Source organism: Streptomyces sp. NPDC056452, assembly GCF_042796085.1.
Taxonomy (GTDB): Bacteria; Actinomycetota; Actinomycetes; order Streptomycetales; family Streptomycetaceae; genus Streptomyces.
Map to the genome: position 1 here is coordinate 1 of NZ_JBHTRI010000016.1, position 57,671 is coordinate 57,671.

42 protein-coding genes and 2 pseudogenes (1 of these 44 running past the window's edge) are annotated in these 57,671 nt (G+C 71.4%); 28 read left to right on the forward strand and 16 right to left on the reverse strand.

Annotated elements, in window-relative coordinates; genetic code table 11:
• Window positions 1–46: 46 nt before the first annotated feature.
• Window positions 47–640: a biotin transporter BioY gene (locus ACFQ6X_RS17490; RefSeq protein ID WP_329211073.1), complete on the reverse strand. Its 594-nt coding sequence runs from the start codon at window positions 638–640 to the stop codon at window positions 47–49.
• 268 nt (window positions 641–908) lie between these two features.
• Here ACFQ6X_RS17490 and ACFQ6X_RS17495 point away from each other — a divergent pair, with 268 nt between their 5' ends.
• The 3 genes from ACFQ6X_RS17495 (at window position 909) to ACFQ6X_RS17505 (ending at window position 4,555) form a co-directional block, all read left to right on the forward strand.
• Window positions 909–2,306 carry an amino acid permease gene (locus ACFQ6X_RS17495; RefSeq protein ID WP_383182339.1) on the forward strand — a complete coding sequence of 466 codons (1,398 nt, stop codon included), beginning with the start codon at window positions 909–911 and terminating at the stop codon, window positions 2,304–2,306.
• 136 nt (window positions 2,307–2,442) lie between these two features.
• Complete coding sequence (locus ACFQ6X_RS17500) at window positions 2,443–3,849, forward strand: amino acid permease (RefSeq protein WP_383182573.1); 1,407 nt, start codon at window positions 2,443–2,445, stop codon at window positions 3,847–3,849.
• 43 nt (window positions 3,850–3,892) lie between these two features.
• The gene (locus ACFQ6X_RS17505) at window positions 3,893–4,555 is read left to right on the forward strand and encodes a CatB-related O-acetyltransferase (protein ID WP_383182341.1); all 663 of its coding nucleotides are present in this window, start codon (window positions 3,893–3,895) and stop codon (window positions 4,553–4,555) included.
• Window positions 4,556–4,568: 13 nt separating this feature from the next.
• Here ACFQ6X_RS17505 and ACFQ6X_RS17510 read toward each other — a convergent pair.
• Window positions 4,569–5,034, reverse strand: a pseudogene (locus ACFQ6X_RS17510) (GNAT family N-acetyltransferase).
• A gap of 244 nt (window positions 5,035–5,278) precedes the next feature.
• Here ACFQ6X_RS17510 and ACFQ6X_RS17515 point away from each other — a divergent pair.
• Window positions 5,279–5,920 carry a superoxide dismutase gene (locus ACFQ6X_RS17515; protein ID WP_383182343.1) on the forward strand — a complete coding sequence of 214 codons (642 nt, stop codon included), beginning with the start codon at window positions 5,279–5,281 and terminating at the stop codon, window positions 5,918–5,920.
• A gap of 129 nt (window positions 5,921–6,049) precedes the next feature.
• Here ACFQ6X_RS17515 and ACFQ6X_RS17520 read toward each other — a convergent pair whose 3' ends face one another.
• The gene (locus tag ACFQ6X_RS17520) at window positions 6,050–6,700 is read right to left on the reverse strand and encodes a DsbA family protein (protein WP_383182345.1); all 651 of its coding nucleotides are present in this window, start codon (window positions 6,698–6,700) and stop codon (window positions 6,050–6,052) included.
• Window positions 6,701–6,833: 133 nt separating this feature from the next.
• Here ACFQ6X_RS17520 and pepN (ACFQ6X_RS17525) point away from each other — a divergent pair, with 133 nt between their 5' ends.
• From pepN (ACFQ6X_RS17525) to ACFQ6X_RS17535, 3 genes are all read left to right on the forward strand, one after another.
• Complete coding sequence (gene pepN / locus ACFQ6X_RS17525) at window positions 6,834–9,416, forward strand: aminopeptidase N (RefSeq protein WP_383182347.1); 2,583 nt, start codon at window positions 6,834–6,836, stop codon at window positions 9,414–9,416.
• Window positions 9,417–9,589: 173 nt separating this feature from the next.
• Complete coding sequence (locus ACFQ6X_RS17530; protein WP_383182349.1) at window positions 9,590–10,597, forward strand: hypothetical protein; 1,008 nt, start codon at window positions 9,590–9,592, stop codon at window positions 10,595–10,597.
• A gap of 170 nt (window positions 10,598–10,767) precedes the next feature.
• Window positions 10,768–14,076, forward strand: coding sequence for a S8 family serine peptidase (locus ACFQ6X_RS17535; RefSeq protein WP_383182351.1), 3,309 nt, complete (start codon window positions 10,768–10,770; stop codon window positions 14,074–14,076).
• Window positions 14,077–14,138: 62 nt separating this feature from the next.
• Here ACFQ6X_RS17535 and ACFQ6X_RS17540 read toward each other — a convergent pair whose 3' ends face one another.
• Window positions 14,139–14,783 (reverse strand): hypothetical protein, encoded by a 645-nt coding sequence (locus tag ACFQ6X_RS17540; RefSeq protein ID WP_383182353.1) that lies wholly within the window; start codon window positions 14,781–14,783, stop codon window positions 14,139–14,141.
• Between the two features lie 2 nt (window positions 14,784–14,785).
• The gene (locus ACFQ6X_RS17545; protein ID WP_383182355.1) at window positions 14,786–15,316 is read right to left on the reverse strand and encodes an RNA polymerase sigma factor; all 531 of its coding nucleotides are present in this window, start codon (window positions 15,314–15,316) and stop codon (window positions 14,786–14,788) included.
• 171 nt (window positions 15,317–15,487) lie between these two features.
• Between ACFQ6X_RS17545 and ACFQ6X_RS17550 the strand changes: the two genes are divergently transcribed.
• Entirely contained in the window at window positions 15,488–16,516 is a 1,029-nt protein-coding gene (locus ACFQ6X_RS17550) for an aspartate-semialdehyde dehydrogenase (protein WP_383182357.1), read from the forward strand.
• 56 nt (window positions 16,517–16,572) lie between these two features.
• Here ACFQ6X_RS17550 and ACFQ6X_RS17555 read toward each other — a convergent pair whose 3' ends face one another.
• From ACFQ6X_RS17555 to ACFQ6X_RS17565, 3 genes are read right to left on the reverse strand one after another with little or no spacing between them, the layout of a single operon-like run.
• Window positions 16,573–16,920: a type II toxin-antitoxin system PemK/MazF family toxin gene (locus ACFQ6X_RS17555; RefSeq protein ID WP_383182359.1), complete on the reverse strand. Its 348-nt coding sequence runs from the start codon at window positions 16,918–16,920 to the stop codon at window positions 16,573–16,575.
• Window positions 16,907–17,137, reverse strand: a complete 231-nt coding sequence (locus ACFQ6X_RS17560) for a type II toxin-antitoxin system ParD family antitoxin (protein ID WP_383182361.1) — start codon at window positions 17,135–17,137, stop codon at window positions 16,907–16,909. Before ACFQ6X_RS17560 ends, ACFQ6X_RS17555 begins: the two co-directional genes overlap by 14 nt.
• A 57-nt stretch (window positions 17,138–17,194) precedes the next feature.
• Window positions 17,195–17,695, reverse strand: a complete 501-nt coding sequence (locus ACFQ6X_RS17565; RefSeq protein WP_383182363.1) for a DUF1203 domain-containing protein — start codon at window positions 17,693–17,695, stop codon at window positions 17,195–17,197.
• Between the two features lie 113 nt (window positions 17,696–17,808).
• Here ACFQ6X_RS17565 and pepN (ACFQ6X_RS17570) point away from each other — a divergent pair, with 113 nt between their 5' ends.
• A complete protein-coding gene (pepN, locus tag ACFQ6X_RS17570) occupies window positions 17,809–20,385 on the forward strand; it encodes an aminopeptidase N (protein ID WP_383182364.1) in 2,577 nt (858 codons plus the stop codon).
• An 85-nt stretch (window positions 20,386–20,470) separates the two neighbouring features.
• Here pepN (ACFQ6X_RS17570) and alc read toward each other — a convergent pair whose 3' ends face one another.
• From alc to ACFQ6X_RS17595, 5 genes and pseudogenes are all read right to left on the reverse strand, one after another.
• The gene (alc, locus tag ACFQ6X_RS17575; protein ID WP_383182366.1) at window positions 20,471–21,619 is read right to left on the reverse strand and encodes an allantoicase; all 1,149 of its coding nucleotides are present in this window, start codon (window positions 21,617–21,619) and stop codon (window positions 20,471–20,473) included.
• A 59-nt stretch (window positions 21,620–21,678) separates the two neighbouring features.
• A complete protein-coding gene (locus ACFQ6X_RS17580) occupies window positions 21,679–22,593 on the reverse strand; it encodes a LysR family transcriptional regulator (protein ID WP_383182368.1) in 915 nt (304 codons plus the stop codon).
• A gap of 92 nt (window positions 22,594–22,685) precedes the next feature.
• Window positions 22,686–22,898 (reverse strand): hypothetical protein, encoded by a 213-nt coding sequence (locus tag ACFQ6X_RS17585; protein WP_383182575.1) that lies wholly within the window; start codon window positions 22,896–22,898, stop codon window positions 22,686–22,688.
• Window positions 22,862–25,100: pseudogene (gene malQ / locus ACFQ6X_RS17590) on the reverse strand (4-alpha-glucanotransferase). Before malQ ends, ACFQ6X_RS17585 begins: the two are co-directional and overlap by 37 nt.
• Window positions 25,101–25,430: a hypothetical protein gene (locus ACFQ6X_RS17595; RefSeq protein WP_383182370.1), complete on the reverse strand. Its 330-nt coding sequence runs from the start codon at window positions 25,428–25,430 to the stop codon at window positions 25,101–25,103. It abuts the pseudogene before it with no gap.
• A gap of 295 nt (window positions 25,431–25,725) precedes the next feature.
• On the opposite strand from ACFQ6X_RS17595, the gene ACFQ6X_RS17600 reads away from it, so the two are divergent.
• Window positions 25,726–28,722 carry a beta-N-acetylglucosaminidase domain-containing protein gene (locus tag ACFQ6X_RS17600; RefSeq protein ID WP_383182372.1) on the forward strand — a complete coding sequence of 999 codons (2,997 nt, stop codon included), beginning with the start codon at window positions 25,726–25,728 and terminating at the stop codon, window positions 28,720–28,722.
• A 59-nt stretch (window positions 28,723–28,781) separates the two neighbouring features.
• Here the strand turns inward: ACFQ6X_RS17600 and ACFQ6X_RS17605 are convergent, their stop codons facing one another.
• On the reverse strand, window positions 28,782–29,318 hold the full coding sequence (locus tag ACFQ6X_RS17605; RefSeq protein WP_329211031.1) for an HNH endonuclease: 537 nt from the start codon (window positions 29,316–29,318) through the stop codon (window positions 28,782–28,784).
• A gap of 317 nt (window positions 29,319–29,635) precedes the next feature.
• On the opposite strand from ACFQ6X_RS17605, the gene ACFQ6X_RS17610 reads away from it, so the two are divergent.
• The 18 genes from ACFQ6X_RS17610 (at window position 29,636) to ACFQ6X_RS17695 (ending at window position 56,704) form a co-directional block, all read left to right on the forward strand.
• A complete protein-coding gene (locus ACFQ6X_RS17610) occupies window positions 29,636–30,700 on the forward strand; it encodes a mechanosensitive ion channel family protein (RefSeq protein ID WP_383182374.1) in 1,065 nt (354 codons plus the stop codon).
• A gap of 187 nt (window positions 30,701–30,887) precedes the next feature.
• Window positions 30,888–32,102, forward strand: coding sequence for an ROK family protein (locus tag ACFQ6X_RS17615; protein ID WP_383182376.1), 1,215 nt, complete (start codon window positions 30,888–30,890; stop codon window positions 32,100–32,102).
• 53 nt (window positions 32,103–32,155) lie between these two features.
• A complete protein-coding gene (locus ACFQ6X_RS17620) occupies window positions 32,156–33,490 on the forward strand; it encodes an ABC transporter substrate-binding protein (RefSeq protein WP_383182378.1) in 1,335 nt (444 codons plus the stop codon).
• Between the two features lie 6 nt (window positions 33,491–33,496).
• Window positions 33,497–34,438: a sugar ABC transporter permease gene (locus ACFQ6X_RS17625; protein ID WP_329211023.1), complete on the forward strand. Its 942-nt coding sequence runs from the start codon at window positions 33,497–33,499 to the stop codon at window positions 34,436–34,438.
• A 3-nt stretch (window positions 34,439–34,441) separates the two neighbouring features.
• Window positions 34,442–35,341 (forward strand): carbohydrate ABC transporter permease, encoded by a 900-nt coding sequence (locus tag ACFQ6X_RS17630; protein WP_383182380.1) that lies wholly within the window; start codon window positions 34,442–34,444, stop codon window positions 35,339–35,341.
• 1 nt (window position 35,342) lies between these two features.
• Window positions 35,343–36,608, forward strand: coding sequence for a 6-phospho-beta-glucosidase (locus ACFQ6X_RS17635; protein WP_383182382.1), 1,266 nt, complete (start codon window positions 35,343–35,345; stop codon window positions 36,606–36,608).
• A complete protein-coding gene (locus ACFQ6X_RS17640; protein WP_383182384.1) occupies window positions 36,599–37,573 on the forward strand; it encodes an N-acetylglucosamine kinase in 975 nt (324 codons plus the stop codon). The genes ACFQ6X_RS17635 and ACFQ6X_RS17640 overlap by 10 nt, the downstream gene beginning before the upstream one ends.
• 323 nt (window positions 37,574–37,896) lie before the next feature.
• Window positions 37,897–39,285, forward strand: coding sequence for a hypothetical protein (locus tag ACFQ6X_RS17645; RefSeq protein ID WP_329211015.1), 1,389 nt, complete (start codon window positions 37,897–37,899; stop codon window positions 39,283–39,285).
• Between the two features lie 11 nt (window positions 39,286–39,296).
• The gene (locus ACFQ6X_RS17650) at window positions 39,297–40,337 is read left to right on the forward strand and encodes a glutamate ABC transporter substrate-binding protein (protein WP_383182386.1); all 1,041 of its coding nucleotides are present in this window, start codon (window positions 39,297–39,299) and stop codon (window positions 40,335–40,337) included.
• A gap of 42 nt (window positions 40,338–40,379) precedes the next feature.
• Window positions 40,380–41,723 (forward strand): hypothetical protein, encoded by a 1,344-nt coding sequence (locus ACFQ6X_RS17655; protein ID WP_383182388.1) that lies wholly within the window; start codon window positions 40,380–40,382, stop codon window positions 41,721–41,723.
• A gap of 164 nt (window positions 41,724–41,887) precedes the next feature.
• The gene (locus ACFQ6X_RS17660) at window positions 41,888–44,617 is read left to right on the forward strand and encodes a tetratricopeptide repeat protein (RefSeq protein ID WP_383182577.1); all 2,730 of its coding nucleotides are present in this window, start codon (window positions 41,888–41,890) and stop codon (window positions 44,615–44,617) included.
• 2 nt (window positions 44,618–44,619) lie between these two features.
• Window positions 44,620–46,035, forward strand: a complete 1,416-nt coding sequence (locus tag ACFQ6X_RS17665) for a protein phosphatase 2C domain-containing protein (RefSeq protein ID WP_383182390.1) — start codon at window positions 44,620–44,622, stop codon at window positions 46,033–46,035.
• A gap of 166 nt (window positions 46,036–46,201) precedes the next feature.
• Window positions 46,202–47,563, forward strand: a complete 1,362-nt coding sequence (locus tag ACFQ6X_RS17670; protein WP_383182392.1) for a VWA domain-containing protein — start codon at window positions 46,202–46,204, stop codon at window positions 47,561–47,563.
• A 111-nt stretch (window positions 47,564–47,674) separates the two neighbouring features.
• A complete protein-coding gene (locus ACFQ6X_RS17675; RefSeq protein ID WP_383182394.1) occupies window positions 47,675–49,006 on the forward strand; it encodes an FHA domain-containing protein in 1,332 nt (443 codons plus the stop codon).
• Window positions 49,007–49,087: 81 nt separating this feature from the next.
• Window positions 49,088–49,492, forward strand: a complete 405-nt coding sequence (locus ACFQ6X_RS17680) for a globin (protein ID WP_329211003.1) — start codon at window positions 49,088–49,090, stop codon at window positions 49,490–49,492.
• A 162-nt stretch (window positions 49,493–49,654) separates the two neighbouring features.
• A complete protein-coding gene (locus ACFQ6X_RS17685) occupies window positions 49,655–52,966 on the forward strand; it encodes an FtsX-like permease family protein (protein WP_383182396.1) in 3,312 nt (1,103 codons plus the stop codon).
• A gap of 1 nt (window position 52,967) precedes the next feature.
• A complete protein-coding gene (locus ACFQ6X_RS17690) occupies window positions 52,968–55,739 on the forward strand; it encodes an FtsX-like permease family protein (RefSeq protein WP_383182398.1) in 2,772 nt (923 codons plus the stop codon).
• Window positions 55,736–56,704 carry an ABC transporter ATP-binding protein gene (locus tag ACFQ6X_RS17695; protein WP_383182400.1) on the forward strand — a complete coding sequence of 323 codons (969 nt, stop codon included), beginning with the start codon at window positions 55,736–55,738 and terminating at the stop codon, window positions 56,702–56,704. The genes ACFQ6X_RS17690 and ACFQ6X_RS17695 overlap by 4 nt, the downstream gene beginning before the upstream one ends.
• Window positions 56,705–56,712: 8 nt before the next feature.
• On the opposite strand, the gene ACFQ6X_RS17700 is transcribed toward ACFQ6X_RS17695, so the two are convergent.
• Window positions 56,713–57,411 (reverse strand): hypothetical protein, encoded by a 699-nt coding sequence (locus tag ACFQ6X_RS17700; RefSeq protein WP_383182402.1) that lies wholly within the window; start codon window positions 57,409–57,411, stop codon window positions 56,713–56,715.
• Window positions 57,408–57,671, reverse strand: partial view of a thioesterase family protein gene (locus ACFQ6X_RS17705; protein ID WP_329210993.1) — the 3' portion only. Its footprint extends 159 nt past the window's final position; the window shows 264 of its 423 coding nt (coding positions 160–423); its start codon lies beyond the right edge, outside the window — the gene reads right to left on this strand; the stop codon is at window positions 57,408–57,410. The genes ACFQ6X_RS17700 and ACFQ6X_RS17705 overlap by 4 nt, the downstream gene beginning before the upstream one ends.

Genomic DNA, 57,671 nt, shown 5'->3' on the forward strand with positions numbered 1-57,671 from the left:
GCTGTCGCAGTTCGACCGGCGGGCCTCTTCGCTGGGGCCTACGGCATCAGCCGCGACGCCCGATGAGCTTCCAGGACGCGGGCAGCGCGCCCATGGCCAGCGCCGCCTTGAGGGCGTCACCGATCAGGAACGGCGTGAGGCCCGCGGCGACGGCGGCACTCATCGACATCCCGGTGGAGAGCGCGAGGTACGGCACACCGACCGCGTAGATGATCACGGAGCCGGCCACCATCGTGCCCGCGGTGCGCAGCACCGAGCGGTCGCCGCCGCGGCGGGCGAGGCCGCCGACGACCGTGGCGGCGAGCAGCATGCCCAGCACGTAGCCGAACGAGGCACCGCCGGCTCCGGAGCTGCCCCCGGCGAACCACGGCATGCCGGCCATCCCGATGAGCGCGTACAGCGCGAGGGAGAGGAAGCCGCGACGGGCACCGAGGGCGGTGCCGATGAGCAGCGCGGCGAAGGTCTGGCCGGTGACGGGAACCGGGGAGCCGGGAACGGGGACCGCTATCTGGGCCGCGATGCCGGTGAGTGCGGCGCCGCCGAGGACCAGCGCGGTGTCCACGGCGTAGCGGTGCCGGGCTGCGGGCAGCAGGTCGGCGAGGACCGCTCCGGAACGGATGGGGGCGGCAGCAGTGCTCATCAGGGACTCCGCAGGTGAGGGCAACAGGACAGGTGGGGGCAGACTGATGGTGACGTTAGCCGACGGAATATCGCTGGATCATCAGCAGCCGCCCACAAAGCGGTGGTTGAGGAGTTAGTCGGGTTCAAACAAAGAGCGTCACACAATCACCAATGGGCGTGATGCTTGTCACTGAGGCCGGGGCATGTGCGGCACCCGACGCGGGACGGGCCGGTGACCCGTGAGACTGTAGGTTCCCCATAAATGATCCGAGAGTGACCCGCACCTCATGCACGACGCCCCTCCCCCCGCGCCCTCCGCCCTGCCACCGGAGCCCCTGGCCCACGGCCTGAAGCAGCGCCACCTGACCATGCTCGGGCTGGGCGGAGTGATCGGCGCCGGGCTGTTCGTCGGCTCGGGCGCCGGGATCGCCGTCGCGGGCCCCGCGATCGTCGTCTCGTACCTGATCGCGGGCGCGCTCGCGATGCTGGTGATGCGGATGCTCGGCGAGATGTCCGCGGCGATGCCCGCGTCCGGTTCCTTCTCCGTCCATGCGGAACGCGCGCTGGGCCGCTGGGCGGGCTTCAGTGTGGGCTGGCTGTACTGGTTCCTGCTGGTGGTCGTGCTCGCCGTGGAGGCGACGGCCGCCGCGCAGATCGCTCACGGGTGGGTACCCGCGGTGGATCAGTGGCTTTGGGTGCTGGTGTTCATGGTGGTGTTCACCGTGGCCAATCTGACCGCCGTGAAGAACTTCGGCGAGTTCGAGTTCTGGTTCGCCGCGCTCAAGGTGACGGCCATCGTGGCCTTCCTGGTGCTCGGCCTGCTGGCCGTCTTCGGCATCCTCCCGGACACCGCTCCGGTCGGGATGACCAACCTCACCGGACAGGGCGGCTTCCTTCCGAACGGCTGGGACGGGGTGGTCTCCGGCGTACTCACCGTGGTCTTCGCCTTCGGCGGGCTGGAGGTCGTGACGATCGCCGCCGCCGAGACCGATGATCCGGCGCGCGCGGTGGGCCGTGCGGTGCGCAGCGCGATGGTGCGCGTCCTCTTCTTCTACGTCGGCTCGATGCTGATCATCGTGACGGTGCTGCCGTGGACCGCCCAGCAGGCGGGGCTCAGCCCGTATGTGAAGGTTCTGGACGCGATCGGGGTGCCGTCGGCCGGGCAGATCATGAACATCGTGGTCTTCGTGGCGCTGCTCTCGGCGCTCAACGCCAACCTGTACGGGGCCTCCCGGATGGTCTTCTCGCTGGCCGAGCGCGGCGAGGCCCCGCGCGCTCTGCTCAAGGTCTCGGGGGGCGGCTCCGACGGGGTGCCGCGGCGGGCCGTGCTGGCCTCGGTCGCCTTCGGCTTCGTCTCCGTACTGCTCAATCTGAAGTGGCCCGACACGGTCTTCCTCTACCTGCTCAACTCGGTCGGTGCGGTCCTGCTGTTCGTCTGGGCCCTGATCGCCGCCTCGCAGTTGCGTCTGCGCCGGCGCATCGAGCGTGAGGCGCCGGCGGCCCTGACCCTGAAGATGTGGTGCTTCCCCTATCTGACCTGGCTGACCCTGGCCGGTCTGCTGGGCGTCCTGCTGCTGATGCTCACCGATGACGCGGCGCGCTCCCAGGTCCTGTGGTCGGCGGGGGCCACCGGGCTGGTGCTGCTCGTGGCAGGTGTGCGGGAGTTCCGGGCGCGCAGGGCCTGACCCGGGGTCAGCACGTGCTCGGGTGTGCACCATGTGTGAGCCCGGTGACCGTATAGCGGACAACGGTTCCTTGTGGACGGGCAGCATGTCCAGACTGTGGGCCGTCCCCCGTCCCACCAGCGAACAGAGCCTTCCGATGTCCCGGACTTCCGCGCCGCCCCCCACGGACACCACGCCCACCGTCGACTCCGCGCTCACCCACGGGCTCAAGCAGCGCCATCTGTCGATGATCGCCCTCGGCGGTGTCATCGGCGCCGGCCTGTTCGTCGGCTCCGGCGCCGGGATCGCCGCCGCCGGTCCGTCGATCGTCATCGCCTACGGCATCTCCGGTCTGCTGGTCATGTTCGTGATGCGGATGCTCGGCGAGATGTCGGCCGCCAATCCGGCGTCGGGATCGTTCTCCGTGCACGCCGACCGTGCGATCGGACCGTGGGCGGGCTTCACCGCCGGGTGGTCGTTCTGGGTGCTGCTCTGCGTCGCCGTCGGCCTGGAGGGCATCGGCGCCGCGAAGATCGTCACGGGCTGGCTGCCCGGCACGCCCGAGTGGGCCTGGGTCGCCCTGTTCATGCTGGTCTTCCTCGGCACGAACCTCGCCGCCGTGAAGAACTTCGGCGAGTTCGAATTCTGGTTCGCGGCGCTCAAGGTCGTCGCGATCACGCTCTTCCTCGTGCTCGGCGTACTCGCGCTCCTGGGCGTGCTGCCCGGCACGGACTCCCCCGGCGCCTCGAACCTCACGGGAGAGGGCGGGCTCCTGCCGAACGGCTCCGACGGGTTCATCATCGGACTGCTCGCGTCCGTCTTCGCGTACGGAGGTCTGGAGACCGTCACGATCGCCGCGGCCGAGTCCGAGAACCCGGTGCAGGGCGTCGCCAGGGCCGTGCGCACGGCGATGTGGCGGATCGCGGTCTTCTACGTCGGTTCGATGGCGGTCATCGTCGCCCTCGTCCCGTGGGACGACCCGGCGGTCGCCGAGGTCGGCCCGTTCTACGCGGCCCTCGACCATCTCGGCATCAGCGGCGCCGCGGAGATCATGAACGTGGTCATCCTGGTCGCCCTGCTCTCCGCGATGAACGCCAACATCTACGGCGCCTCGCGCATGGCCTGCTCGCTCGTCGCCCGCGGCCAGGGCCCCAAGCGCATCGGCACGATCTCCTCCGGCGTACCGCGCAACGCCGTGCTCGTCTCCTCCGTCTTCGGCTTCCTGTGCGTACTGCTCAGTTACTGGCGTCCCGATGACGTCTTCCCGTGGCTGCTCAACATGATCGGCGCGGTGATCCTGGTCGTCTGGATCTTCATCGCCGTCTCCCAGCTGATCCTGCGCAGCCGGATGGAGCGCGAGGCACCCGAGAAGCTCGTCGTGCGCATGTGGCTCTTCCCGGTCCTGACGATCGTGGCGCTGCTCGCCATGGCCGGCATCTTCTTCCTGATGCTGCGCCAGCCCGACACGCGTGACCAGCTGCTGGCGACCGGCGCGCTGACCGCGGTGCTGATCGTGACCGGTCTGGTCCGGCAGAAGCGGGCGGGGCGCGCGCCGCGCGCCTGAATTTCCCGTGCACACCGCACGGGCCTTCTGGGAGAGTGCCCGCATGAGCCTCCTCCCCGCCGATCCCACAGTGCTCCACCCGATGCCCGGCCAGCCCCGGGTGGTGCAGTTGAAGCCCCTGGTGACCTCGGCGCTCATCGAGGTCGGCGAGTACTCGTACTACGACGACCCCGATGACGCGACCGCGTTCGAGACCCGCAACGTGCTGTACCACTACGGTCCCGAGAAGCTCGTCATCGGCAGGTTCTGCGCGCTGGGCACCGGGGTGCGGTTCATCATGAACGGCGCCAACCACCGTATGGACGGCCCGTCGACGTTCCCGTTCCCCACCCTCGGCGGTTCCTGGGCCGACCATTTCGACCTGCTGACCGGCCTGCCGGGCCGGGGCGACACGGTGGTCGGCCACGATGTGTGGTTCGGCTACCGGGCGACGGTGATGCCGGGCGTACGGATCGGGAACGGCGCGATCATCGCCGCGGACGCCGTGGTCACGGCCGATGTCCCGGACTACGGGATCGTCGGCGGAAACCCGGCGAAGCTGATCCGTACCCGGTACGACGACGCGGACATCGCCCGACTGCTCGCCGTCGCCTGGTGGGACTGGCCCGCCGAGCACATCACCGAGCATGTCCGCACGATCATGTCGGGCAGCGTCGACGAGCTGGAGGCGGCCGCACCCGGGGGCTCCGCCCGGCCGGGCCGCTGAGCCCCCTGGGAAATCAGCCGAGTTCGATGCGGAGCAACGGCAGTTCGCGCCCCGGGATCGAGCCCGACGGGGTCGCCCCGATGCGGACCGCCCCCATCGCCACGTAGAACGGCTCGGCGTTCGGGTCGGCGTCGATGGTGAGCGCTGCGAAACCGAGCCGTCGGGCCGCCGCCATGGTGTGCTCGAACAGCGTCCTGCCCACGCCCCGGCCGATCGTGTCCGGCTCCACGAACATCATGCCGAGGGCTCCCCGGGGAGGCTCCCCGGGGAGGCTCCCCGTCCAGGGTGGTGAACCCCAGGATGCGCCCGTCCTCCTCGGCGACCTCGGTGCGCCGGGAGCCCATATCGGCGGGGCGGACGGTGAGTTCGTCCCTGCAGGCGGCCAGGAATTCCTCGTCGTAGCCCCAGTGCCCCTTCGACCGCAGCGCCAGCTCGGTCAGCGCCGCGGCTTCCTCGGGGCGGCCCTTTCGCATCTTCATCCGGCACCGTCTCCCGCTCCGCGCCGTCGGCGTTCGACGCCCGCCCCCGACCCTACCCACGCCCGTGGCGGATCGGCCGGACACGTCCTCACCCGTCCCGCCGCCGACGCTGCCGCCCAATGCCCACGCGACGGTCCGGGGTCCTAGGACCAGGGGCTGATCACTTTCGGACCCTCCTCCTGCTAGCCTGCAATTGCGAACGACTTGCAATAACAACAGGACAGCAGTTGGAGGGTTCGAACCTATGGCCACGTATACGCTTCCGGAACTCCCGTACGACTACGCGGCGCTCGAACCGGTCATCAACCCGCAGATCATCGAGCTCCACCACGACAAGCACCACGCCGCGTACGTCAAGGGCGCGAACGACACCCTGGAGCAGCTGGAAGAGGCCCGCGACAAGGAGGCCTGGGGCGCGATCAACGGCCTCCAGAAGAACCTCGCGTTTCATCTCTCCGGCCACATCCTGCACTCGATCTACTGGCACAACATGACCGGCGACGGCGGCGGCGAGCCCCTCGCGGCGGACGGTGTGGGCGACCTCGCCGACGCGATCGCCGAGTCCTTCGGTTCGTACGCCGGCTTCAGGTCCCAGCTGACGAAGGCCGCGGCCACCACGCAGGGCTCCGGCTGGGGCGTCCTCGCCTACGAGCCGGTCAGCGGCCGGCTGATCGTCGAGCAGGTCTACGACCACCAGGGCAACGTCGGCCAGGGCTCGGTCCCGATCCTGGTCTTCGACGCCTGGGAGCACGCCTTCTACCTCCAGTACAAGAACCAGAAGGTCGACTTCATCGAGGCGATGTGGCGCGTCGTCAACTGGCAGGACGTGGCGAAGCGGTACGCGGCCGCCAAGGAGCGCGCGGACGTGCTGCTGCTCGCTCCCTGACGGTGTGCAGACGTCCTGCCTCGTGATCGTCTTCTCAACCTTCACCCGGCAGGCGGATGAAAGAAGAACCCCCGCGAGGACATGACTCGCGGGGGTTCTTCCATGGCCGTGCGGGGTCGCGCGGGTGCGTCAGTCGAAGGACGGGCCCTGCGTACGGGTCCGCTTGATCTCGTAGAAGCCGGGGACCGAGGCGACCAGCAGCGTGCCGTCCCACAGCTTCGCCGCGTCCTCGCCCTTCGGGGCGGGGGTCACGACCGGGCCGAAGAAGGCGATCTGTTCGCCGTCGGCGCCCGGCACCGCGATGACCGGCGTGCCGACGTCCTGGCCGACCTTCTCGATGCCCTCCTTGTGGGAGGCGCGCAGCTCCTTGTCGTAGGTGTCCGAGTCCGCGTACTCCGCGAGCTCCACCGGCAGGCCGACATCTTCGAGGGCGCCCACGACGGCCTCGCGGGTCGGGCCCTCGCCCTTGTTGTGGATGCGGGTGCCGAGCGCCGTGTAAAGGGGGCCGACGACGGCGTCGCCGTGCTTCTGCTGGGCGGCGACGACGACCCGGACCGGGCCCCACGCCTTGTTCGCCAGCATGTCCCGGTACTCCTCGGGCAGCTCGTCCAGCCTGTCCTCGTTGAGCACGGCCAGGCTCATCACATGCCAGCGGACCTCGACGTCGCGGACCTTCTCCACTTCCAGCATCCAGCGTGAAGTCATCCAGGCCCAGGGGCAGAGCGGGTCGAACCAGAAGTCCGCCGGGGTCCTGCCGTTCGACGTGCTGTTCTCGGGCATGTCTCTCCTCATGAGGTCGTCTCGCACCTGGGTTCCAGAACGCCGCGGGGCACTCCGGCCATTCCCGGGTGCCGGGGCCATCGGCCGCATGCGAGGATCAAAGCTGTTCGAAAGAGACACAAAGGAGTGTTCCGTGCCCGGTGAGAACCTGTCCCGCGACGAGGCCCATGAGCGGGCCGAGCTGCTGACCGTCGACGGTTACGAGGTCGCCCTCGACCTGCGTTCCGCCGTCGGTGAGCCCGACGGGAGCGCCGGTCCGCGCACGTTCCGCTCGCTGACCACGATCCGCTTCCGCGCCGCGCGTGCGGGGGCCTCGACCTTCGCCGACCTGGTGGCCCCGGCCGTGAGCGCGGTGACGCTGAACGGGAAGGCCCTGGACCCGGCGGCCGTCTTCGACGGCACCCGGATCGCGCTGGACGGCCTCGCCGAGGGCGGGAACGTCCTGGTGGTCGACGCGCAGTGCGCGTACAGCCGGACCGGGGAGGGCATGCACCGCTTCGTCGACCCGGAGGACGGCGAGGTCTACCTCTACACGCAGTACGAGCCGGCCGACGCCCGGCGCGTCTTCGCGAACTTCGAACAGCCCGATCTGAAGGCCCCCTACCGCTTCGAGGTGAAGGCGCCCGAGGGCTGGACGGTCCGGTCCAACGGGGCCGAGGAGTTCCACGAGGGCGAGGAGTGGCGCTTCGCCGAGACGAAGCCCATCTCGACGTACATCACGGTGGTCGTCGCGGGTCCTTACCACTGCGAGAGCGACCTCTACACCCGTACGTTCGACGACGGTTCGAAGCTGGAGATCCCGCTCGGCGCGATGTGCCGCAAGGGGCTCGCGCGGCACTTCGACGCGGACGACATCTTCCTGATCACCAAGCAGGGCCTGGACTTCTTCCACGACCACTTCGACTACCCGTACCCGTTCGGGAAGTACGACCAGGCGTTCGTGCCCGAGTACAACCTCGGTGCCATGGAGAACCCGGGCTGCGTCACCTTCCGCGAGGAGTACATCTACCGCGGCAAGGTCACCTCGGCGTCCTACGAGCGCCGCGCCAACGTCATCCTGCACGAGATGGCGCACATGTGGTTCGGCGACCTGGTCACCATGCAGTGGTGGGACGACCTGTGGCTGAAGGAGTCCTTCGCCGACTTCATGGGGTCCTTCTCGATGGTGGAGGCCACCCGCTTCACCAACGGCTGGATCACCTTCGCCAACAACCGCAAGGCCTGGGCGTACCGCGCCGACCAGCTGCCGTCCACGCACCCGATCACGGCCGACATCCGTGACCTGGAGGACGCCAAGCTGAACTTCGACGGCATCACGTACGCCAAGGGCGCCTCGGTGCTCAAGCAGCTGGTGGCGTACGTGGGACGGGACGCGTTCCTGGAGGGTGCGCGCCGGTACTTCAAGCAGCACGCCTACGGCAACACACAGCTGGGCGACCTGCTCTCGGTGCTGGCCGAGACGTCCGGGCGCGACATGACGTCCTGGTCCCGGTCCTGGCTGCAGACGGCGGGCGTCAACGTCCTGACGCCGGCGGTGACGTACGACACCGCGGACCGGATCACGGAGCTGGTGGTGCTCCAGGGCGCCGCCGCCTCCCACCCGGAGCTGCGCCCGCACCGGGTCGCGGTGGGCCTGTACCGCCTCACCCCCGCGGGCGACCTGGTGCGGTACGCCCGCGCCGAGGTGGATGTCGCCGGGCCGCACACCGTGGTCACGGAGCTGGCCGGGGCCGAGAAGCCCGACCTCGTCCTGGTCAACGACGACGACCTCACCTACTGCAAGGTCCGCTTCGACGAGGGATCCCTCGCCACCCTGCGGGAGCACCTGGGCGACATCACCGACCCGCTGGCCCGCGCGTTGTGCTGGTCCGCGCTGTGGAACCAGACCCGGGACGCACTGCTGCCCGCCCGCGACTTCGTCTCCCTGGTCCTGGCGTTCGCCGGCCGGGAGTCGGACATCGGCGTGCTCCAGATGCTGCACGCCTGGGCCCAGTCCGCGCTCGTGCACTACGCCGCGCCGGCGTGGCGCGAGGAGGGCGGCCGGGCGCTGGCCGAGGGCGCGCTGCGGGAGCTGCGCCTCGCGGAGCCGGGCGGCCAGCACCAGCTGACCTGGGCACGGTTCTTCGCGGCGGTCGCCACCTCGGAAGCGGACTTCCAGCTGCTGACGGGCCTGCTGGACGGCACGGCCGTGATCGAGGGCCTGGATGTCGACCAGGAGCTGCGCTGGGCCTTCCTGTCGCCGCTGGCTTCGCACGGGGTGGCCAACGAGCCGGCCATCGACGCCGAGCTGGCCCGCGACGACACGGCGTCCGGCAAGCGCCACCACGTGCGGTGCCTGGCGTCGCGCCCCTCGGAGGCGGTCAAGGCTCAGGCGTGGGCGGCGGTCGTGGAGTCGGACAAGCTGTCCAACGCGCTCGCCGGAGCGACGATCGCGGGCTTCGTGCAGCCCTCGCAGCGCGAGCTGTTGGCGCCGTACACGGCCTCGTACTTCGAGGCGATCGAACGGGTGTGGGCCGAGCGGTCCATCCAGATCGGCATGGACGTCGTCAAGGGCCTGTTCCCGGGGCTGCAGGACGACCCCGCGACGCTGGCGGCGACGGACGCGTGGCTGACCTCCCGCCCGGACGCGGCCCCGGCGCTGCGGCGGCTGGTCCTGGAGGCCCGGGACGACCTGGCGCGCGCGCTGCGCGGCCAGGAGTGCGACGCCGCGGTCTGATCCGGTGACACGGCCGCCCCGCACATCTGTGCGGGGCGGCCGTCGCACAATCCCCGGCGCGACCGCTCTTTTCGGCAGTCGAACTGCCGTACTTTAGGACGGCGTTGTCCTGAAATGCCGACGGCCTTGTAACAGCGGTTAGCGCTCCTGAGAGGTGCGGGAACCTCCGGGGCATGACCCAGAACACCCCGCTGTCCCCCCGTCCCCTTCACGATGTGCGGCAACGCGTGCAGTCCGCCGCGCAGTTGCGCGCCCAGGGTGTGTCCGCCGCGCAGACCGCCGCGCAGTGCCTGCCGGGCGGGCCGTGGCAGCAGTTGCTGCCGGGCGTGTACCTCCTGCACCCGTGCCCGCCCACGAGCCAGGAGCGCGTGCACGGCGCCCTGTTGTACGCCGGCCGGCCACCGGCCTCCGCACGGCGGACCGTGCCGGCCCAGTCCGGGCCGGGGTACGGCGAGGCGATGATCACCGGACTGGCGGCGCTGGCCCTGCACGGCTTCGCGTCCGCCCCGCCGATGATCGCTCTCCACCGGATCGACGTGCTGGTGCCCCGCACGAGGCGGCTGCGCTCCACCCGGTTCGTCGATGTGAAGCGGGCGGCCTCGCTGCCCGCGCCCGACCGGCGGCTCGGAGTGCCCGTGGCCCCCGTGGAGCGGGCTCTGGCGGATGCGGTGGCCGGGCTCACGGACGCCCCGACGGTGCGCCGGATGCTGACGGAGGCGGTCCGCGGCGGTCACTGCGAACCCGCTACGGTCGTACGGGAGTTGAGTGCGGCCAAGCTGCTGGGCAGGCCCCATGTGGTGGAGGCTGTCGACGCGCTGCTCCTGGAGGGCAGGGCGGTGGCGGAGGACCGGCTGTACGAGATGGTGCGCAGCTACGGTCTGCCGGAGCCGCTGTGGAACGTGGATCTGTACCTGCAGGGCGGCGCGTTCCTGGGCGGGGTGGACGCGTACTGGCCGGACCAGGCCGTCGCGCTCGAACTCGGCACCCGCAGCCCCCGCCAGGAGCACATCACGTACACCGCGGAACGGGAGCACCTGGAGGGGCTCGGGGTGACCGTCGTCCGCGTCACGGCGAAGAAGCTGCGCGAGAGGATGGCGCAGCAGGCGGTGGTGGTGCGTACGGCCCTGATGGCGGCGGACGACCGTGAACCGGCCGCGTACGTGGTGGTCCTGCCGCGGTGAGCGGAACATTCACCCTTTTCGTCCCACATGACGCATCAGCACCGGTGGCGAATGTACGCCATGTCCACTACTCGCCGCCGCCAAGTCTCCACAAACCACTGCCTTTTAGGAAAGGCTGAGCGGTCATCCGGTACCGAATTCCGGACTCTCTCTTTCTTTCACCAACAGGGATGCTGATGACCAAGGAATCCCCCAGCTCCATACCCGGGGCGAGACGCGCGGCGCGCATCGCAGCCGCTGCCGGTCTGGTGGCCGCACTGGCCGCCTCCGGCGCCGCCCCGGTCTTCGCCGCCGACGCCCCGGTGACCACACCGGTGAAGCCTGCCGCCACCAGCGACAAGGGCGACAAGCTCGGTGAGGCCGACGCCGATGTGCTGGCGAAGGCCGAGGCCAAGGGCGAGAAGAACATCACGATGATGGTCGCCACCGCTCCCGGTGCGACCGAGCAGGTCACCGAGCAGCTGGACGCCGTCAAGGGGTCCGTGCTGGGACAGACGTACGACAAGCTCGGCTATGTCCGGGCGACCGTGCCGACCGCGACGGCCGAGGCCACCATCAAGGCGGCCCAGAAGCTGTCCTCGGTGTACGGCATCGATCTCAAGCAGGAGATCAAGCTCGACGACCCGACGCCCACGGGCGACCGGGCCGCCGGTGCGAAGCAGACGAAGTCCACGGGCAGTTACCCGGCGCCCGGCAAGAACACGCCGGCGAAGAACCCGTACAACCCGTCCTTCGAGACGGGTGCGGTCGACTTCGTCCAGCAGCACCCGAAGGCCGACGGCCGCGGTATCACCATCGGTGTCCTGGACTCCGGTGTCGACATCGCGCACCCGGCGCTGCAGAAGACCACCACCGGCGAGCGCAAGATCGTCGACTGGGTGACGGCCACCGACCCCGTGAGCGACGGCGACCGCACCTGGCTGCGGATGACCGCGGCCGTGGCGGGTCCGACCTTCACCATCGGCGGCCGCACCTACTCGGCGCCGGAGGGGTCCTACAAGATCCAGATCTTCTCCGAGGCCGCCACCCTGGGTGGCGACATGGCCGGGGACCTGAACCGGGACGGCGACACCACCGACAAGTGGGCCGTGCTCTACGACCCGACCGCCGGTACCGTCCGCGTCGACCTGAACGACGACGCGAACTTCGGCAACGACGCCGTGCTCCAGCCGTACAAGGACAAGCACCAGGTCGGCTACTTCGGCACGGACAACCCGGCGACCCAGATCGTCGAGCGCATCCCGTTCGTCGTCGAGACCCGCAAGGACGTCGTCTTCGACGCGGCCGGCACCAAGGCCGACTACGTCAACATCGGCGTCATCGAGAGCGAGCACGGCACGCACGTCGCGGGCATCACCGCGGCCAACGGCCTGTTCGGCGGCAAGATGAACGGCGCGGCGCCCGGCGCCAAGGTCGTCTCCTCGCGTGCCTGCACCTGGTCCGGCGGCTGCACCAACATCGCGCTGACCGAGGGCATGATCGACCTCGTCGTGAACCGCGGTGTCGACGTCGTCAACATGTCGATCGGCGGCCTGCCGCCGCTCAACGACGGCAACAACGCGCGCGCCGAGCTCTACAAGCGGCTCATCGACATCTACGGCGTCCAGCTGGTCATCTCGGCCGGCAACGAGGGCCCCGGTGTCAACACGATCGGTGACCCCGGCCTCGCCGACCACGTCATCTCGGTCGGCGCGTCCATCTCCAAGGAGACCTGGGCCGCGAACTACGGCTCGAACGTCACCAAGAAGTACGACATGCTGCCCTTCTCCTCGCGCGGTCCGCGTGAGGACGGCGGCTTCGCGCCGATCCTGACGGCTCCGGGTGCGTCCATCAACACCACCCAGACCTGGTTCCCCGGCGGTCCGGTCAAGGAGGCGGGCTACACGCTGCCCGCCGGCTACTCCATGCTGCAGGGCACCTCGATGTCCTCGCCGCAGGCCGCGGGCGCCACGGCGCTGCTCCTGTCCGCCGCGAAGCAGAAGAACATCGAGCTGCCCCCGGCCGACCTGCGCACCGCGCTGACCAGCACCGCCACCCACATCGACGGCGTGCCCGCGCACGCCCAGGGTGCCGGTCTGATCAACATCGTCGGCGCCTGGAAGCAGATCGAGAAGCAGGGCACCCCGGCGCACGAGTACTCGGTCAAGGCCCCGGTCGACACCGCGATCGACTTCGCGCTGAAGACCCCGGGCTTCGGTACCGGCCTGTACGACCGTGAGGGCGGCCTCAAGGCCGGCCAGAAGAAGTCGTACGACGTCACCGTCACCCGCACCACGGGTCCGGACCGCGCCGTCGCGCACAAGCTGTCGTGGAAGAACAACGACGGCACCTTCAAGCTGGCCGGTTCGAGCACCGTCTCGCTGCCGCTCGGCAAGCCGGTGACCGTCAAGGTCGAGGCGAAGCCCGGCACCGCCGGCGTGCACAGCGCGATCCTGCAGGTGGACGACGCCAAGACCGTCGGCGTGGACCAGCAGATCCTGTCCACCGTCATCGTTTCCAAGGACCTGGTGAAGCCGGGTTACGCGTTCTCGACGACCGGCTCGGTGCAGCGCAACGGCACCACGTCGTACTTCGTGAACGTCCCGGAGGGCGCGGAGACGCTCGAGGTCGCGATGAGCGCCCTGCGCTCGGGCAGCCAGACGCGGTTCATCTCCATCCACCCCTACGGGGTCGCGGTGGAGGACAGCTCCACGATCTTCTGCTACCCGAACTACGAGAACCCGGCCAACACCTGCCGTCCGGACACGCGGTCCTACAAGGCCCCGCAGCCCGGCGTCTGGGAGATCGAGGTCGAGTCCCGCCGTACGTCGCCGCTGCTGGACAACCCGTACAAGCTGGATGTCTCGCTGCTCGGCGCGTCCTTCGACCCGGCGGTGAAGACCATCGCCGAGGCGAAGATCGGCACCCCGGCCGCGGTGGACTGGAAGGTCACCAACAACGCGGGTGACCTCGTGGGCTCGCTCAAGGGCGGCTCGCTGGGTTCGGCCAAGGTCGAGCGTCCGTCGATCTCCACGGGTGAGACGTACGAGACCACGGTCACCATCGGTGAGGGCGTCGAGAAGCTCGACTTCGCCATCGGTGGCACCTCGGACGCCAACGCCGACATCGACCTGTACGTCTACAACGGCGACACGGAGGTCGGTGCGTCCACGACGGCCGGCTCCGAGGAGTCGGTCAGCCTGGTGAAGCCGGCCGCCGGTACGTACACCGTCGTCATCGACGGCTACTCGGTCCCGGCCGGGACCACCGAGTACGACTACCGCGATGTGTACTACGCACCGTCGCTCGGCGCGATCAACGTCGACGAGTCGAAGGCCGTGACCCTGGCCAACGGCGCGTCCGCGCAGGTCGGCGCCGAGGTCGTGGTCGCCGGAGCGGCTCCTGAGGGCCGGCAGTTCTTCGGCGAGGTGCACCTGGTGAACTCCCGCGGCACCGCGGCGGGCACCGGCAGCGTCGTGATCGAGAAGGTCACGCCGTAGCGGTCCGAAGTATCTGAGCAGCGGGGCGGGCGCTCTTCCGGGAGCTCCCGCCCCGCTGTGCGTCATCCGGGGTCCGTGCATTCCAGGGTGCGCGAGGCGGGCAGCGCGGCCGACATCCACTGCCAGGCGGTGGCCCGGTCCTCACCGGTGAAGGAATTCACCCCCTCGCCCGGGAAGCGCGAGACGATCACGACCATGGGCCGGCCCGGCCGGAAGTAGTCCTCCTCCTCGCCCGGGACGAAGAACGAGGTCTCCCGCGGTCCCCGGTCAGGTTTGAGGTACCGGTCGACCGTCAGTACGACCCGTACGAGGCCGCCGACCCGTTCCGTCCGGCTGACCGTGCCGTCCGCGACGACCCGCGCGCAGGCCATCATTCCCTCCTCGCTCAGTTTGGCGTCGCCGTGCTCCCCGGACGGCTGGGCGACCGACCAGAGGATTCCGGTCCCGGCCAGGCACGCGGCGATCACCACAGAGGCGGCGAGCGCGAGTGGCCCCTTCCGTACCCACCGGGGACGCGAAGGCGTGAGGGTGCCCGGTGCGCCGTCCGGGGCGGCCAGGTGATCCCCGATGAGGTGCAGCTGCTCGCGGAGCACCGTCATGTCACGCCTCGCGGCGTCGTACCGCGCAGCGGCCGGTGCGTCGCCCGGGTCGGGCGCGGACTGCCCCAGCAGTACGGCCATCAGCTCGTCGGACCCGTCCGTGTCCATCGTCACACCACCTCGTCCGCGTGAACCCGCGCGAGCCGCTCGCGCATCGCTCGGGCCGCCGCGTGCAGGCGGCTCTTGACCGTTCCCTCCGGGATGCCCAGCTCCGCCGCGATCTGCGGTACCGAGAGGTCCGCGTAGAACCGCAGGACCAGGGCCTGGCGCTGTGGTGCCGGCAGTTCGTCCAGCCCCTCGGCCACCGTGAGAGCCAGCAGGCGGGCCTCCTGACCGCCCTCGGTGCCGGGGTCGGCCGGGCTCAGGGCGGCGAGCCGGGCGCCGACCCGTGCCTGCCGGTTCCTGCTCCGGTGCCAGTCGGCGGCCAGGTTCGTGGCGACCACGGCCGCCCAGGCGCCGATCTCGCGGGGGGCCTCCCGGCCGCTCGCCGAGCGCTCCAGGAGGCGCAGCCGTATCTGCTGCACACCGTCCTGCAGGTCGGAGTACGGAACTCCGCCCAGAGAAAGAACCGCCCTGACGCGGTTCACCTGTGCCGGGCCCAGGGGGTCGTCCCCCGCACCGGCCGCCTTCCTTCCCAGCAAGGAGTGCCTCCCCCTGAATGTGTTTCCCCTCTGACGCCGGAGCGCGGCAGAACGTTCGCCCGCCGCGGACCTCGCCGTCCGCCTGCCGGACAATGGATTGGACAAGGAAGCCGTGGACATACGCATCATGGAGTGGCAACCGTGCCCGTTCGTACGTTTGAAGGAGTCCCTGTGAAGGTCGGAATCGTCGGCGCCACCGGTCAGGTCGGCACAGTCATGCGCAGGATCCTGGCCGAGCGGAAGTTCCCCGTCGCCGAACTGCGGCTCTTCGCCTCCGCCCGCTCCGCGGGTTCCACGATCACGTACGAGGGCACGGACATCACCGTCGAGGACGCCTCAACGGCCGATTACACGGGTCTGGACATCGTGCTGTTCTCCGCGGGCGGCGCGACGTCGAAGGCCCTGGCCGAGAAGGTCGCCGCCCAGGGTGCCGTCGTGATCGACAACTCCTCCGCCTGGCGCAAGGACCCCGAGGTCCCGCTGGTGGTCTCCGAGGTCAACGCGCACGCGATCGGCAACCGCCCCAAGGGCATCATCGCCAACCCGAACTGCACGACGATGGCGGCCATGCCCGTGCTGCGCCCGCTGCACACGGAGGCAGGCCTGGAGACGCTGACCGTCGCCACGTACCAGGCGGTGTCGGGTTCCGGCGTCGCCGGTGTCGCGGAGCTGCACGGCCAGGTGTCCAAGGTCGTCGCCGACGCGGACAAGCTCACGCACGACGGCGGCGCGGTGGACTTCCCCGAGCCGGGTGTCTACAAGCGTCCGATCGCCTTCAACGTACTGCCGCTGGCCGGCTCGATCGTCGACGACGGTTCGTTCGAGACGGACGAGGAGCAGAAGCTCCGCAACGAGTCCCGCAAGATCCTGGAGATCCCGGAGCTCAAGGTGTCCGGCACCTGCGTCCGGGTCCCGGTCTTCTCCGGCCACTCCCTGCAGATCAATGCCCGCTTCGCCCGTCCGATCAGCGTCGAGCGCGCCTACGAGCTGCTGAAGGACGCCGAGGGTGTCGAGCTCTCGGAGATCCCGACCCCGCTCCAGGCGGCCGGCCAGGACGCCTCGTACGTGGGCCGCATCCGGGTCGACGAGACCGTCGAGCACGGCCTCGCGCTCTTCGTCTCCAACGACAACCTGCGCAAGGGCGCGGCGCTGAACGCGGTGCAGATCGCGGAGCTGGTGGCGGCGGAGCTGAAGGGCTGACCCTCCCCCTCGTGAAAGGGCGGCCCCGGTGTCCGGGGCCGCCCTTTTCGCATGCCTCAGAGGGCGAGGTGCCGCCGCAGGGCCGCGTCGATGTCCGTCATGCGCTGGCGGGGAACGGTACCCACCTGCCGTACGAACCGCTCCTCAGCCATCGCGCGTACCTGCTCGCACTGCACCTTGGAGTCCTTCGTCAGACCGGTCTCGCCAGCCTGCAACAGCACCTGGAAGGGGTAGATCCGAGCAACGTTCGAGGTCAGTGGTACGACGGTGACCACTCCTCGCCCCGTTCGCGCCACCACGGCGTTCGCTCCGTCGTTGGAGATGATCACCGACGGGCGGGCCTTGTTGGCCTCGCTGCCACGCACGGGCTCGTAGTCGACCAAATAGATATCACCGCGTTTCATCGGCGATCCCGTCCCCCGAGAACCGGTCCCAGAACGCGGCGTCCTCGCTCGCGTCCCACTCGGCGAAGGCGGCCTCGTAATCGGCCTCCAGGTTGGCGGAACGAAGCAACTCGATGGCGGCGTGTATCACCGCCGACCGGGAATCCGCTTCGGTCTTCGCGGCGTACTCGTCGACGAAGGCGACATCCTCCTGCGGCAAGCTCACACTGATCTTCATGCGCCCATCCTACCAAGGGTAGGAATAGGATGGCTACCGGAGTGAGTGAAGCGGGTACTACCCGCGTCGCACCTCGAAGTGGAAGCACCCGTACTCCACGGCCCGCACGTGCACCAGCGCCACCTCCGGGTCGGCGAAGGCTTCCGCGAGGGCCTCGTCGTAGCCACGCTCCTCGTCGGCCGGGATCTCCAGCAGGCGGCCGCCGACGATGTGGCCGTCCGCGTCGTAGCGGCGGACGGCGCGCAGCGCGCCCGCCCGCGAGAACGGGTAGCCGTCCGGGTCCGCCGTCGGCCCCTCGCACTCCTCGGCGTGGATGAAGACCGGGCCCTGCTCGTCGTACGCCCCCGGCCGGGCCCAGGTCTCCGCCGCCCAGCGCCTCAGCGGCGCGTACGAGACGAGGGCGATCCGCTCCCCCGGCCCGGCGGATCGCAGGCAGCAGCGCAGCGGTTCGCCCCCCTCGGTCGCCGTGTACGGGACGCAGGGCCGGTCCGCGTCGTCCGTCTTGCGGAGGCCGTCGAGGGCGATGGGGGCGATGGGTCGTGCCTCATAGGTGGTCATGCTCCGAGGGTGGCCCGAACGCCTCCACCGGTCCGGCGGAAAACGGACATCGCGCTGCGCGTACCCCACGTGGAAGGATGGCCAAAAACATCGCATATCAAGGAGATGACCGCGTGCCTGGCACGAATCTGACCCGCGAAGAGGCACAGGAGCGGGCGCGCCTGCTGACCGTGGACGCGTACGAGATCGATCTCGACCTCTCCGGAGCGCAGGAGGGCGGCTCCTACCGGTCCGTCACCACCGTGCGCTTCGACTCCGCAGAAGCCGGTGCGGAGACCTTCATCGACCTGGTCGCCCCGGCCGTGCACGATGTCGTACTGAACGGCAAGGCGCTGGACGTCGCCGCCGTCTTCCGCGACTCCCGGATCGCGCTGAAGCACCTGCAGGCGGGTACCAACGAGCTGAAGGTCGTCGCCGACTGCTCGTACACGAACACCGGTGAGGGACTGCACCGGTTCGTCGACCCGGTCGACGAGCAGGCCTACCTCTACACCCAGTTCGAGGTGCCGGACGCCCGCCGGGTGTTCGCCAGCTTCGAGCAGCCCGACCTGAAGGCGACCTTCACCTTCACCGTGAAGGCGCCGTCCGGCTGGACCGTGATCTCCAACTCGCCGACGCCGGAGCCCAAGGACGACATCTGGTCCTTCGAGCCGACGCCGCGTATCTCCACGTACATCACGGCCCTGATCGCCGGCCCGTACCACGCGGTGCACAGCAGCTACGAGAAGGACGGCCAGTCGGTGCCGCTCGGCATCTACTGCCGCCCGTCGCTCGCCGAGTACCTCGACGCGGACGACATCTTCGCGGTCACGCGGCAGGGCTTCGACTGGTTCCAGGAGAAGTTCGACTACGCGTACCCGTTCGCCAAGTACGACCAGCTCTTCGTCCCGGAGTTCAACGCCGGCGCGATGGAGAACGCGGGCGCGGTCACCATCCGCGACCAGTACGTGTTCCGTTCGAAGGTCACGGACGCGGCGTACGAGACGCGCGCGGAGACCATCCTCCACGAGCTGGCCCACATGTGGTTCGGCGACCTGGTCACCATGGAGTGGTGGAACGACCTCTGGCTGAACGAGTCGTTCGCCACGTACACCTCCATCGCGTGCCAGGCGGACGCCGAGGGATCGAAGTGGCCGCACTCCTGGACCACGTTCGCCAACTCCATGAAGACGTGGGCGTACCGGCAGGACCAGCTGCCCTCGACGCACCCGATCATGGCGGACATCCGGGACCTCGACGACGTCCTGGTGAACTTCGACGGGATCACGTACGCGAAGGGCGCCTCGGTCCTGAAGCAGCTCGTGGCGTACGTCGGCAAGGACGCGTTCTTCAAGGGCGTCCAGGCCTACTTCAAGGCGCACGCCTTCGGGAACACGCGCCTGTCCGACCTGCTGGGCGCACTGGAGGAGACCTCCGGCCGTGACCTGAAGACCTGGTCGAAGGCGTGGCTGGAGACGGCCGGCATCAACATCCTGCGCCCGGAGATCGAGACGGACGCGAACGGCCACGTCTCCTCCTTCACCGTTCTCCAGGAGGCCCCCGCCCTCCCGGCCGGCGCGAAGGGCGAGCCGACGCTGCGTCCGCACCGGATCGCGATCGGCTGCTACGACCTCGACGCGGCCGGGAAGCTGGTCCGGACGAACCGGATCGAGCTGGACGTGGACGGCGAGCGCACGACCGTGCCGTTCCCGGCGGACACGGCACGCCCGGCGGTCGTCCTGCTCAACGACGACGACCTCTCGTACGCGAAGGTCCGCCTCGACGAGGAGTCGCTGGCCGTCGTCACGGAGCACCTGGGCGACTTCGCCGAGTCCCTTCCCCGCGCCCTGAGCTGGGCCTCCGCCTGGGACATGACGCGGGACGGCGAGCTGGCGACGCGCGACTACCTGGCGCTGGTCCTCTCCGGGATCAGCAAGGAGACGGACATCGGTGTCGTCCAGTCGCTGCACCGCCAGGTGAAGCTGGCGCTGGACCTGTACGCGGCGCCCGAGTGGCGCGAGGCGGGTCTGACCCAGTGGACCGAGGCGACGCTCGCGCACCTGCGCGCGGCGGAGCCGGGCAGCGACCACCAGCTGGCCTGGGCCCGCGCCTTCGCGGCCACGGCCCGCAACCCCCAGCAGCTCGACCTGCTGCAGTCCCTGCTGGACGGCACGGAGGGCATCGAGGGCCTGGCCGTCGACACGGAGCTGCGCTGGGCGTTCGTGCAGCGGCTCGCCGCGACGGGCCTCCTGGACGAGGAGGAGATCGCCGCCGAGTACGAGCGCGACAGGACCGCCGCGGGCGAGCGCCACGCGGCGACCGCGCGTGCGGCGCAGCCGTCCGCGGAGGCGAAGGCCGAGGCGTGGGCCTCGGTCGTCGAGTCCGACAAGCTGCCGAACTCCCTCCAGGAGGCGGTCATCGGCGGTTTCGTCCAGACCGACCAGCGTGAGCTGCTCGCCCCGTACACGGAGAAGTTCTTCGCCGCGGTGAAGGACGTCTGGGACTCGCGCAGCCACGAGATGGCCCAGCAGATCGCGGTCGGCCTGTACCCGGCCCTCCAGGTCTCCGCGGCCACGCTGGACGCCACGGACGCCTGGCTGGACTCGGCCGGGCCGAGCGCGGCGCTGCGCCGGCTGATGTCGGAGTCCAGGGCGGGCGTCGAGCGCGCGCTCAGGGCTCAGGCGGCCGACTCGGCGGCAGCGACCGCGTAGGCGGTGGAAACCGCCCGGCGGGCAGGCGCTGTCGCGCAGCCGTCCGCCGGGCGGGGTCGGGGGGAGGGAGCCGGGGGCGCAGCCGTCAGCCGGCCGACTCCTCGTAGCGGCGGGCCAGTTCGGCCGCTCCCGCTTCCGTCGGCGTGCCGTGCAGGCGCATCCGGGCCACGCCGCCGTCGGGGAAGGTGTCGAGGCGGACGTGGGTGACCACGGCCTCGGCGTCCAGGACGAAGCGGTGCAGGGTGTCCGGCTGGAGCCGGGTGCGCGGGAGGATCTCGAACCACTCGCCCGTGTCGCCGTCCCGGCCGTGGAGGGCGATCCAGCCGGCCGCGTTGCCCTTGAGGCAGGCCGTGTCGATCTCGACCGCGCGCACCGCGCCCTGGGCGGGCAGCCGGAAGCGTACCCAGTCGTTCGTGTCGCGGACCCGGCGGCGGCGGTTCTCCCAGCCGTCGTCCATCTTGCGGGAGGTGCCGGGCAGGATGATCTGGGCCGGTGAGGAGTAGAAGCGGTCGGAGGCGTCCTCGTACGTACCGCCGTTGAGGATCGAGAGCAGGTCGACCGTGCCCAGCGCGGCGAGCCAGGCCGGGTCGGGGACGACCTCGCCGTGGACGCGGAGGCGGGCGATGCCGCCGTCGGGGTGCTGGCAGAGGCGGACGTGGGTGTAGCGCCGGTCGCCGGTGATCTCGAAGGCGTTGGCCGCGTGGCCACGCACGGGGGTCTGCGGGACGATCTCCTCCCACTTCACGTCGTCGGCGAGGAGCTGCTCGGGGCTCGGGGCGCCTTCGACGGCCGTCGCCTGGACCGAGACGCGCTGCGGGTAGTTGCCGCGGAAGTGGGCCGTGTCGACGACGATGCCGCGGATGATGCCGGGGGCGCCCAGCCGGACGATCGCCCAGTCGTGCTCCCCGGGGGCGGGGAAGGGGTGGTCCGCGTCCGCACCACGGCGGCGGCGGGTCTCCCAGCCGTCCATGATCTTGCCCTTGTGGCCGAAGCGCTCGGGGTCGAAGACGGCGGGTTCACGGATCAGGAGGTTCTCGCGCTCGGCGAAGAACTCGTCGTTGGCGGCGATCACGCCCGCGCCGAGGCGGCGGTCCGCGAGGTCGACGAGGTCGGTGAACGCGAGGCCGGTGGCGGTGCGGTAGTCGGCGTACGGGTCGCCGCCGCCGTAGGGGGCCGCGTCATTGGCGTGGGGGTCGGTGTCCTGGAATGTGCTCTCGTTCGCGTCGAAGGTCATGCGACGACTCTCGTACGGAGAGACCCATCAGGTCCATCGAAAGTTTTCGTACAGTTCGTTCAGTTCTGCTTAACAGCGACCTGCTCCAGCGCCGCCAGCACCCGTGCGACCGCCGGCCCCCGCTCGGCCCCCTGCCGTACCGCCGCCACCACATGGCGGCGCGGCCGGTCGGCGTCCAGGACCCGCATGGCCACACCCTCGCGCGGCCGGTCGGCGGCCGACGCCATGCGGGGAATCAGCGCGACGCCCATGCCCGCCTCCACCATGGCGAGGATCGCGGTCCAGCCGGACGCGCTGTGGGCCTGCTCGGGGACGAAGCCGGCCGCTTCGCAGGCGGCCGTCGTGATCTGCGACCAGGGGCCCGAACCGCCGAAGATCCAGGGCTCGGCGGCGAGGTCGGCCAGGCGCAGGCCCGGGGTGCCGGCGAGTGGGTGGGCCGCGGGCAGGGCCACGTCCAGCGGGTCGGCCAGGAGCGGAACGAGGGTGAAGCGGGGGTCGCGGGCCGTGGGCGCGTGCGCAGCCAGGGAGAGCGCGAGGTCCACCTCGCCCGCCGACAGCAGCTCGTACGCCTGTGCCGCCTCCGCCTCCCGTACGCGCACCTGGGGTGAGGGCCGGCGGTCGGCTGCCAGGAGCCGGACGGCCGGTACGACGAGGGCGGGGACGGCCGTCGAGAAGGCGCCGACCCGCACCTGGCCCGCCTCACCGCGCAGATAGCCCGTCAGCTCGGCGTCGGCCCGCTCCAGCTGGGCGAAGACCGCCTCGGCATGGCGCAGCACGAGGTGCGCGGCGTCGGTGAGCCGGACACGGCGGCCCTGCGCCTCCAGCAGGGGCACGCCGAGCTGCTTGGCCAGGTTCGTCAGCTGCTGCGAGACGGCCGACGGGGTCATCAGGAGAGCCTCGGCCGTCGCGGTCACCGTGCCCCGGTCGCGCAGGGTGCGCAGGATGCGGAGCTTCTTGACGTCCCACTCGGTCATGGCCGAAACCTACCGGGATCCGGACATGCGAGTGCGCCGCGCGGTACCGCGTACCGGCGGCGCACCCGTGAGGAGCGGTGTGGCGAGAGGTGCTAGGCCTGCTTCTTGGACTTGTCGAGGACCATGACGAGGCCCACGATCACCAGGAACAGGACGATGGGCGCCGCGACGAAGAGACCGAGGGTCTCCATCACGTTCAGCCCCGGACCCGGGTCGTCACCGTCGTCGCGGGTGAGAGCGAGCGCGGGGGACGACATGAGCAGCATCATCAGCGTCGTACCGGCCGCGACGGCGCCGGCGCGCATAGCGTTCTTCTTGTCCACGGTGCAAACGTAGCGAACGCCTGGGAGCGGCGCGCGCCCGGGGGTGCCGTACAGGCCCTACGGCCGGTCCGCGCCAGGTCTCAGAACCTCCATCAGCCGGTGCAGCCGGGGCGATGCGGCGATCTCCTCCAGCGTGACCGGATGGCCCTCCGCATCGGCGATGGGCAGACGCCAGTTGGGGTACTGGTCCCAGGTTCCGGGGAGATTCTGCGGGCGGCGGTCGCCCACGGTGTCCGGGAGCCAGACCCCTGCCATCCGGGCAGGGGTGAGCAGCAGGAAGCGGTGGACGGCGCGCACGGCGGCCTCCTCGTCGCCGTCGCCCTCGGGCAGCAGCCGGAGCCGCGCCAGATAGGCCAGCCACTCGGCGGTGTCCGTGGCGTCCTCGGCGAGCTCCTGCTCCAGGGGGCGGGTGAGCAGTCCCAGCCGGTGGCGCAGCGTCACGTGCTCACCCGTCAGCCGGGCGGCGGTGGACGGCAGGTCGTGGGTGGTGGCGGTGGCCACGCAGTCCCGGCGCCAGCGCTCGGGGGGCAGCGGGCGTCTGGTGCCGTCCCAGTCACGCTCGAACCAGAGCACGGACGTGCCGAGCACCCCGCGCCGGGCCAGCGCCTCGCGCACTCCGGGCTCGACGGTCCCCAGGTCCTCCCCTATGACGACGGCACCCGCACGGTGCGCTTCCAGGACGAGGACGGCGAGCATCGCCTCGGCGTCGTGGCTGACATAGGTGCCCTCGGTGGGCGGGCTGCCCTCGGGCACCCACCAGAGCCGGAACAGGCCCATGACGTGGTCGATGCGCAGTGCGCCCGCATGGGCGAGGAGACCGCGCAGGAGGCCGCGGTAGGGGGCGTAGCCGGACGCGGCGAGCGCGTCGGGGCGCCAGGGCGGCAGCCCCCAGTCCTGGCCGTGCGCGTTGAAGGCGTCCGGGGGCGCTCCGACGGACATGCCGTGCGCGAAGGCGTCCTGCTGGGCCCATGCGTCGGCCCCGTCGGGGTGGACGCCGACCGCGAGGTCGTGGACGATCCCGACGGCCATCCCGGAGTCCCGCGCGGCGCTCTGGGCCGCGGCGAGCTGGGTGTCCGTCAGCCAGGCGAGCCGGCAGTGGAAGTCGACCCGGTCCAGGAGATCGGTGCGGGCGCGGGCGCTCTGCGGGGAGCGCGGGTCACGGAGCCCCTCGGGCCAGCCGCGCCAGTCGGAGCCGTGCACCTCGGCCAGGGCGCACCACAGGGCGTGGTCCTCCAGGGCCTGCCCCTGCGCGGCCAGGAAGTCGCAGTAGGCGGCGCGGCGGCCGGGGGTCAGGGGGACCTGGACGATGAGTTCCAGGGCCTGCTTCTTGAGCTCCCAGACGGCGTCCCGGTCGATGAGCGCCCCCTTGTTCAGGACGGCCTCGCAGAGTGACGCGGCGTCCTGGCGCAGGTCGTCGAGCGTCGCCCTGTCCGATACGTGCCCGTACTCCGGCACCGACTCGATGTGCAGGTGTACGGGGTCGGGGAAGCGCCGCGAGGAGGGGCGGTAGGGGGACGGGTCGGTGGGCCTGCCGGGCACGGCGGCGTGCAGCGGGTTGACCTGGACGAAGCCGGCCTGCAGGGTCCGTCCGGACCAGGCGGCGAGGTCGGCCAGGTCCGCCAGGTCACCCATGCCCCAGGACCGGGCGGAGAGCAGCGAGTAGAGCTGGACGAGGAAGCCGTGCGTGCGTGCGGGCGGCTGGGGTACGCGGTCCGGTGCGACGACGAGCGTGGCCGTGGCGTAGCGGTGGTCCGGGGCACGGACGGTCAGCCGGTGGACGCCCAGGGGCGGTTCGCTCCACCAGGAGGGCGTACTCGGCGCGTTCCCGGCCCGGGGTGCCGCGACGGCCCCCGGGACCTTCATCCGCAGCGGGGGCGGCGCCTCGGTGCTTCCCGGTGCGCTCTCGGGCTCGATCGTCAGGGTCGCGCCGGGCGGCAGCGCGGCCAGGGCGGGCGGCAGCGGCTCCCCGGCCCAGGTCACCACCGTCGGCGGGAGCAGGCGGGAGGCCGCTGCCGATTCGGCGGCGACGAGTGATCTCCCCACCCCCGCGGGGGTGGCGGCGTCGACGCCCAGCGCGGCGAGCACGGCCTTGACCGTGTCGTCGGGGACGGACACCGTGACATCCGCGGACGGGGAGAAGGAGGTGGCGACGCCGTGCAGTGCGGCGAGCCGGGACAAGCCCATTCAGACTCCTGGGGACTCCATGCCCCCTGCGGTGCCGGGTGCTGTCGGCTCGCTGGTCAGAGGGGCGACGGCGGCGAGCGGTGGCTCGCTCGTGAGCGGGGTGGCATCGGCGAGCGGAGGCTCGCTGGTCAGCGGGGCGTCATCGGCGAAGCCCTGCTCGCCGACGAGGTGGGAGACGTCGGCGAGCGGCAGCTGGCTGATCATGAGGGGCGCGACATCGGTCAGGGGCGGTTCGCTGGTCAGCGGATCACCGGTCAGCGGATCAGGACCCGTGGAGCTCGGTACCTGTTTGGAGAGGGCGGAGAGCAGAAGCTGCGCGGAAGCGGGCACGGTGGCCTCCTGGCCGTGGACAACAGGACACAGCAGGCCTACCCAGCGGGCGCGGGAGCAGGCGTGGACGTGACGTAGGCGTTATGACAACGAGCCCAACGTGCCGTGGGTCACATACCGTTCCCGCGTACGTCGGGTATGGGCTGTTTTCGGCCACCCGACGCCCTTCCGTCGATACGCGCCGACCGCATCATGCGACACATCCGGCATATACGTCACAACGGCCACGCGCATTGACACCCTCGCGCCCGGGTGGTGGGCTCGGAGCCCACGGGCGGGACGAAGGGAGAACGGCGTGCAGTTCGGGCGCAGAAGGCGTGCGACGGCCGTCGCCGTCGCCGTGATCGGCGGACTGCTCGGCTCGGCCGCACCGGCAGCGCTCGCGGCCCCCGTCGTCCCCGGCACACCCGCCGCGACCACACCCGACCGCGCCGACGGAACACAGCTGCCCTCCGTCTGGCCACGGCCCCAGGCGATCAAGGCGTCCGGCCGGGCCGTGCCCCTCGGCACGGAGGTCACCCTCCTCGCCGACGCGCAGGCCGACCGCCATGCCGTGGCCGCGCTCAGGAAGGTCCTGGGCGACGCCGGAGTGCGGATCGTGCACCACGCCCTGCCGGGCCGCGGCCCGGTGATCAGGCTGGGCGGTACGGGCGCCGGTCAGGCACTGCGGGACCTGTCCGCGCCCGAGCGCGCCGACCTTCCGTCCGGCGGCTACCGCATCGCCGTGGGCGAGGTGCGGGGCCGTTCCACCGTCGCCCTGGACGGCATCGGCGAGGACGGCCTCTTCCACGGCGTCCAGACCCTGCGCCAGCTCATCAGCAACGGCACCGTCGCCCCGGCCGTGGTCCGCGACTGGCCGGGCACCGCCGTGCGGGGAATGGCCGAGGGGTTCTACGGACAGCCGTGGACCCGCGAGGAGCGGCTCGCCCAGATCGCCTTCATGGGACGCACGAAGCAGAACCGCTATCTCTACGCGGCCGGCGACGACCCCTACCGGCAGGCCCGCTGGCGCGACCCGTATCCCGCCGAGCGGCGGGCGGACTTCCGGGCGCTGGCCGAGAGGGCGCGAGCCGAGCATGTGACGCTCGGCTGGGCCGTATCCCCCGGGCAGGCGATGTGCATGGCGTCCGACGCGGACGTCAAGGCGCTGACACGGAAGATCGACGCGATGTGGGCGCTGGGCGTCCGGGTCTTCCAGCTGCAGTTCCAGGACGTGAGCTACAGCGAGTGGCACTGCGACCGGGACGCGGAGACGTTCGGCAGCGGCCCGCGGGCGGCGGCCGGCGCCCAGGCGAGGGTCGCGAGCGCGGTCGCCCGGCATCTGGCGGAGCGCCACCCGGGCGCGGAGCCGCTGTCGGTGATGCCGACCGAGTACTACCAGGACGGTGCCACCGACTACCGCACCGCGCTCGCCGCCGAGCTGGACGACCGGGTGCAGGTGGCCTGGACCGGGGTCGGCGTCGTACCGAAGACCATCACCGGGCGTGAGCTGGCCGGCGCGCGGGCCGCCTTCCGTCATCCGCTGGTCACCATGGACAACTACCCGGTCAACGACTACGCGCAGGACCGGATCTTCCTCGGTCCGTACACCGGCCGGGACCCGGCCGTGGCGAGCGGCTCCGCGGCGCTGCTGGCCAACGCGATGGAGCAGTCGTCGGCCTCCCGCATTCCGCTCTTCACGGCAGCGGACTTCGCCTGGAACCCGAAGGGGTACCGGCCCCAGGAGTCCTGGCAGGCGGCGATAGACGACCTGGCGGGCGCCGACGCCGACACCCGGGCGGCACTGCGTGCGCTGGCCGGCAACAGCGCCACATCGGTGCTCGGGGGCGACGAGTCCGCCTATCTGCAGCCGCTGTTCGCCGCGTTCTGGGCATCACGTGCGACGGCGAACGCGACGGCCCGTGACGACGCGGCGCGCGAGCTGCGGGCGGCGTTCTCCGTGATGCGCCGGGCCCCGCAGCAGCTGAGGACCCCGGCGAACGGACGGCTGGACGACGAGGTGCGCCCGTGGACCGAGCAGCTGGCCCGGTACGGCCGTGCGGGTGAGCTCGCCGTCGACCTCCTGCAGGCGCAGGCGCGCGGCGACGGAGCGGCCGCCTGGAAGGCACAGCTGGCGCTGGAGGCGCTGCGCAAGGAGATCGGGGCGAGCGGCGCGACGCTCGGCAAGGGCGTGCTCGGCCCGTTCCTGGACCGGGTCCGCAAGGAGGCCGACGGCTGGAACGGCACCGACCGCGATGCGGGCACAGTGAGCCGGGACACGAACAGCTATACGGTCCGCCTGGACCGTGCCCGCCCGGTCCAGGCCGTCACCACGCTGACCGCGCCGGGCAGCGGGGCCGCGGGCGCGGTCCTGGAGGCCCATGTGCCGGGCGAGGGCTGGCGCGGCCTCGGCCCGCTGTCGACAGCAGGCTGGACGCACACGCCGGCGACGGGCCTGCGGGCGGACGCGCTCCGGGTCACCGTCCCGGCGGCCCGCCCCGTCCTCACCGGGCCCCTGGCCCCGGGTGTCATGAGCGCGCCCCCGGTCGTGGCGGGTACGGGACTCGACTCCGCGGCCGTGCGTGCGCTCGTGCCGTGGTTCGGTGACGAGCCGGCTGCCCGGCTCGATCTCGTACGCGGCGAGACGGACGCCGTGATCGGCGGCGGTCCGCAACGTGTCGAGGCACGGCTGGCCGGCGGGCGCCCCGCCGAGGTGAAGGGGTCCCTGACCGCGAAAGCGCCCAAGGGCATCAAGGTGACGGTGCCGAAGCAGACGACGGTGCCGCGTGGTTCCCGTACGGACGTCCCGGTGGACATCACCGTCCCCGCGGACACCCCGGCCGGCGAGTACGAGGTGCCGCTGAGCTTCGGCGGCGAGGAGAGCACCCTGACGGTGCGGGCCTACCCGCGCACCGCGGGCCCGGATCTGGCGCGTACGGCCACGGCTTCCTCATCCGGCGACGAGACCCCGGACTTCCCCGCCTCGGCGGCCTCGGACGGCGATCCAGGGACGCGCTGGTCCTCGCCCGTGGAGGACGGCGCCTGGTGGCAGACCGAGCTGCCCCGGCCCGTCAGGCTGGGCCAGGTGGTGCTGCACTGGCAGGACGCGTACGCCTCCCGCTACCGCGTCCAGGTCTCCGCGGACGGCCGCACCTGGCGTACGGCGGCGACCGTGCGGGAGGGCGGCGGCGGGCGCGAATCGGTCCGGATGGACGCGAAGGACACCCGCTTCATCAGGGTGCAGGGCGACGGCCGGGCCACGCAGTACGGCTACTCGCTGTGGTCGGTGGAGGCCTACGCCGTGGCCGAGTAGCGTGGCGGGCCTCCGGGCCCACCCCGCTACCTGTCCCGGGACGACAGAGGCCCGGGTTCTCAGGCGGAAACGCCATCGATCCGGGCCATCACGTCGTCCGCGCCGAACGGTTGCAAGTAGGGCAGCCAGCGCGGATCGCGGTGCCCGGTCCCGATGATCCGCCAGGCCAGGCCGCTGGGCGGGGCGGGCGCGTGGCGCAGCCGCCAGCCGAGCTCGGGCAGGTGGCGGTCGGCCTTGACGTGGTTGCAGCGGCGGCAGGCCGCCACCACGTTGTCCCAGGCGTGCTGTCCGCCGCGGCTGCGCGGAATGACGTGGTCGACGCTGGTCGCGGCGGCACCGCAGTACATGCAGCGGCCGCCGTCCCTGGCGAAGAGCGCCCGGCGGGTCAGGGGAACGGGCCCCCGGTAGGGAACCCGTACGAATCGCTTGAGGCGGACGACGCTGGGCGCCGGCACGGCACGGGTGGCACTGTGCATGAAGGCGCCGGACTCCTCGAGGCAGATGGCCTTGTTCTCGAGGACGAGGACGAGCGCGCGGCGGAGCGGTACGACGCCGAGGGGCTCGTACGACGCGTTGAGAACCAGGACATGCGGCACGGTGGATGCCTCCTTGTACGCCGGCGGCGCGTGGCTCGCGCCGGGACGATCCGATCTCAGTCTCTCCTCATGCCTGGTAGAAGCGCCACCACGTCCGGGTAACGGGCCCGAGGGATTTTTCTCACCACCGGCCGGACGCACCGCCGGAAGGCAGCGGAACAGGCGCTTCACCACGGCAGCCGATCGCGCTGTGCGATCGGCCACACCCTCTGTATCCCCGGGTGAGACGTGTCTCTCCCCTCGCAGCGGCAACGAACCACTCCTCCGGCTTCGTTACTGTGGTTGGTCTGCTGTCGCCCCACCTGGAGGTCCCCGTCGTGTCCCTGTCCGCCCTCCTGGCCGCAGCCCCGTCCCCAGCGCCCGGCGGCTCGCTGGACGAAGCCGCCGAGCGGGCCGGGAACGCCGCCGGCTGGGTCGAGGAGAACTGGTCCACCTGGGTCAACACCGGTCTGCGCATCGTGCTCATCGCGGCGATCGCGCTCGTACTGCGGTACGTGATCCGGCGTGCCCTGACCAATCTCATCGACCGGATGAACCGCAGTGCCCAGGCGGTGGAGGGCACGGCTCTCGGCGGTCTGCTGGTCAACGCGGAACGACGCCGTCAGCGCTCGGAAGCCATCGGTTCCGTACTCCGTTCGGTCACGTCGTTCCTGATCCTCGGAACGGCCGCCCTGATGATCCTGGGCGCGTTCCAGATCAATCTGGCGCCCCTGCTGGCCTCCGCGGGCGTCGCCGGTGTGGCGCTGGGCTTCGGCGCCCGCAACCTCGTCACCGACTTCCTGTCCGGCGTCTTCATGATCCTTGAGGACCAGTACGGGGTCGGCGACCAGATCGACGCGGGTGTCGCCTCCGGCGAGGTCATCGAGGTGGGTCTGCGCGTCACCAAGCTGCGCGGCGACAACGGCGAGATCTGGTACGTCCGCAACGGCGAGGTCAAGCGGATCGGCAACCTCAGTCAGGGCTGGTCGACGGCCGGTGTCGACGTCACGGTGCGCCCGACGGAGGACCTGGACCGGGTCCGCGCGTCGATCACCGAGGCGGCCGAGGTCATGGCCAAGGAGGACCCCTGGGCGGAGCGCCTGTGGGGCCCGGTGGAGATCCTCGGCCTGGACGCCGTCCTGCTCGACTCGATGACCGTACGGGTCACCGCGAAGACGATGCCGGGCAAGGCGCTGGGCGTGGAGCGCGAGCTGCGCTGGCGGATCAAGCAGGCGCTCGACTCGGCCGGCATCCGCATGGTCGGCGCCGTCCCCCTCCAGGCGGACGGCGAGTCGGCCCCGGACCCGACGGCGGGCGTGGCAGCCCCGTCGGCGTACGCGTCGACGACGTCGCCGCAGTCGCTGGCGGCAACCCCGATAGCGCCGCCGAACCTGACGAAGTAGCACCGGCCCGGACTCGGGCGAAGGGGCGCCGCGCGGACTCCGCGCGGCGCCCCTTCGTCGTCCGCCCGGCCTCAGGTAACGCTTTGATTGCCGCAGGGGTGGACACCATTGACGTGCCGGTGACGTGCGCCATACGTTCCTCCCACCGAATAGGAAACTTTCCTAACAGAGGGCAGGTGCATCCGTCATGGCGGGAACCACACCGGGCACGCCGGGTACACCGCGCGTCCTTCGCGCCATGAACGACCGCGCCGCCCTGGACCTGCTCCTGGAGCACGGCCCCCTCTCCCGTACGAGGATCGGGAAGCTGACGGGCCTGTCCAAGCCCACCGCGTCCCAGCTCCTCGCCCGGCTGGAGGCGGCCGGGCTCGTCGTGGCCACCGGTACGAGCGAGGGGCGGCCGGGCCCCAGCGCCCAGCTGTACGCGGTGAACGCTCGGGCCGCGCACGTGGCCGGACTCGATGTCACCGCCCAGCGGATCGTCGCGGCGATCGCCGACGTGACCGGCCGGACCGTCGGTGAGTACGAGCTCCGCACCCCCGGACGGCGCGCCGACAGCGTGGTGCGGCAGGTCACGGACGCCCTGGACGGCGCGGTCAAGGAGGCCGGGCTCGCCCGCGCCGATGTGCACCGTGTCGTCATCGGCACCCCGGGCGCCTTCGACCCCGGCACGGGACGGCTGCGCTACGCCTCGCACCTGCCCGGCTGGCACTCCCCCACGCTGTTGGACGAGCTGGCCGCCTCCCTGCCGATGCCGGTGGAGTACGAGAACGACGTGAACCTGGTCGCGGTGGCCGAGCAGCGGCTCGGAGCGGCCCGGGGCCACGAGGACTTCGTCCTGTTGTGGAACGAGGAGGGCCTCGGTGCCGCCCTCGTCATCAACGGCCGGCTGCACCGCGGTTTCACCGGCGGCGCGGGCGAGGTCGGGTTCCTGCCGGTGCCGGGCACCCCTCTCGTGCGCCAGGTCGTGAAGGCCAACGCCGGCGGCTTCCAGGAGCTGGCCGGTGCCCAGGCGGTCCCCCGGCTCGCCACCTCGCTCGGCATCGACACCCCTCACCAGCCGTACGCGGAGGTCGCGGCCGGGCTGCTGGCCCGGGCGGCCGCCGCGTACGAACAGGACCCCGCACTGACGGAGCTGCTGCGCCAGTACGCCCAGCGGCTCGCCACCGGTCTCGCGTCCGTCACCGCCGTGCTCGACCCCGGCCTGATCGTGCTCTCCGGCGAGCTCGTCGCCTCGGGCGGCGAGCTGCTGCGGTCCCTGATCCAGTCCGAGCTCGCCGAGCTCGCGGCGTCCCGGCCCCGTCTCGTACTCGGCGGGATCAGCCGGCACCCGGTCCTGCGAGGCGCCCTGGAGCGGGCCCTCGCGGACACCCGCGACGAAGTGTTCGACACCTCCCGCTGAACCCTGTCCCACTCCTGCCTTCTCCTCTTCCCCCTGCCCCTGGGAGCTTTGCCATGCGCAGAAGCCGACTGACCACCACCGCCGCTGTCGCCGTCGCCGCGATCTCGGTCCTCGCCACCGCCTGTACGGGCCAGGCCGAGTCCGGTGCGAACGACGACCCGAACGCGAGGACCACGATCAATTTCTGGCACGGCTGGAGCGCGCCCTCCGAGGTGAAGGCCGTCCAGGACAACGTCGACCGCTTCGAGAAGACCCACCCGAACATCAAGGTCAACGTCGTCGGCAACATCAATGACGACAAGCTCAACCAGTCGCTGCGCACCGGCAGTTCGAACGGCCCCGACGTCGTGTCGTCCTTCACGACCTCCAACGTCGGCAAGTTCTGCTCGTCCGGCGCCTTCGCCGACCTCAAGCCCTTCATAGAGAAGTCGAAGCTGGACCTGGAGAAGACCTTTCCCGAGGTCCTGCTCGACTACACCCAGTTCGAGGGCAAGCGCTGCGCCCTGCCGCTGCTCGCGGACGCCTACGGCCTCTACTACAACAAGGACGCCTTCGAGAAGGCCGGCGTCACCGCGCCGCCGAAGACCATGTCCGAGCTGGCCGCGGTCGCGAAGAAGCTGACGGTCGCCAAGGGCGACAGCTACGAGCAGCTCGGCTTCATGCCGACCTACCACGGCTACGAGACGGTCGCCGATCACTACCTGTCCTCGTGGGACCACACGTACTTCGACGCCGACGGCAAGTCCAACATCGCCAAGGACCCCGCCTTCGCCAAGATGTTCACGTACCAGAAGAAGCTGGTCGAGGACCTCGGCGGCTACGCGAAGCTGGAGAAGTTCCGCGGCACCTTCGGTGACGAGTGGGGCGCCAAGCACCCGTTCCACACCGGTCAGGTCGCGATGCAGCTGGACGGCGAGTGGCGGCTGGGAATGGCCACGGACGCCAAGGTGCCGTTCGAGATCGGTGTGGCGCCGATGCCGGTGGCCGACGACGAGGCCGACAGCTACGGCAAGGGCTTCCTGTCCGGCACCATCATGGGGATCGCCCCGGCCAGCAAGAAGCAGAACGCGGCGTGGGAGCTCGTGAAGTTCATGACGAGCGACACGCAGGCCGTGGTCGACTTCGCGAACGGCATCCGCAACGTGCCCTCCACCTTCGCGGCACTGAAGTCCCCCGACCTGAAGTTCGACCCGCGCTTCAAGACCTTCCTGGAGATCGCCCAGCACCCGAAGTCCAACACGCCCGACGGTGCGGTCAACGGGGCGACGTACCAGCAGACCATCCAGGACTTCGGCTTCCAGTACGAGAAGGGTGCGGTGAAGGACCTGAAGGCAGGTCTGGAGAAGACCGCCGCGCAGATCGACACCGACATCGCCAAGGCGAAGTAGATCCCGATGACCACGCACACACTCCGCTCCAAGCACCGCCGGTCGGCGCTGCGGACGGCAGCCTTCATGTCGCCGTGGCTGATCGGGTTCACCGTCTTCTTCGCGTACCCGATGGTCTCGACCGTGTACTTCTCGTTCATGAAGTACGACGGCTTCGGGGTGCCGTCCTTCAACGGGGCGGCGAACTGGACGTACGTCTTCAGCGACTACCCGATGTTCTGGCCGTCCCTGCGCAACACGCTCTGGCTGGTGCTCGTCATGGTCACCTGCCGGGTGGTGTTCGGCCTCGGCATCGGCATGCTGATCACGAAGATCAGGACGGGGACGGGGCTCTTCCGCACCTTCTTCTACCTGCCCTACCTGGCGCCGCCGGTCGCCGCGACGCTGGCTTTCGTCTTCCTGCTCAACCCGGGGACGGGGCCCGTCAATTCGATCCTCGGCGATCTGGGGCTGCCGACGCCGGGCTGGTTCAACGACGCCTCCTTCTCGAAGCCGGCGCTCACGATGCTCGCGGTGTGGGGCATCGGCGACCTGATGGTGATCTTCATGGCCGCACTGCTCGACGTACCGAAGGAGCAGTACGAGGCGGCCGAGCTGGACGGCGCGTCCGGCTGGCAGAGGTTCCGCTTCGTCACGCTGCCGAACATCTCGCCGATCGTGCTGTTCGCCGTGGTGACCGGGGTGATCCAGGCGATGCAGTACTACACCCAGCCGCTCGTGGCGGGGAAGGTCGCCTCGGGCGTGATCGGCGGCTCGGGGCAGCAGTTCGAACCCGGCTACCCGGACAAGTCGACCCTGACGCTTCCCCAGCTCGTCTACAACCTCGGCTTCCAGCGCTTCGACTACGGCTCCGCCTGTGTCGTCGCCCTCGTCCTGTTCGCCCTGGCCATGGCCTTCACCGCGCTGCTGATGCGGGGCCGCAACAACCTGATCCAGGCCGGTGACTGAGCCATGACCCAACTCCTCGACACGCCCCGCCCGGTGCCGGCCGCCGGCACCTCCACACCGGCCCTGCGCACAGCCCGCCGCAAGGCACTGCTGCACTGGATCGCCGTCCACTCGCTGGGCATCGCGGCCGCGCTGTTCTTCGTGCTCCCGTTCGTGTTCGTCGTCCTGACGTCGCTGATGAGCGACCAGCAGGCGCTGACCCGCGACCTCACCCCCGACACCTGGGAGTGGGACAACTACCGGCGGGTCCTCGACACCCCCGGCTTCCTCACCTGGTGGCGCAACACCCTGCTGTACGCGGGAGTGGGCACCGTCCTGACCGTCGTGTCATCGGTGCCCGTCGCGTACGCGCTGGCCAAGTTCCGCTTCCGGGGCCGCAAGCTCTCGCTGATGCTCGTCATCTCGATGATGATGCTGCCGCCGCAGGTCGTCATCATCCCGATGTACCTGTTCTGGGCGAAGGAACTGGACCTGTCGGGCACGCTCTGGCCGCTGATCATTCCGATGGCCTTCGGCGACGCGTTCTCCATCTTCCTGCTGCGGCAGTTCCTCCTCACCATCCCGGACGAGTACCTGGACGCGGCCAAGGTCGACGGGTGCGGCGAATTCCGTACCCTGATCAGGGTCGTCCTGCCGATGGCGAAGCCCGGCATCGCGGCGATCGCCCTGTTCCAGTTCTTCGCCGCCTGGAACGACTACTTCGGACCGCAGATCTACGCTTCCGAGAACCCTGCCGCCTGGACGCTCAGTTACGGCCTGGAATCCTTCAAGGGCGCACACCACACCGACTGGAACCTGACCATGGCCGCGACCGTTCTGGTCATGGCCCCCGTGATCGCCGTCTTCTTCTTCGCCCAGAAGGCATTTGTCGAGGGCGTCACACTGACCGGAGTAAAGGGCTGACATGAAGCTCGCAGTAGTGGGTGGCGGGTCCACCTACACACCTGAACTGATCGACGGATTCGCACGGTTGCGGGACACCCTGCCGGTCGAGGAGCTGGTGCTCATCGACCCGGCGGCCGACCGGCTGGAGCTCGTCGGCGGACTCGCCCGGCGGATCTTCGCCAAGCAGGCCCACGCAGGGAAGATCACCACCACGTCCGACCTGGACGCCGGGGTGGACGGCGCCGACGCGGTCCTGCTCCAGCTGCGCGTCGGCGGACAGGCCGCCCGCAACCAGGACGAGACGTGGCCGCTGGAGTGCGGCTGCGTCGGCCAGGAGACCACCGGGGCCGGCGGCCTCGCCAAGGCGCTTCGTACGGTGCCGGTCGTGCTCGACATCGCCGAGCGGGTCCGGCGCACGAATCCCGACGCCTGGATCATCGACTTCACCAACCCCGTCGGCATCGTGACCAGGGCGCTTCTGCAGGCCGGGCACAAGGCCGTCGGCCTGTGCAACGTGGCGATCGGCTTCCAGCGGAAGTTCGCAGCTCTGCTCGACGTCACCCCGGCCGAGGTGCACCTGGACCATGTCGGGCTCAACCACCTGTCGTGGGAGCTCGGGGTACGGCTCGGCGGTCCGGACGGCGAGAACGTCCTGCCGAAGCTGCTCGCCGAGCACGGCGACACGATCGCCGACGATCTGCGCATGCCTCGCCAGATCGTCGACCGGCTCGGCGTCGTCCCCTCGTACTACCTGCGGTACTTCTACGCGCACGACGAGGTCGTACGGGAGCTCGGCACGAAGCCCTCGCGAGCGGCCGAGGTCGCCGCGATGGAGAAGGAACTCCTGGCCATGTACGGCGATCCGGCGCTTGACGAGAAGCCGGCGCTGCTCGGCAAGCGCGGCGGCGCCTTCTACTCGGAGGCGGCCGTGGACCTGGCCGCCGCCCTGCTCGGCGGGGGCGGCTCCGCGGTGCAGGTGGTCAACACCTACAACAACGGGACGCTCCCGTTCCTGCCTGACGACGCCGTGATCGAGGTGCAGGCCCGGGTGGACCGCACGGGTGCCACGCCGCTCGCGGTGCCGGCGCTCGACCCGCTCTACGCGGGACTGATCGCGAATGTGACGGCGTACGAGGACCTCGCCCTGGAAGCGGCGCTCCGGGGCGGCCGGGACCGCGTATTCAAGGCCCTGCTCGCGCACCCGCTCATCGGCCAGTACGAGTACGCCGAGGCGCTCACCGACCGGCTGGTCGCGCACAACCGGGAGCACCTCGCGTGGGCGTGAACGCTTCGGTCGTCGCCATCGATGCGGGGAACAGCAAGACCGATGTGGCACTGATCGGCGAGGACGGCACGGTCCTGTCCACGGCCCGCGGAGGAGGCTTCCAGCCGCCGACGGTCGGTGTGGAGGCCGCGGTCGACGTGCTGGCCTCGGTGCTCGGCCAGGCGCTCGCCACGGCCGTCGAGCCCGTCGGGAGCATCGGGCACGTGTCGGCGTGCCTGGCCAACGCCGATCTCCCGGTGGAGGAGGAGGAACTCACCCAGGCTCTGCTGGAGCGTGGGTGGGGCCGCACGGTGGAGGTCCGCAACGACACCTTCGCGATCCTGCGGGCCGGGGTCGACGAGCCGCGCGGTGTGGCCGTCGTCTGCGGCGCCGGGATCAACTGCGTGGGCATGGTGCCGGACGGACGTACCGCCCGCTTCCCCGCCATCGGCCGGATATCCGGTGACTGGGGCGGTGGTTCGGGTCTCGCCGAGGAGGCCATGTGGTTCGCGGCGCGGGCCGAGGACGGCCGTGGTGGGCCGACGGAGCTGGTCCGTACGCTGCCGGCGCACTTCGGGCTCGGCTCGGTGTACGAGCTGATCGAGGCACTGCACCGGGGGCGGATCCCGTTCGAGCGCCGGCACGAGCTGACTCCGGTGCTGTTCGCGACGAGTACGGCCGGGGATCCGGTGGCGAGCGCCCTGGTGGACCGGCTGGCCGATGAGGTCGTCGCCCTGGCGTCGGTCGCGCTGGGTCGGCTCGAACTGCTGGACGAGGAGGTGCCGGTGGTCCTGGGCGGCAGTGTCCTCGCCGCTCGGCACGCACGGCTGGACGAGCGGATCGCCGGGCTCCTGGCCGAACGCGCCCCGAAGGCGTTCGTCCGGGTCGTCTCGCAAGCCCCTGTGCTGGGGGCAGGCCTGCTGGGTCTGGACCGCACGGGTGCGGCGCCGGAGGTGCACAGCAGACTGCGTACGCACTACAACTGACACACCGGTCGCACCTGATGGGGCGTCTCTCGGCTCCGGCGCCGTGAGACGCCCCATCAGCACGGGAACCGATCAGATGTCCCGAACGTGTTCATGATGGGGAGATCGATCCGCTTCGGGGGATGCATCGGGAATTGCGCGGGGACTTGTCTTGATCGGCCGCGTTCGTCCTGATCGAATGCACCTGATCGACTTCGGGGATCGACGCGGGATCCAGGCATTCCTGGTGGATGCCGCTCCCTGCGGCCATACTTCTGGCCGGGTACCAGTCCTCCGATCGGCCGGGGGGCGGGGCCACCGTCAGTGACCGAGGGGGAGGTCAAGTGACATACCCGCCGAACGGGGACTCGCAGCGGGAGCGCGCGCCTGATCGCGAGGCGGCGGCCACGACCGTACCCGCGCAGCGTCGTGGCGCCGGGGCGGTGGCCGCCGAGCGGCTTCGCGCCGCGGCGATGACCGAGCCGGGCAGGCTGCAGATCATCGGCGCCGTACTGGCGCTGCTGGTCGTGGCGTTCGGGGCGGTCACGGCCCTGGAGATCTCCGGGCGGGCCTCCGCCGCCGACGACGTGGTGACCCGCAGTCAGCCGCTCAGCGCGGACGCGGCGAGCATCTACCGTTCGCTCGCCGACGCGGACACGATGGCGGCGAGCGGTTTCCTGGCAGGTGCGCAGGAGCCCAAGGCCGTCCACGAGCAGTACGAGAAGGACATCAGGGAAGCCGCCAGGCTCCTGGTGAAGGCCGCGGCGAGCACCGACGCGTCGTCATCGTCGTGGAACGAGATCACCACGCTCAACAAGCTGCTTCCCGAGTACACGGGTCTGATCGAGCGTGCCCGCGCCAACAACCGGCAGGGGCTGCCCCTCGGCGGCGCCTATCTCCGGTACGCGAACCAGAAGATGACGAACGAACTCCTTCCGGCGGCCGAGCGGTTGTACGCGGCGGAGACCGGCCGGCTCGGCACCGACTCGACCGACGCCCGGCAGTGGCCGTTCTTCTCCCTGGGTGCCGGGATCGTGGCACTGACCGCACTGGTGTGGATGCAGCGGCGCAACTACCGCAGGACGAACCGCGTCCTCAACCGCGGGCTGCTCGCGGCGACCGCCGCGGCCACGGTGGTCCTGCTGTGGCTGGCCGTGGGGCACACGGTGGCGCGGGCCGAACTGCGTGAGGCGATGGCGCACGGGCAGGAGTCCCTCGATGTCCTCAACAACGCGCGGATCAACTCGCTGAAGGCGCGCGCCAATGAGAACCTCACGCTGGTCGCCCGAGGCGCGGTCCTGACCGCCGACGGGCAGAAGGACAAGTACGAGACCGACTACAGCACGGGCATGAAGTCCCTCGGGTCGCAGCTCAAGAGCGCCGAGAAGCTCGCCGACGACTCCCGGGGGAGCGATCCGGTGGCGAAGGCCATCAGCAGTGTGAACGAGTGGCAGGGCCGCCACAAGAAGGCCCGCGCGACGGACGACCAGGGCGACTACAACAGCGCCCTGCAGCAGATCATCGGTTCGAAGGGCTCCACGGGAGAGTGCTTCGAACTGGTGGACCGGGCGCTGCAGCAGGCGCTCGCCCATGAGCAGGGCGAGTTCACCGCGGCGGCGAAGGACGGGCGCGGGGCGCTGGGCGGGATGCCGATCGGGGCAGCCGTCCTCGCCGTACTGGGTGCGGTAGCGGCGATTGCCGGGGTCAACCGCAGGCTCTCGGAGTACCGGTGAGAGGGGCAGCGATGACCAGGGCCGAGGTCTGGGCCGCCCGCGGCAGGCTGCGTGGCTGGGGAGGTGTGACGGGCATGGCGGTGGCCTGTGCCCTCACGGCCTCGCTCACCCTGCTGCCGCTGACGCACGGCGGGGGCTCCCCGGACGGGCAGAGCACGGGGCAGGGCGCGACGTCGGCGGTGGCCGCCAAGGCCGAATCGTGCACGGATCCGGAGGCGAGCCTGGCGCCGTCGAGCGCGGACGGCCCGACGATCAAGAAGATCCAGGAGCGCGGGAAGCTGATCGCCGGTGTCGACCAGAACAGCTTCCAGTGGGGTTACCGCAATCCGGAGACGGAGACCGGCACACTCGAAGGCTTCGACATCGATCTGGTGCGGGCGATCGCGAACGACATCCTCGGCGACCCCGAGGCGGTGATCTTCCGCGCGATCCCCACCAACCAGCGCATCGCCGCCCTGGAGAACGACAGGGTGGACGTCGTCGTGCGGACGATGACGATCAACTGCAAGCGCCTGGAGCAGGTCTCGTTCTCCACCGCCTACTTCCAGGCGGGCCAGCAGGTCCTGGCCCCCAAGGAGTCGACGATCACGGGGTACGACACGTCGCTCGCCGGCAAGCGGGTCTGCACAGCCGAGGGCTCCACGGCGTACGAAGCGCTGGAGAAGGAGTCCTACGGTGCGACCTTCAAGGACGAGAACGACGGCACCGAGCAGGACCTGGACCAGCTGACCGTCCCCAACCAGCTGGACTGCCTGGTGCGGCTGCAGCTCGGCGAGGTGGACGCGGTCGTCACGGACAACGCGCTGGCGGCCGGCCAGGCCGCTCAGGACCCGGCGGTGGAGCTCAAGGGCGACAAGCCGTTCACCACCGAGTACTACGGCGTCGCGGCGAAGCTCGGGGCCGACGATCTCGTGGCCCGGGTCAACAAGGTGCTGGTCGACTATCGCCAGGGCGGTGCCGACAGTCCCTGGATGCGGTCGTACCGCATGTGGCTGGCTACGGGACTTCCCGGGATCACGGCGCCGCCGGCGCCCAAGTACCGGACCAACTGAACCTGCCGGGCCATGCCCGGCGCGAGAGCGGAGAGGTGATCGATGGGCGTCGCGGGATCCTTCCCCAGCTTCGCGGGGAGGCCCCCCGGCCCGGTCATGGACCGGGACGAGGCGGACCGTGCGCTGGCCCGGCTCGGTGCGGAGCACGAGGCGATCGAGACCTCGCTCCTCGCCCTGCAGGACCATGCCGGCCGCCGGCTCCTGGAGGGCGCCGATCTGACCGGTGTCACCAAGGACCGCTGGGCCTCCGCCGAGCAGTCGATCACCCTGTTGTGGGGGTACTTCGACGCCTATGCCGGGGCGCTCTCCGCGGCCCGCGAGGTCCGGGCCAGGCGCCGCTACCCCAGCAAGGACGACCTGGTGGCCCTCACCGAGCTGCTGCGCGGCGACGGTGTGACCGTGGCGAACACGGCTGCGGTCAGCCCCGAGCCGGGGCTCACCGGCCCTGCCAGGCTCTCCGAGCGGTTCACGCTGGAGGAGCTCGTCGCCCGGATGAACGACCTGTACGCACGCTCGCTGGACATGGTCGTCGCCTCGGACTCCGTCTGGTCGGCCCTGCCCGCCCGGATAGACCTGCTCGCAGCGGAACTTCGCCGCACCCGCTCATTGGCGCACTCCGTCGGTGTGCGGCCCGGGGAGCATCCCGCGGGTGACGACCTGGAGTCGATCACCCAGGAGCTGACCACCCTGCGGGTGCAGGTGATCTCCGATCCGCTGGCGTTCTGGCTGCCGGGTCCCGGAAGCGCTGCGCCCGGCGGCGGGCGTCCCGACACCACGCGCTACGACCGGGCGGCCCGCGCCCTGGAGGACGTACGACGGGAGATCGAGGCGGTGCTCGCGGTCCGGCAGGACGCTGAGCAGCGCCTGGTCCAGCTCCGCGACGTGCTGTCGCGCGCCGACCGTACGCTCGCCGAGGCACGTTCGGCGCGCGGCGAGGTGCTGGCGAAGATCGCCGCCTCGGAGGTTCCCGCGGTCAGCGGCCCGTCGACCGCGTTGCAGGAGCGGCTGGCCGCGGCGTCGGAGTACCGCAGGCACGCCCAGTGGAACCGCCTCTCGCCGCTGCTCGACTCGCTGGAGCGGGAGGCCGAGGACGAACTGCTGCGCGCGCGGGAGTCCCTGACGTCCGTCACGGCGCCGCTCGCGGTCCGTGCGGAACTGCGGGGCAGGCTCGACGCGTACAAGGCGAAGGTGGCCCGGCACGGCATGGCGGAGGACCCGGTGCTGATCGAGCGGTACGACGCGGCGCGCCGGGTGCTGTGGAGCGCGCCGTGCGATCTGCGCGTCGCCGAACAGACGGTGCTGCGCTATCAGCAGGCGGCGGCGGACCTGCTGACGCCGCACCGCCGGGACGGACAGGGCCGGGGCGAACAGGGGGAGACATCGTGAGTACACAGTGCGGGCGCCCCGCGTGCGGGGGCAGCTACGAGGACATGGGCGGCGGTGAGCTGTACTGCGACACCTGCGGCCTCGCGCCGGTGGAGCCCTCTCCGGCGCAGGACACCGGGAGTCCGCGGTGCCAGCGCCCCGCGTGCGGGGGCAGCTACGAGGACATGGGCGGCGGTGAGCTGTACTGCGACACGTGCGGCCTCGCGCCGGTCGTGTCCTCGACGGGCATGCTGAGCTCGCCGCCCACGGGTATCGCGGCCGGCGGCAAGGGGAGCAGCAGCAGCTCGCAGCGGTCGAGTTCGCGCGCGTCCTCGCGGTCCTCGTCGCGCTCGTCGACCTCGCGGCGCTCGGTGTCCGGGCGGCTCTCCCGCTCCTTGTCGGGCACCTCGGCGTCCCGTTCGGTGTCGGTGCGCTCCTCGGGTACGTCGACGGGCGTCTCGGGCCGGGGCCGGCTGGGTGCCGGTCTGGTGCTCGTACCGGATGTGCCGCGGCCCGATCCGCGGACCGCGGTCATGGAGAACCCCGAGGTCCCGGAGCGGAAGCGGTTCTGCTCCCGTTCCGACTGCGGGGCGCCGGTGGGCCGGGCGCGGGGCGAACGGCCGGGCCGGACCGAGGGGTTCTGCACCAAGTGCGGTCACCCCTACTCCTTCGTGCCGAAGCTGCAGAGCGGCGACATCGTCCACGGGCAGTACGAGGTCGCGGGCTGCCTGGCGCACGGCGGGCTCGGCTGGGTCTACCTCGCCGTGGACCGTGCCGTCTCCGACCGCTGGGTGGTCCTCAAGGGCCTGCTGGACACGGGTGACCAGGACGCGATGGCCGCGGCCATCTCCGAGCGGCGCTTCCTCGCGGAGATCGAGCACTCCAACATCGTCCGTATCTACAACTTCGTGGAGCACCTGGACCAGCGGACCGGTTCGCTCGACGGCTACATCGTGATGGAGTACGTCGGTGGCAAGGCGCTCAAGGAGATCGCCAACGACCGCCGCACACCGGCCGGGAAGCGGGATCCGCTGCCGGTCGAGCAGGCGTGCGCCTACGGCATCGAGGCGCTGGAGGCACTGGGGCATCTGCACAGCCGCAACCTCCTGTACTGCGACTTCAAGGTCGACAACGCGATCCAGACCGAGGACCAGCTCAAGCTGATCGACATGGGTGCGGTACGGAGGATGGACGACGACGAGTCGGCCATCTACGGCACGGTCGGCTACCAGGCGCCGGAGGTGGCCGAGGTCGGCCCGTCCGTCGCCTCCGACCTGTACACGGTCGCGCGGACGCTGGCGGTGCTCACCTTCGATTTCCAGGGGTACACGAACGTCTTCGTGGACTCGCTGCCCGACCCGGACAACATCGAGGTGTTCCGGCGGTACGAGTCGTTCTACCGGCTGCTCGTGCGGGCCACGGACCCGGATCCGGCGCGGCGGTTCGCCTCGGCCACGGAGATGGCCGAGCAGCTGACGGGTGTGCTCCGGGAGGTGGTGGCCCTGCAGACGGGGCGCCCGCGCCCGTCGCTGTCGACGCTCTTCGGTACGGAACTGCGGGTCACGGACACGGCGTTGTTCGCGGAGCTGACGGACGAGGTGTCGCGGCTCGGCGTCCGGTCGGCTCCGGCCGGCGGCGGGCGCTTCGGACGGCGGCGGAACGGTTCGGCGGTGCCCCCCGCACAGGGTGCGGTGGCGACCGCTGTGGCCGGCGCGCTGCCGGTCGGCACCCGGCCCGCAGGTGCTCTGCCCGCACCGCCGGCCGCCTACCCGTACAGCGCTCCGGGCGCCGGTGCGCTGTCCGCGCCCGACACCCATGTCCGGGCCGGCGGGGGCGGCACGTCGGGCGGTGGGGGGAGCCCGCTCGCGTACGCCCCTCAGCAGGCGGTCGTTCCGGCTCCGCGCGCGGCGGTCCCGGATCCCGGCACGCTCCCGGGGGCGTACACCGGCCGGGGCGCGCCCCGGCTCGCGGTCTTCGACGCGCGGGCGACCTCGCTCGCCCTGCCGGTCCCCCGGGTCGACGCGAACGATCCCAACGCCGGTTTCCTCGCGGGGCTGATGGCGTCGGCACCCGCCGAACTGATCTCCGCTCTGGGGACCGTGCCCGCCGCCTCGCTGGAGACCCGGCTGCGCGAGCTGCGCGCACGCCTGGAGATGAGCGAACTGGACGCCGGCGCCGGGGCACTGGCAGCGCTGGAGGCCGAGCACCCGGACGACTGGCGGGTGGTCTGGTACCGCGGTGTCACCTCGCTGGTGACCGGAGACAACGAGATCGCGGCGCTGTCCTTCGACGCGGTCTACGACGCGTTCCCCGGTGAGCCCGCGCCGAAGCTGGCTCTGGGGATCTGCGCGGAGGTGCTGGGCCAGCTCGACAATGCCGCGGAGTACTACCGCCTGGTGTGGGCGACCGATCCGAGCTTCGTCAGCGCCGCGTTCGGTCTTGCGCGGGTACAGATCGCCGCGGGCGACCGGGTCGGGGCGGTGCGGACCCTGGAGTCCGTACCGGAGTCGTCGATCCACTACACGGCGGCGCGGGTGGCCGCGGTGCGGGCCCGGCTGCGCGAGCGGGTCCCGCAGGATCCGCTGATCGACGATCTCCTCGCCGCGGCGGACCAGGTGACGGCCCTCAAGGGATACGGGCTGGACGCGGTCCGGCGCGAGCAGTTGTCGACCGAGGTGCTGGGGACGGCACTTGACTGGGTACTCTCCGGTAGTCCCACAGCTCAGTCACCGGCCACGGCCTCCCCCGCGACCGCGGGACCGAGGACGCTGCTGGACAGTGAGCTGGACGAGCGAGGCCTCAGGTTCGGTCTCGAACGCTCGTACCGGATGCTCGCCCGGCTCGCGCAGCGGGGCGACGAGAGGATCGAACTGGTGGAGCGGGCCAACCGTTTCCGCCCCCGGACCTGGGTGTGAAGATGTCACAGATCCACCAGCAGGCCTCCTTGCCGGGGTGCCCCAGCTGTGAGGAACCGCTGGAGTCGGGCGACCTGTTCTGCGGAGCGTGCGGGTACGACCTCTCGGCCGTGCCCGCCCCGCCGGGCGACCGCCCGACGGTCGCCATCACCGTCCCCGCGCAGAGCGCGGGGGCCGGTCCGGTGGAATGGCCGCCCGCTTCCGAGGTCGACAGCGCGGACCTGCCCGCGCCCACGCACCGTCCTGCCGATCTTCCGGGCCTGGACTCGGGCGGGAAGCCCCTGCCCACCACGGCCCCTTCGGCCGTCCGCTTCGACGAACCGGACGCCCCGGTCGCGGAGCGTCCGGACACGAACCGCCCCGACGCGGACCTCCCGGAGGCGAACCCCCCGGCCGCCTCGGGCGACTTCGAACTGGCGGCTCCGGGGGCGGCGGCGCCGGACCCCCGTACCGCGGAGCATTCCGCTGCCGGTGTCCCGGCCGGTGCCAAGGTCTGTGTGGCGTGCCGCTCCGGTCACGTGGACACCGACGGCTACTGCGAGAACTGCGGGCACGCCCAGCCCCGCGAGCGCGACCACATGGAGCAGGAGCTCGGTTCCGTGGCCGCTGTCAGCGACCGCGGCCTGCGCCACCACCGCAACGAGGACGCGTTCGCGGTGTCCTCCACCGCGCTCCCGGACGGCTCACCGGCCGTCGTGGCGATCGTGTGCGACGGGGTCTCGTCGGCGAGCCGGCCGGACGAGGCCTCGGCCGCGGCCGCGAGCGCCGCCAACGAGACGCTGCTGGAGTCGCTGCCGCGGGGCACGCATCCGCAGCAGGCGATGCACGAGGCGATTCTTGCCGCCGCCGAGGCGGTCAACTCCCTGGCGCAGGAGCCCGGTCAGGCGATGGAGCACGATCCGCACCGCCATCAGAACGCCCCGGCGTGCACGCTGGTCGGCGCGATCATGGCGGGCGGCCTGCTGGTCGTCGGGTGGGTCGGTGACAGCCGTGTCTACTGGGTGCCCGAGGACCGCACGAATCCGCCCGCCCGGCTCACGGAGGACGACTCCTGGGCCGCGCAGATGGTGGCGACGGGCCTGATGAACGAGGCGGAGGCGTACGCCGACGAGCGCGCGCATGCCATCACGGGCTGGCTCGGCGCCGACGCGTACGAACTGGAGCCGCACACCGCTTCCTTCAAACCGGACCGGCCCGGTCTGGTGGTGGTGTGCACCGACGGACTGTGGAACTACGCCGAGTCGGCGGTGGAGATGGCGACGGCCGTGCCGCCCGAGGCGTACGAACGGCCCCTGCACGGCGCCCAGGTACTGGTCGGCCATGCGCTCGACGGCGGGGGCCACGACAACGTAACAGTGGCCCTGCTCCCGTTCGCCGTGCCGACGCAAGGGGCAGGATCGGCCTACAGCACCGCCTGAGCCGCGTTCGGTCCGCCGGTCCCCGCCGGTCCACCTGTCACTCCGTACTGCCAGCCGCCTTCCGCCCTCTCCCTGCCCTTCCCGTTCTTCTTGCCCCTCCTGTCCTGAACTCTGTCCGCATATCTGTCTTCATCTGACATACGTGGAGCCTCAAGGAGCCGATCAGATGGCCAACTTCTCCAAGTCGAACGTGCCGCAGTTCTCCGTCGAGGTGTACCAGAACGAATTTCTGCCCGAGGGCGGACGTGAGGTCAACGCGATCGTCACCGTGACCTCGACGGGCGGTGGCACCACCGGCCGCGCACCGCTGACCGGCGCGTCCGCGGCGTCCGTGCACACCCCGGGACAGGCGCCGAACGCCGCGGTGGTGCTCATGGTCGACTGTTCCGGTTCGATGGAGTACCCGCCGACCAAGATGCGCAACGCCCGCGACGCGACGGCGGCGGCCATCGACACCCTGCGTGACGGCACGCAGTTCGCGGTGGTCGCCGGAACCCATGTGGCCAAGGATGTGTACCCGGGCGACGGACGGCTCGCGACCGCCGACGCGCAGACGAAGGCCCAGGCGAAGGACGCCCTGCGGCGGCTGAGCTCGGGCGGCGGTACGGCGATCGGTACGTGGCTGCGGCTGGCCGACCGGCTGCTGGGCGCGGCCGATGTGGATATCAGGCACGGCATCCTGCTCACCGACGGCCGGAACGAGCACGAGTCGCCCGAGGATCTGCGGGCCGCTCTGGACGCGTGCGCGGGCCGCTTCACCTGTGACGCGCGGGGCGTGGGCACCGACTGGGAAGTGAAAGAGGTCACAGCCATCGCCTCCGCGCTGCTCGGCACGGCGGACATCGTCGCCGATCCGGCGGGCCTCGCCGCGGACTTCACGCAGATGATGGAGAACGCGATGGGCAAGGAGGTCGCGGACGTGGCGCTGCGGCTCTGGACGCCCGTCGGGGTCGAGATCGTGTTCGTGAAGCAGGTGGCGCCCACGGTCGCCGAACTGACCGACCGGCGCACCGTGGCGGGACCCCGCGCCGGGGACTATCCGACGGGTTCCTGGGGCGACGAGTCCCGGGACTATCACGTGTGTGTACGGGTTCCCGAGGCCGGCATCGGCCAGGAGATGCTGGCGGCCCGGGTCTCCCTGATCCTTCCCGCCCCCTCGGCCGGCGAGGCCCCGCAGACGCTGTCCCAGGGACTCGTACGGGCGGTCTGGACGGACGACATGGCCGCGTCCACGTCCATCAACCCCCAGGTTGCCCACTACACAGGTCAGGCAGAACTGGCTCAAGTCATCCAACAGGGTCTGGATGCGCGTAAATCGGGAGACTTCGACGGCGCGACGGCGAAACTCGGCCGTGCGGTGCAGCTCGCGTCGGCCTCCGGAAACGCGGATACTGCGAAACTGCTTTCGAAGGTGGTCGACGTTGTCGATGCAGCGACCGGTACTGTGCGACTGAAAGCGAGGGTGGCGGAAGCGGACGAGATGACACTCGAAACACGCTCCACCAAGACCGTTCGCGTCAAGAAATAACAGTACGTACGACAGCGAAACAGCCGTGCGGAAGGCCATCCGGCCGGCCGGACGGCGCACCTACGAGCATGACGGCCTCCGGGCCGGACGAGGAGAGGGGGAAGCGCCGACATGCCGACCTGCCCGAACGGACACCAGTCGGGTTCCGAGGACTGGTGCGAGGTCTGCGGACATCGCATGGCCGGGGCGGGCGCGCCCGCGGGCGCAGTCCCCCCGCCGCCTCCCCCGCCGCCCGCGCCCGGTTACGGCTATCCGCAGGGTTCCGGGGAGCCGACCGCCCAGGCGGAGCTGTGCCCGCAGTGCCGCACCCCGCGTGAGGCGATGGCGCCCTTCTGTGAGGAGTGCCGCTGGAACTTCCTCACGAACACGGCCACGTCGTACACCCCGCTCGCCCCGCAGGGTGGCGCCGGGGGCCCGGTGCCCGGGCTGAATCTGCCGCCCGGCTTCCAGGCCCAGCAGGGCCCGCCGCAGCCTCCGCAGCAGCGCGACCCATTCGAGTACCAGAGCTCGCGGCCCTCGCAGATGAACCGGCCCGCCGAGCCGCTCTCGCCGGAGCAGGCAGGCATGCCGGGCCCGCCGCCTCCCCCGTCGTTCCAGCAGGGCCCGCCGCCCCCGCCCTCGTTCCAGCAGCAGTCGTCGTCCCCCTTCGAGCGACAGGGACAGCAGGGCCAGCCCGGGCAGCCCTCGCCGTTCGACCCGCAGGGTCAGCAGGGACAGCCTGGACAGCAGTCGCCCTTCGAGCCGCAGGGGCAGCCGGGGCCGCAGGGTCAGCAGGGCCACCCCTCGCCGTTCGACCCGCAGCGCCAGGGCCCGCCGCCGCCCCCGTCGTTCCAGCAGCAGTCCGCGCCGCCGCAGCCGCAGGCTCCGCAGACCGGCGGGGACGACTGGATGCTGCCGCCGCCCTCGCAGCAGCAGCAGCCCCCGCAGGCTTTCCAGCAGGGACCGCAGACGCCTCAGGCCCCGCAGCAGCACTTCCCCGGTCAGGGCCCCGGACAGGCTCAGGGACAGGGTCCCGTTCCCGGCCAGAGCCGGCAACCGGTCAGCTGGTCGGCCGTGATCGCCCCGGACCGCGAGTACTTCCTGGCGATGATGCAGCGCAGTGGCCCCGAGGCGACCGGGCTCAACCTGCCCGCGTACTCCCCGGAGCAGCACCTTCCGCTCACCGGCAACCAGATCACGATCGGCCGCCGGCGGCACAGCACCGGTGAGTCCCCCGACATCGATCTCGCCGTTCCGCCGGAGGACCCGGGCGTCTCGCACCAGCACGCCGTGCTGGTGCAGCAGCCGGACGGCAACTGGGCCGTCGTCGACCAGAACTCCACCAACGGCACCACGCTCAACGGCGCCGAGGATCCGATCCAGCCCTATGTGCCCGTGCCGCTCCAGGACGGCGACCAGGTGCATGTCGGGGCCTGGACGACGATCACGGTGCGCCGCGACTGATCCGGTACCCACCGGGCGGGTACCGAGTACCGGGGTCCTAGGACTCCGGTACTCGGCCGGTGCGTCTGCGACCATGGACGGGTGACAGAGATTCCGCGCGACACGCTTCAGGAGCAGACCTTCTACGAGCAGGTCGGCGGCGAGGAGACCTTCCGGCGCCTGGTCCACCGCTTCTACCAGGGGGTCGCGGACGACCCGCTGCTGCGGCCGATGTACCCGGAGGAGGATCTGGGTCCGGCCGAGGAGCGGTTCACCCTGTTCCTCATGCAGTACTGGGGCGGCCCGCGCACCTACAGCGACGAGCGGGGGCACCCCCGCCTGCGGATGAGGCACGTTCCGTTCCGGGTGGACCGGGCGGCGCACGACGCCTGGCTCGGCCATATGCGGGTGGCGCTCGACGAGCTCGGGCTGTCCCCCGCGCACGAGCGGCAGTTGTGGGACTACCTCACGTACGCCGCCGCCTCGATGATCAACACCGAGGGCTGACCCGCCCCTCCCCACGCACGTGCGGAATCCGGTGCTCCGCCGCCGGATAACGGTCACGATCCCATCAATAGCGACCGCAAGCGGTTTCCAGGAGCCCGTGCACTCTGAAAGCATCCGGGGAACGTCGGGGGGCGTGCGGCTGCTGAGGGTTCGGGGGATCAGGTGACGGGGTTCGTCTTTCTGCGTGTGCGTGCGCACCGGCTGCTTCTCGCGGCCGCCCTCCTGGCCGTGCTGCTCACCACCTGTGTACTGGCCGCGCTGACCGCCTTCTCCGGTTCCATCGGGGACGCCGCCCTGCGGCACACGCTGACCCACCGCTCCGCCGAGTCCGCCTCGCTCTTCGTGTCCGCCGAGGTGGACCGCGAGCAGCGTGCGGAGGCCGACGCGACGGTCCGCAGGGCGGCCCGCGCGACGTTCGACGGGCTGCCGGTGACCGTACGGAAGCTGGAGACCTCGGGACCGTACGCGCTGCCCCGCGGCCTCCAGGCACCGACGGAGCGGCGCGGTGAACCCGACCTCACGCACCTCGCTTCGCTCGACCGCAGCCGCGTCCGCCTGGCCGAGGGGCGCATGCCCGCCGCCGGAGCCGGGAACGCCGCCGGGCCGGTGCAGGTGGCGCTCCCCCGCGCCGCCGCCGAAGCCCTGAAGCTGAAGCCGGGTGCGCGTCTCACCCTCGCCGACCGACTGGGCGGGGCACCGCTCCAGGTCGAGATCACCGGTCTGTACGAGGTGTCCGACCAGGCCGACCCGTACTGGCAGTTGGACGCCCTCGGCGGGCGCGGGGTCCGCAAGGTCGTCTTCACCACGTACGGTCCGCTGCTCGCCGACCCCGCGGTGCTCGCCTCCGGCCGGCTCAGTCCCGGCGGGGTGTCCTGGCTGGCAGGCGCCGACTTCCGTACGGTGACCACCGGCCGGACCGGGGACCTGCACCGCACCTCGACCAACGGCCCGAAGGCGCTGTCGGCCGCCCCCGTGTTCGACGGCGGGGTCACGGTGCGGACCTCGCTGCCCACCGTCATCGAACAGATCGACCGGGCGCTGCTGGTGTCCCGCTCGACGATCATGATCGTCGCCGTCCAGCTGGTCCTGCTCGCCGGTTACGCCCTGCTGCTCGTGGCCAGGCTGCTGAGCAGCGAGCGAGCCGGCGAGACCGAACTGCTGCGGGCCCGGGGCGGCTCGCGGGGCCGGATCGCCTCACTGGCCGCGACCGAGGCACTGCTGCTCGCCGTACCGGCGGCCCTCGTCGCCCCGCTTTTCGCCGGTCCGCTGACCCGGCTGCTCGCGGACCGGAGCGGGCTCACCCGGATCGGCCTGCGGCTCGGCGACGGTGTGAACGGTTCGGTGTGGCTGGTGGCCGCCGCCGTCGCCCTGGCCTGTGCGCTGGCCGTGGTGGCACCGGCGCTGGCCGCGAGTGCGGGCGGGCGGCGGGGCTCCCGCGCCGCGTCGCTGCCCACTCCGGTGCGTGCGGGCGCCGACCTCGGGCTGCTGCTGGTCGCCGGTGTGGCGTACTGGCAGCTGGACCGGCAGACCGGGTTGTCGGGCAGCGGTGCGCTCAGTGGCGACCGGGAGGGCGATCTCGGCATCGATCCGCTGCTGGTCGCGGCACCCGCCTTGGCCCTCCTCGCGGGAACCGTGCTGACTCTGCGGCTGCTGCCGCCCGCGGCGAGGCTCGCGGAGCGCCGTGCGGCGGGCGGCAGGGGGCTGTCCTCGGCGCTGGCCGGATGGCAGTTCAGCCGCCGGCCGCTGCGAGGTGCGGGTCCGGTGCTGCTGCTGGTGCTGGCCGTGGCGACGGGCATGCTGGCCATCGGCCAGGCCGCTTCCTGGGACCGCTCGCAGAGCGACCAGGCCGACTTCAGGTCCGGTGCTTCGGTACGGATCGTGGCGGGGCTCGGCAACGACCCGGCGAAGGCCGCGCCGTACACGGATCTGCCCGGCGTACGCGAGGCGGCTCCGGCGTTCCGTGCGACAGCCGAGCTGTCGGGCGGGCGGACGGCCGAGGTGCTGGCGCTGGACACCGGGCATGCGGACGAGCGGATGCTGATGCGAGAGGACCTCGCGGGCTCGGCACCGCGGAAGCTGTTCGACGCGATCACCCCGCCGAAGGCCCCGCGTACCGGGGTGACGCTGCCGAAGGGCAGCACCCGTGCGGTGTTCGACCTGCGGATCCTCGACACCGCGGCCCCCGGGGCGAAGAAGCCGGCCGGTCCGGCTCCGCTGGTCAGCGTTCTGCTGGAGGACCGCTACGGCATCGGCTATCGGACCGGTGCCGGGACCGTCCCCGTCGACGGGCGCACGCACACCGTCTCCGTCCCCGTGTCCCCGTCGGGCGAACTGGCCGTGACCGGCTTCGAGGTGGACGGCGATGTGCCCGCGGACCGCTCCCAGAAGCGGCTGGTCTCGGTGACGGGCCTCAGGGCGCAGACCGGCAGTGGCGGCGAGCAGCCGGCGGTCGCGGACGGGGTCCGCTGGCGGGCCGCCACGACCGTGACCGAGGCCGGGGAGGAGAGGCCGGGCGAGACACCGCAGACGGTGAGCGGCTCGGGTGCCGCGCCCTCCTTCACGTACGGCACCGGGGCCGTCCTGACACCGGAGCCGTTCTTCGGCGGCGGCCCGGTCGGCACGCTCCGGATCACCGCGATCCGTGCACCGGCTCCCGCGCTGAAGGCGGTGGCGACCGACGCGTATCTGACGCACTCGGGGGCCGAGCTGGGCCAGGACGTCGCTCTCACGCTGGCGGGCCAGACGGTCCGGGTGACCCTGGCGAAGGCGGTGCGGCAGTTGCCCACCACGGGTGCTCCCGTGGCCGTGAGCGGTGCGGAGTCGTCGACGAAGCCCGGCGGAAGCCTGCTCCTGGACCTCAAGGCCGTGTCCGAGGTGCTCGCCCACCGGTCCGGGGCCGCCCTGGCGCCCACCGAGTGGTGGCTGAGCACGGCGCCCGGCGACGGGCCGGACGTGGCGGCCGAGCTGCGCAAGCTGCCGGGTACGGACCCGGCCCAGGTCCTGGTGCGGGACGAGACGGCCCGGGAGCTGGCGGACGACCCGCTGGGAGCGGGTCCGCAGTCCGCGCTGCTGGCGGTCGCCGCGGTCGCCGCCGCGCTGGCCGCAGTCGGTTACGCGGTCGGCCTCGTGGGCTCGCAGCGCGAACGGTCCGCCGAGTTCGCCGTGTTGCGGGCCCTGGGAACGCCCCGCCGCAGGCTGGCCCGGATGGTCGCCGCGGAGCAGGGGATCCTGATCGCCCTCGCGATTCTGATCGGGCTCGCTCTGGGGGCTGTGCTGACCAGGGCCGTCGTGCCGCTCGTGGTGCTGACGGGGCAGGCGGCCCGGCCGGTGCCGGATGTCCTGGTGCTGCTGCCTGCCGGGCAGGTCGCCGTGCTGCTGGCCGCCGTCGCGGTGTTCCCGTTGCTGATCGTGGCCGCCATCACGCTGCGGCGGGCAGATCCTGCCGTTTCGCTGCGCCACCAGGGGGACAACTGACATGACCGCCGCCAAGATTCCGGCCGCCTGCGCCCCGTGGGTCCGTACGCGGCTGCGTACCGCACCCGGGATCAGCGCCGCCCTCGCGGTCCTGGTGTTCCTGACGGCGTTCCTCGCCGCCGCGTTCCCGCGTTCCGTGGACGCGTACGAGGCGAAGGCGCTGCGCCACGACGTATCGACCGCGTCGCCGGGCCAGAGCGTGCTCGAAGTGACCACGCCCCCGCCCTCGCTCGCGGACCCGCGCCCGGCGCGTGAGCAGGCCCTGCGCGAGGAGACCCTCGCCGCGATCGACCGCGCGCTGGTGAAGGGGCTTCCCGCACCCGTACGGGCCGATCTGCCGCGCTCCTCCTACGGGGTGCACACGTCGAAGCCGATCGTCGCGCAGGAGGCCTGGCTGCCCCGCCCGGACGCGATGCCCGCCAAGCTGTTCTACGCGGCCCCGTCTGCGCTCCGCGAGCACAGCAGGCTGGCCGAAGGCGGCTGGCCCGTCGCACACGGCGAGGTGACAGCCGCCACCCGTGAGGTGGAGGCGGCCGTCACCGAGGAGACCGCCGCGGAGCTGAAGATGAAGGTGGGCTCCACCCTCTCGGTGCCCACCCAGGGCGGGAGGTCGCTGACCGTACGTATCACGGGTCTCGTGACCCCGTTGCAGCCGAAGAGCGGCTACTGGGCGGTCGACCCCCTGTACCGTGCCCCGTCCCTGGTCGCGGACCCGGGTTCCCGGACACCGGTCTTCTTCTGGCAGGGGACGCTGCTCCTGGCTCCCGACACCGGACCGGCGCTGCTGGAAACGGCGGGCGAGCCGGAGCTGTACTGGCGTGTCGCCCCGGACCCCTCCGGCCTGACCGCGAACGACGTCCCCCGGCTGCGGGACGCCGTCGCCTCCCTGGAGAACGGCCCCGAGCTGCTGAAACTGCGCGAGCTCGCGGGGCCCAACACGACGCTCACCACGGATCTGGACGCCATTCTCGACGCCTACACCTCGATGCGTGCGGCGATCAGCCCCGTCGTCACGGTCGCGGCCGTGGGGATCGGAGCGGTGGCCGCCGTGGTCCTGCTGATGACGGGCGGACTGATCGGCGCCCGCCGCCACGGCGAACTCGCCCTGTTGCGCTCCCGGGGCGGCTCCCTGCGGGGCATCGGCGGACGGCTGCTGGCCGAGACGGCGGTGTCCGTCCTGCCCGCGGCGGCGCTCGGGCTGCTGCTGGCCGTCCTCCTCATCGGCGAGGCCCGGTGGTGGCCCGCCGTCGTCGGTGCCGCCTCGGTCGCCCTGCTGGTCTGCGTGGCGCTGCCGCTCCGCACGACGCTGTACCACCGCAGGCCGCTGCTGCACGGCGCCCGCGAGGACGTCGTGAACGCGAAGCCCTCCCGGCGGCGCACGGTCGCCGAACTGACCCTGCTCGTCCTGGCGATCGGCGCGGTCGCCGCTCTGCGCCGTCGGGGTACGGCAACGGGCTCGGGCGCCGATCTGCTGGTCAGCTCGGCCCCCGTCCTGGTGGGGCTGATCGCCGCTCTCGTCCTCGTACGGCTCTATCCGCTGCCGCTGCGGCTGGCGGCCCGTCCCGTCGCGCGGCTGCGCGGCGCGGTCGGCTTCCTGTCGCTGGCCAGGGCGGGCCGGACCGGCGCGAGCGCCACACTGCCGTTGCTGGCCCTGCTGATCGCGCTGACGACGGCGGCCTTCGGCGGTTCGGTACTGGCCGGGGTCGCCGACGCGCGGGGCGCCGCGGCGCTGCGCGCGGTCGGCGCCGACGCCCGGATCAGCGGCGAGAACGTCGGGCTTACGGCGGTGCCGGACAGCCTGGTCCGCTCGGTGCGGGCCATGGACGGTGTCGAGGACGTGGCGGCCGTACGCATCGAGTACAGCGTTCCGCTGGCCGCCGACCTGGACGTCAGGGGGGACACCGAGCGGGCGACCCTGCTGGGCGTGGAGCCGGGTTCGTACGCCCGGCTGGCCCGGGAAACGGGTCAGCCCGCGTTGCCCGCCGGCCTGCTTAAGGCCGGCCGGGGGCAGGGCAAGGCACTGCCGGCGATCGCTTCCCCCGAGGTGGCGAAGCTGCTCGGCGACGAGCCGCACACGATCCGGTCGGAGGGCGGGGACATCACGGTGCGGATCGCCGCCGTCCTCCCGCGCACGTCCGCGGTGACCGATTCCGGCTTCCTGATCGTCGACTCCGCGGCGCTTCCGACACGGCAGCCCACGACACTGATGGTCACCGGTGCGGCGGCGGACGGCGAGGAGCTGCGGGCCGCCGCGCAGGGCGCGGGCCAGTTCACCGTCCGGCTGCGGTCGGAGGAGCGCGAGGCGTTCGTCGACACCCCGATGCAGTCGGGCGCCGAGCGGATCTACGGGGCGGCTGTCGCGGCGGGCGCCGGATACGCGCTGCTCGCCGTGCTCCTGTCCCTGCTGCAGACCGCCCCGGAGCGCAGGACGCTGCTGGCCAGGCTGCGCACCATGGGGCTCACCACCCGGCAGGGCAGGCGGCTGCTCGCGTTCGAGGCCATGCCGCAGGCGCTGCTGGCGGCGTTCGGCGGGCTCCTGGTCGGCTGGACGACCATCGAACTGCTGGCACCCGGTGTCGACCTGGCCGCGCTGGCGCTGGCGGGCGGGGACTCCGGATCATCGAACACCGCTTCACTGCGGGCCGACCTCTGGTCGCTGGCCGTTCCGGCACTGGGGGTGGTCGTCCTCGCCGCAGCCGTGGCCGGCGTCCAGGCCTGGTGGGCGAGCCGCCGTGGATCGATCAAGGAACTCAGGGCAGGAGACACCCGATGACGTCGTCGACAGAGACCACCTTGGCGGAGCTCGAACAGCGGGCCTCCGCCCGCCGCGACCGGCCGTCGTACGGGCATGACGCGCTGATCGCGTGCGACCGGCTGGTGCGCATCTTCTCTACCGACGGGGTGGAGGTGCAGGCCCTGCAGGGGCTCGATCTGCTCGTCACCGAGGGCGAGTTGATGGCACTGGTGGGCGCCTCGGGCAGCGGGAAGTCCACCCTGATGAACATCCTGGCGGGCCTCGACGTGCCCACGGCCGGGTCGGCGAAGGTGGCGGGCTGCGATCTGCTGGCGATGGGGTCGAAGGAGCGCTTGCGCTACCGCCGGGACGTGGTCGGCTTCGTCTGGCAGCAGACCTCCCGCAATCTGCTGTCGTATCTGACCGCCGTTCAGAACATCACCCTCCCGATGCAGCTGCGCGGCGGCGGCCGGAACCGTGAACGGGCCGCGCGTGCCGAGTCGTTGCTGCAGATGCTCGATGTCGCGGACTGCCGCGACCGCCGTCCGGCGCAGATGTCCGGGGGCCAGCAGCAGCGGGTGGCGATCGCGGTGGCCCTGGCGAACAACCCGTCGGTGCTGCTGGCCGACGAGCCGACCGGTGAGCTGGACTCGGCCACCGGTGAGCAGGTGTTCGCCGCGTTCCGCCGTGCCAACGAGGAGCTCGGCACCACGATCGTGATCGTCACCCATGACCTGGCGGTGGCGGGCGAGGTACGCCGCACGGTCGCGATCCGTGACGGCCGTACGTCCTCCGAGGTGCTGCGGCGCACGGAGGTCGACGCGGCGACGGGCCAGGAGTCGCAGGTGGCGCGGGAGTACGCGATGCTCGACCGGGCGGGCCGGCTGCAGCTGCCCGCCGACTACACCGAGGCGCTGGGTATGGAGCACCGGGTGATGCTGGAGCTGGAGCAGGACCACATCGGGGTGTGGCCGGACGATCCGAAGGACACACCGGCGAAGTAGTACGCCGCTCAGGCCGTCCCGACCGTCACCGCGAGGTTGCCGAGTCCGCCGCCGGCGCCCCTCAGCGCGACCGAACCGTACGGGGTGCGCAGCCGCAGCCACGACCCGGCACCGAGCAGCGCGACGGGGAAGTCCGGGGCGGGCTTTAGGAAGCCCAGGGACTGGGCGGCGTGGACCGCGCGCAGCGGGAGTTCGGTGTCGCCGACGGTGCGGGACCAGATGTCGCGGCCGATCAGGTCGCGTTCCGCCCGGGTACGGCGGTCCTCGGGCAGCGCCTCGTCGCGCGCCCGGAACTCCGCGACGGCCTCGGTGAGGGCGGCGCGCAGGGCCAACGGCCCCGGCAGCCCGGGCCGTTCCTCCCAGCCGCGGCGTGGCGGCAGCACGCCGGTCCACGGCGGACCGGTCACGGGGGCGGGCAGGGAGCCCGATCCGGCGCCCCCCTCGGCGCTCTCCCCGGTGTCCAGGGATTCGAGCAGCTCACCGGCCGAGACGGTGGTGTCGAAGTCGTGCGTGTCGGCCAGCCGGGCCGTACGGATCGCGAGGACCTCGAACGACGGCGGCCGGCCGAACACCGCCAGCGCGCCGCCGCCCGCCTGGAGGCGGACAGCGGCGGCCCGGTCGTAGTGGAGCAGCCGGCCGAGGAAGGCGGCGAGATCCGCCGCCTCCCTCGCGTCGGCGAACTGCAGCGACCGTACGGGCACCCTCATGCGGCAGCAGGCTCCTGATCGAGGTATTCCTGCAGGAAGAGCTTCTCCTCGGCGGTGATCCGCCGGGGCCGCTCCTCCACCAGGTTGTAGGGCACGACTATCGTCGACGCCCGTACGTAGACCTGTTCGGGGTCCTTGATCTCGTAGGCGATCGTCAGCGACGCGGCACCGATCTTCGTCACCCACGACTCGACGGTCACCGGCGCGTGCCGGTGGACCAGCGGCCGCACGTAGTCGATCTCGTGCCGTGCCACGACGGA

Coding starts and splice junctions, on each gene's coding strand:
- ACFQ6X_RS17490 (WP_329211073.1), bottom strand. CDS start 640: ATGAGCACTGCTGCCGCCCCCATCCGTTCCGGAGCGGTCCTCGCCGAC.
- ACFQ6X_RS17495 (WP_383182339.1), top strand. CDS start 909: ATGCACGACGCCCCTCCCCCCGCGCCCTCCGCCCTGCCACCGGAGCCC.
- ACFQ6X_RS17500 (WP_383182573.1), top strand. CDS start 2,443: ATGTCCCGGACTTCCGCGCCGCCCCCCACGGACACCACGCCCACCGTC.
- ACFQ6X_RS17505 (WP_383182341.1), top strand. CDS start 3,893: ATGAGCCTCCTCCCCGCCGATCCCACAGTGCTCCACCCGATGCCCGGC.
- ACFQ6X_RS17515 (WP_383182343.1), top strand. CDS start 5,279: ATGGCCACGTATACGCTTCCGGAACTCCCGTACGACTACGCGGCGCTC.
- ACFQ6X_RS17520 (WP_383182345.1), bottom strand. CDS start 6,700: ATGCCCGAGAACAGCACGTCGAACGGCAGGACCCCGGCGGACTTCTGG.
- ACFQ6X_RS17530 (WP_383182349.1), top strand. CDS start 9,590: ATGACCCAGAACACCCCGCTGTCCCCCCGTCCCCTTCACGATGTGCGG.
- ACFQ6X_RS17535 (WP_383182351.1), top strand. CDS start 10,768: ATGCTGATGACCAAGGAATCCCCCAGCTCCATACCCGGGGCGAGACGC.
- ACFQ6X_RS17540 (WP_383182353.1), bottom strand. CDS start 14,783: ATGGACACGGACGGGTCCGACGAGCTGATGGCCGTACTGCTGGGGCAG.
- ACFQ6X_RS17555 (WP_383182359.1), bottom strand. CDS start 16,920: ATGAAACGCGGTGATATCTATTTGGTCGACTACGAGCCCGTGCGTGGC.
- ACFQ6X_RS17560 (WP_383182361.1), bottom strand. CDS start 17,137: ATGAAGATCAGTGTGAGCTTGCCGCAGGAGGATGTCGCCTTCGTCGAC.
- ACFQ6X_RS17565 (WP_383182363.1), bottom strand. CDS start 17,695: ATGACCACCTATGAGGCACGACCCATCGCCCCCATCGCCCTCGACGGC.
- alc (WP_383182366.1), bottom strand. CDS start 21,619: ATGACCTTCGACGCGAACGAGAGCACATTCCAGGACACCGACCCCCAC.
- ACFQ6X_RS17580 (WP_383182368.1), bottom strand. CDS start 22,593: ATGACCGAGTGGGACGTCAAGAAGCTCCGCATCCTGCGCACCCTGCGC.
- ACFQ6X_RS17585 (WP_383182575.1), bottom strand. CDS start 22,898: ATGCGCGCCGGCGCCGTCGCGGCCGGTACGACGCTGATGATGCTGCTC.
- ACFQ6X_RS17615 (WP_383182376.1), top strand. CDS start 30,888: ATGGCGGGAACCACACCGGGCACGCCGGGTACACCGCGCGTCCTTCGC.
- ACFQ6X_RS17620 (WP_383182378.1), top strand. CDS start 32,156: ATGCGCAGAAGCCGACTGACCACCACCGCCGCTGTCGCCGTCGCCGCG.
- ACFQ6X_RS17625 (WP_329211023.1), top strand. CDS start 33,497: ATGACCACGCACACACTCCGCTCCAAGCACCGCCGGTCGGCGCTGCGG.
- ACFQ6X_RS17630 (WP_383182380.1), top strand. CDS start 34,442: ATGACCCAACTCCTCGACACGCCCCGCCCGGTGCCGGCCGCCGGCACC.
- ACFQ6X_RS17635 (WP_383182382.1), top strand. CDS start 35,343: ATGAAGCTCGCAGTAGTGGGTGGCGGGTCCACCTACACACCTGAACTG.
- ACFQ6X_RS17650 (WP_383182386.1), top strand. CDS start 39,297: ATGACCAGGGCCGAGGTCTGGGCCGCCCGCGGCAGGCTGCGTGGCTGG.
- ACFQ6X_RS17655 (WP_383182388.1), top strand. CDS start 40,380: ATGGGCGTCGCGGGATCCTTCCCCAGCTTCGCGGGGAGGCCCCCCGGC.
- ACFQ6X_RS17660 (WP_383182577.1), top strand. CDS start 41,888: ATGGGCGGCGGTGAGCTGTACTGCGACACGTGCGGCCTCGCGCCGGTC.
- ACFQ6X_RS17665 (WP_383182390.1), top strand. CDS start 44,620: ATGTCACAGATCCACCAGCAGGCCTCCTTGCCGGGGTGCCCCAGCTGT.
- ACFQ6X_RS17670 (WP_383182392.1), top strand. CDS start 46,202: ATGGCCAACTTCTCCAAGTCGAACGTGCCGCAGTTCTCCGTCGAGGTG.
- ACFQ6X_RS17675 (WP_383182394.1), top strand. CDS start 47,675: ATGCCGACCTGCCCGAACGGACACCAGTCGGGTTCCGAGGACTGGTGC.
- ACFQ6X_RS17690 (WP_383182398.1), top strand. CDS start 52,968: ATGACCGCCGCCAAGATTCCGGCCGCCTGCGCCCCGTGGGTCCGTACG.
- ACFQ6X_RS17695 (WP_383182400.1), top strand. CDS start 55,736: ATGACGTCGTCGACAGAGACCACCTTGGCGGAGCTCGAACAGCGGGCC.
- ACFQ6X_RS17700 (WP_383182402.1), bottom strand. CDS start 57,411: ATGAGGGTGCCCGTACGGTCGCTGCAGTTCGCCGACGCGAGGGAGGCG.